The sequence below is a fragment of the Cycloclasticus sp. P1 genome (assembly GCF_000299965.1).
GTDB classification, from domain to species: Bacteria; Pseudomonadota; Gammaproteobacteria; order Methylococcales; family Cycloclasticaceae; genus Cycloclasticus; species Cycloclasticus pugetii.
Genome location: NC_018697.1, coordinates 346,029 through 403,699 on the forward strand (window position 1 = coordinate 346,029; position 57,671 = coordinate 403,699).

General features: G+C 42.0%; 54 protein-coding genes and 1 tRNA gene (2 of these 55 cut by a window edge). 33 read left to right on the plus strand and 22 right to left on the minus strand.

The features are described 5' to 3' along the window. Window positions 1-964: the 3' portion of an alpha-isopropylmalate synthase regulatory domain-containing protein gene (locus Q91_RS01685; RefSeq protein WP_016390976.1), read on the plus strand. Its footprint begins 563 nt before the window's first position; 964 of the gene's 1,527 nt are visible here — the last part of the coding sequence; its start codon lies beyond the left edge, outside the window; it ends in the stop codon at window positions 962-964. A 69-nt stretch (window positions 965-1,033) separates the two neighbouring features. Here the strand turns inward: Q91_RS01685 and leuB are convergent, their stop codons facing one another. Beyond that, window positions 1,034-2,140 carry a 3-isopropylmalate dehydrogenase gene (gene leuB, locus Q91_RS01690; protein WP_015005146.1) on the minus strand — a complete coding sequence of 369 codons (1,107 nt, stop codon included), beginning with the start codon at window positions 2,138-2,140 and terminating at the stop codon, window positions 1,034-1,036. Window positions 2,141-2,285: 145 nt separating this feature from the next. Here leuB and ychF point away from each other — a divergent pair, with 145 nt between their 5' ends. From ychF to Q91_RS01705, 3 genes are all read left to right on the plus strand, one after another. After that, a complete protein-coding gene (ychF, locus tag Q91_RS01695) occupies window positions 2,286-3,377 on the plus strand; it encodes a redox-regulated ATPase YchF (RefSeq protein ID WP_015005147.1) in 1,092 nt (363 codons plus the stop codon). A 74-nt stretch (window positions 3,378-3,451) separates the two neighbouring features. Continuing rightward, a tRNA-Met gene (locus Q91_RS01700) sits at window positions 3,452-3,528 on the plus strand. Window positions 3,529-3,687: 159 nt separating this feature from the next. Continuing rightward, window positions 3,688-4,038: a hypothetical protein gene (locus Q91_RS01705; protein ID WP_015005148.1), complete on the plus strand. Its 351-nt coding sequence runs from the start codon at window positions 3,688-3,690 to the stop codon at window positions 4,036-4,038. Window positions 4,039-4,218: 180 nt separating this feature from the next. Here Q91_RS01705 and Q91_RS01710 read toward each other — a convergent pair whose 3' ends face one another. From Q91_RS01710 to Q91_RS01770, 13 genes are all read right to left on the minus strand, one after another. Further along, window positions 4,219-4,560 (minus strand): DUF4405 domain-containing protein, encoded by a 342-nt coding sequence (locus tag Q91_RS01710; protein ID WP_015005149.1) that lies wholly within the window; start codon window positions 4,558-4,560, stop codon window positions 4,219-4,221. A gap of 102 nt (window positions 4,561-4,662) precedes the next feature. Beyond that, window positions 4,663-5,967, minus strand: coding sequence for a DUF2130 domain-containing protein (locus Q91_RS01715; RefSeq protein WP_015005150.1), 1,305 nt, complete (start codon window positions 5,965-5,967; stop codon window positions 4,663-4,665). Between the two features lie 107 nt (window positions 5,968-6,074). Next, window positions 6,075-6,470 (minus strand): VOC family protein, encoded by a 396-nt coding sequence (locus Q91_RS01720; protein ID WP_015005151.1) that lies wholly within the window; start codon window positions 6,468-6,470, stop codon window positions 6,075-6,077. A 66-nt stretch (window positions 6,471-6,536) separates the two neighbouring features. Beyond that, the gene (locus Q91_RS01725; RefSeq protein ID WP_015005152.1) at window positions 6,537-6,833 is read right to left on the minus strand and encodes a 4a-hydroxytetrahydrobiopterin dehydratase; all 297 of its coding nucleotides are present in this window, start codon (window positions 6,831-6,833) and stop codon (window positions 6,537-6,539) included. 168 nt (window positions 6,834-7,001) lie between these two features. Further along, a complete protein-coding gene (locus tag Q91_RS01730; RefSeq protein WP_015005154.1) occupies window positions 7,002-7,634 on the minus strand; it encodes a cold shock and DUF1294 domain-containing protein in 633 nt (210 codons plus the stop codon). Window positions 7,635-7,707: 73 nt separating this feature from the next. Next, on the minus strand, window positions 7,708-8,106 hold the full coding sequence (locus Q91_RS01735) for a hypothetical protein (protein ID WP_015005155.1): 399 nt from the start codon (window positions 8,104-8,106) through the stop codon (window positions 7,708-7,710). Between the two features lie 327 nt (window positions 8,107-8,433). After that, the gene (locus Q91_RS01740) at window positions 8,434-9,114 is read right to left on the minus strand and encodes a Fe2+-dependent dioxygenase (RefSeq protein WP_015005156.1); all 681 of its coding nucleotides are present in this window, start codon (window positions 9,112-9,114) and stop codon (window positions 8,434-8,436) included. Between the two features lie 23 nt (window positions 9,115-9,137). Further along, window positions 9,138-10,256, minus strand: coding sequence for an alpha-hydroxy acid oxidase (locus Q91_RS01745; RefSeq protein ID WP_015005157.1), 1,119 nt, complete (start codon window positions 10,254-10,256; stop codon window positions 9,138-9,140). Between the two features lie 94 nt (window positions 10,257-10,350). Further along, window positions 10,351-12,705, minus strand: a complete 2,355-nt coding sequence (locus tag Q91_RS01750; protein WP_015005158.1) for a TonB-dependent siderophore receptor — start codon at window positions 12,703-12,705, stop codon at window positions 10,351-10,353. 10 nt (window positions 12,706-12,715) lie between these two features. Further along, window positions 12,716-13,531 carry an energy transducer TonB gene (locus Q91_RS01755; RefSeq protein ID WP_015005159.1) on the minus strand — a complete coding sequence of 272 codons (816 nt, stop codon included), beginning with the start codon at window positions 13,529-13,531 and terminating at the stop codon, window positions 12,716-12,718. Continuing rightward, window positions 13,532-13,891 (minus strand): biopolymer transporter ExbD, encoded by a 360-nt coding sequence (locus tag Q91_RS01760; protein ID WP_236610546.1) that lies wholly within the window; start codon window positions 13,889-13,891, stop codon window positions 13,532-13,534. It lies immediately after the preceding gene. 46 nt (window positions 13,892-13,937) lie between these two features. Next, window positions 13,938-14,351 carry a biopolymer transporter ExbD gene (locus Q91_RS01765; RefSeq protein WP_015005161.1) on the minus strand — a complete coding sequence of 138 codons (414 nt, stop codon included), beginning with the start codon at window positions 14,349-14,351 and terminating at the stop codon, window positions 13,938-13,940. Next, window positions 14,351-15,001: a MotA/TolQ/ExbB proton channel family protein gene (locus Q91_RS01770; protein ID WP_015005162.1), complete on the minus strand. Its 651-nt coding sequence runs from the start codon at window positions 14,999-15,001 to the stop codon at window positions 14,351-14,353. The genes Q91_RS01765 and Q91_RS01770 overlap by 1 nt, the downstream gene beginning before the upstream one ends. Window positions 15,002-15,310: 309 nt before the next feature. Between Q91_RS01770 and Q91_RS01775 the strand changes: the two genes are divergently transcribed. Genes Q91_RS01775 through Q91_RS01785 form a run of 3 tightly spaced genes read left to right on the plus strand, consistent with a single transcriptional unit; the run spans window position 15,311 to window position 18,306 of the window. Beyond that, entirely contained in the window at window positions 15,311-16,723 is a 1,413-nt protein-coding gene (locus Q91_RS01775; RefSeq protein WP_015005163.1) for a cytochrome ubiquinol oxidase subunit I, read from the plus strand. Beyond that, window positions 16,716-17,735 carry a cytochrome d ubiquinol oxidase subunit II gene (gene cydB, locus Q91_RS01780; RefSeq protein ID WP_015005164.1) on the plus strand — a complete coding sequence of 340 codons (1,020 nt, stop codon included), beginning with the start codon at window positions 16,716-16,718 and terminating at the stop codon, window positions 17,733-17,735. The genes Q91_RS01775 and cydB overlap by 8 nt, the downstream gene beginning before the upstream one ends. Then, window positions 17,716-18,306, plus strand: coding sequence for a DUF3365 domain-containing protein (locus Q91_RS01785; RefSeq protein WP_015005165.1), 591 nt, complete (start codon window positions 17,716-17,718; stop codon window positions 18,304-18,306). Before cydB ends, Q91_RS01785 begins: the two co-directional genes overlap by 20 nt. Window positions 18,307-18,442: 136 nt before the next feature. On the opposite strand, the gene Q91_RS01790 is transcribed toward Q91_RS01785, so the two are convergent. Then, window positions 18,443-19,660, minus strand: coding sequence for a DUF711 family protein (locus Q91_RS01790; protein ID WP_015005167.1), 1,218 nt, complete (start codon window positions 19,658-19,660; stop codon window positions 18,443-18,445). A gap of 588 nt (window positions 19,661-20,248) precedes the next feature. Here Q91_RS01790 and mraZ point away from each other — a divergent pair. The 17 genes from mraZ (at window position 20,249) to lpxC (ending at window position 38,915) form a co-directional block, all read left to right on the plus strand. Then, a complete protein-coding gene (gene mraZ / locus Q91_RS01795) occupies window positions 20,249-20,704 on the plus strand; it encodes a division/cell wall cluster transcriptional repressor MraZ (protein ID WP_015005168.1) in 456 nt (151 codons plus the stop codon). Then, window positions 20,704-21,639 (plus strand): 16S rRNA (cytosine(1402)-N(4))-methyltransferase RsmH, encoded by a 936-nt coding sequence (gene rsmH / locus Q91_RS01800; protein WP_015005169.1) that lies wholly within the window; start codon window positions 20,704-20,706, stop codon window positions 21,637-21,639. The genes mraZ and rsmH overlap by 1 nt, the downstream gene beginning before the upstream one ends. Next, window positions 21,639-21,917 (plus strand): cell division protein FtsL, encoded by a 279-nt coding sequence (gene ftsL, locus Q91_RS01805; protein ID WP_015005170.1) that lies wholly within the window; start codon window positions 21,639-21,641, stop codon window positions 21,915-21,917. Before rsmH ends, ftsL begins: the two co-directional genes overlap by 1 nt. Then, window positions 21,914-23,653 (plus strand): penicillin-binding protein 2, encoded by a 1,740-nt coding sequence (locus Q91_RS01810; RefSeq protein WP_015005171.1) that lies wholly within the window; start codon window positions 21,914-21,916, stop codon window positions 23,651-23,653. The genes ftsL and Q91_RS01810 overlap by 4 nt, the downstream gene beginning before the upstream one ends. After that, window positions 23,650-25,203, plus strand: coding sequence for a UDP-N-acetylmuramoyl-L-alanyl-D-glutamate--2,6-diaminopimelate ligase (locus Q91_RS01815; protein ID WP_015005172.1), 1,554 nt, complete (start codon window positions 23,650-23,652; stop codon window positions 25,201-25,203). The genes Q91_RS01810 and Q91_RS01815 overlap by 4 nt, the downstream gene beginning before the upstream one ends. After that, on the plus strand, window positions 25,191-26,591 hold the full coding sequence (gene murF / locus Q91_RS01820) for a UDP-N-acetylmuramoyl-tripeptide--D-alanyl-D-alanine ligase (RefSeq protein WP_015005173.1): 1,401 nt from the start codon (window positions 25,191-25,193) through the stop codon (window positions 26,589-26,591). Before Q91_RS01815 ends, murF begins: the two co-directional genes overlap by 13 nt. Beyond that, window positions 26,582-27,664, plus strand: a complete 1,083-nt coding sequence (gene mraY / locus Q91_RS01825; RefSeq protein WP_015005174.1) for a phospho-N-acetylmuramoyl-pentapeptide-transferase — start codon at window positions 26,582-26,584, stop codon at window positions 27,662-27,664. Before murF ends, mraY begins: the two co-directional genes overlap by 10 nt. A gap of 11 nt (window positions 27,665-27,675) precedes the next feature. Next, a complete protein-coding gene (gene murD, locus Q91_RS01830; protein WP_020933077.1) occupies window positions 27,676-29,061 on the plus strand; it encodes a UDP-N-acetylmuramoyl-L-alanine--D-glutamate ligase in 1,386 nt (461 codons plus the stop codon). Continuing rightward, a complete protein-coding gene (gene ftsW, locus Q91_RS01835; protein WP_015005176.1) occupies window positions 29,058-30,254 on the plus strand; it encodes a putative lipid II flippase FtsW in 1,197 nt (398 codons plus the stop codon). The genes murD and ftsW overlap by 4 nt, the downstream gene beginning before the upstream one ends. Further along, complete coding sequence (gene murG, locus Q91_RS01840; RefSeq protein WP_015005177.1) at window positions 30,239-31,300, plus strand: undecaprenyldiphospho-muramoylpentapeptide beta-N-acetylglucosaminyltransferase; 1,062 nt, start codon at window positions 30,239-30,241, stop codon at window positions 31,298-31,300. The genes ftsW and murG overlap by 16 nt, the downstream gene beginning before the upstream one ends. After that, window positions 31,297-32,751 carry a UDP-N-acetylmuramate--L-alanine ligase gene (gene murC / locus Q91_RS01845; RefSeq protein ID WP_015005178.1) on the plus strand — a complete coding sequence of 485 codons (1,455 nt, stop codon included), beginning with the start codon at window positions 31,297-31,299 and terminating at the stop codon, window positions 32,749-32,751. The genes murG and murC overlap by 4 nt, the downstream gene beginning before the upstream one ends. Before the next feature lie 12 nt (window positions 32,752-32,763). Next, entirely contained in the window at window positions 32,764-33,666 is a 903-nt protein-coding gene (murB, locus tag Q91_RS01850; protein WP_015005179.1) for a UDP-N-acetylmuramate dehydrogenase, read from the plus strand. Next, complete coding sequence (locus tag Q91_RS01855; RefSeq protein WP_015005180.1) at window positions 33,663-34,601, plus strand: D-alanine--D-alanine ligase; 939 nt, start codon at window positions 33,663-33,665, stop codon at window positions 34,599-34,601. Before murB ends, Q91_RS01855 begins: the two co-directional genes overlap by 4 nt. Next, complete coding sequence (locus Q91_RS01860; protein ID WP_015005181.1) at window positions 34,598-35,389, plus strand: cell division protein FtsQ/DivIB; 792 nt, start codon at window positions 34,598-34,600, stop codon at window positions 35,387-35,389. The genes Q91_RS01855 and Q91_RS01860 overlap by 4 nt, the downstream gene beginning before the upstream one ends. 5 nt (window positions 35,390-35,394) lie before the next feature. Continuing rightward, entirely contained in the window at window positions 35,395-36,624 is a 1,230-nt protein-coding gene (ftsA, locus tag Q91_RS01865; RefSeq protein ID WP_015005182.1) for a cell division protein FtsA, read from the plus strand. A 49-nt stretch (window positions 36,625-36,673) separates the two neighbouring features. Further along, complete coding sequence (ftsZ, locus tag Q91_RS01870) at window positions 36,674-37,840, plus strand: cell division protein FtsZ (RefSeq protein ID WP_015005183.1); 1,167 nt, start codon at window positions 36,674-36,676, stop codon at window positions 37,838-37,840. A gap of 160 nt (window positions 37,841-38,000) precedes the next feature. Next, the gene (gene lpxC / locus Q91_RS01875) at window positions 38,001-38,915 is read left to right on the plus strand and encodes a UDP-3-O-acyl-N-acetylglucosamine deacetylase (RefSeq protein ID WP_015005184.1); all 915 of its coding nucleotides are present in this window, start codon (window positions 38,001-38,003) and stop codon (window positions 38,913-38,915) included. A 1-nt stretch (window position 38,916) separates the two neighbouring features. Here the strand turns inward: lpxC and Q91_RS01880 are convergent, their stop codons facing one another. Next, a complete protein-coding gene (locus Q91_RS01880) occupies window positions 38,917-39,321 on the minus strand; it encodes a DciA family protein (protein WP_015005185.1) in 405 nt (134 codons plus the stop codon). Between the two features lie 63 nt (window positions 39,322-39,384). Between Q91_RS01880 and Q91_RS01885 the strand changes: the two genes are divergently transcribed. From Q91_RS01885 to Q91_RS01900, 4 genes are all read left to right on the plus strand, one after another. Continuing rightward, window positions 39,385-40,296 (plus strand): M23 family metallopeptidase, encoded by a 912-nt coding sequence (locus Q91_RS01885; RefSeq protein WP_015005186.1) that lies wholly within the window; start codon window positions 39,385-39,387, stop codon window positions 40,294-40,296. Between the two features lie 139 nt (window positions 40,297-40,435). Further along, window positions 40,436-43,090, plus strand: coding sequence for a preprotein translocase subunit SecA (gene secA / locus Q91_RS01890; protein ID WP_015005187.1), 2,655 nt, complete (start codon window positions 40,436-40,438; stop codon window positions 43,088-43,090). A gap of 90 nt (window positions 43,091-43,180) precedes the next feature. Beyond that, window positions 43,181-44,401: a bifunctional glutamate N-acetyltransferase/amino-acid acetyltransferase ArgJ gene (gene argJ, locus Q91_RS01895; RefSeq protein WP_015005188.1), complete on the plus strand. Its 1,221-nt coding sequence runs from the start codon at window positions 43,181-43,183 to the stop codon at window positions 44,399-44,401. A gap of 27 nt (window positions 44,402-44,428) precedes the next feature. Further along, window positions 44,429-45,364, plus strand: a complete 936-nt coding sequence (locus Q91_RS01900) for a Nudix family hydrolase (protein ID WP_015005189.1) — start codon at window positions 44,429-44,431, stop codon at window positions 45,362-45,364. Between the two features lie 10 nt (window positions 45,365-45,374). Here Q91_RS01900 and yacG read toward each other — a convergent pair whose 3' ends face one another. From yacG to pilB, 6 genes are read right to left on the minus strand one after another with little or no spacing between them, the layout of a single operon-like run. Continuing rightward, a complete protein-coding gene (gene yacG / locus Q91_RS01905; RefSeq protein WP_015005190.1) occupies window positions 45,375-45,563 on the minus strand; it encodes a DNA gyrase inhibitor YacG in 189 nt (62 codons plus the stop codon). Between the two features lies 1 nt (window position 45,564). Beyond that, window positions 45,565-46,332, minus strand: a complete 768-nt coding sequence (zapD, locus tag Q91_RS01910) for a cell division protein ZapD (protein ID WP_238538349.1) — start codon at window positions 46,330-46,332, stop codon at window positions 45,565-45,567. A 40-nt stretch (window positions 46,333-46,372) separates the two neighbouring features. After that, window positions 46,373-46,978 (minus strand): dephospho-CoA kinase, encoded by a 606-nt coding sequence (gene coaE / locus Q91_RS01915; protein ID WP_015005192.1) that lies wholly within the window; start codon window positions 46,976-46,978, stop codon window positions 46,373-46,375. 6 nt (window positions 46,979-46,984) lie between these two features. Then, a complete protein-coding gene (locus Q91_RS01920) occupies window positions 46,985-47,860 on the minus strand; it encodes an A24 family peptidase (protein ID WP_015005193.1) in 876 nt (291 codons plus the stop codon). Between the two features lie 29 nt (window positions 47,861-47,889). After that, the gene (locus Q91_RS01925) at window positions 47,890-49,110 is read right to left on the minus strand and encodes a type II secretion system F family protein (protein ID WP_015005194.1); all 1,221 of its coding nucleotides are present in this window, start codon (window positions 49,108-49,110) and stop codon (window positions 47,890-47,892) included. 5 nt (window positions 49,111-49,115) lie between these two features. Continuing rightward, window positions 49,116-50,825, minus strand: coding sequence for a type IV-A pilus assembly ATPase PilB (gene pilB / locus Q91_RS01930; protein ID WP_015005195.1), 1,710 nt, complete (start codon window positions 50,823-50,825; stop codon window positions 49,116-49,118). Between the two features lie 297 nt (window positions 50,826-51,122). On the opposite strand from pilB, the gene Q91_RS01935 reads away from it, so the two are divergent. The 5 genes from Q91_RS01935 to Q91_RS01955 all read left to right on the plus strand — a co-directional run. Next, a complete protein-coding gene (locus Q91_RS01935; protein WP_015005196.1) occupies window positions 51,123-51,875 on the plus strand; it encodes a glycosyltransferase family 2 protein in 753 nt (250 codons plus the stop codon). A gap of 7 nt (window positions 51,876-51,882) precedes the next feature. Continuing rightward, window positions 51,883-53,235, plus strand: coding sequence for a flippase (locus Q91_RS01940; RefSeq protein WP_015005197.1), 1,353 nt, complete (start codon window positions 51,883-51,885; stop codon window positions 53,233-53,235). A 75-nt stretch (window positions 53,236-53,310) separates the two neighbouring features. After that, window positions 53,311-54,717 (plus strand): hypothetical protein, encoded by a 1,407-nt coding sequence (locus Q91_RS01945; RefSeq protein WP_015005198.1) that lies wholly within the window; start codon window positions 53,311-53,313, stop codon window positions 54,715-54,717. 231 nt (window positions 54,718-54,948) lie between these two features. After that, window positions 54,949-56,448 carry a hypothetical protein gene (locus Q91_RS01950; protein WP_202948168.1) on the plus strand — a complete coding sequence of 500 codons (1,500 nt, stop codon included), beginning with the start codon at window positions 54,949-54,951 and terminating at the stop codon, window positions 56,446-56,448. Window positions 56,449-56,459: 11 nt separating this feature from the next. After that, on the plus strand, window positions 56,460-57,671 hold the 5' portion of the coding sequence (locus Q91_RS01955; RefSeq protein WP_238538350.1) for a glycosyltransferase family 4 protein. The gene runs 21 nt beyond the window's last position; only the first 1,212 of its 1,233 coding nucleotides appear in the window; its start codon is at window positions 56,460-56,462; its stop codon lies off the right edge, out of view.

Genomic DNA, 57,671 nt, shown 5'->3' on the forward strand with positions numbered 1-57,671 from the left:
AGCGTTAACAGATATGTGTACACGATTTCCTGACGTGCAATTCGATTTTCACCCGCACAATGATTACGGCCTAGGCACAGCTAATATTATGGCCGCTGTAGAAGCAGGTGTAAGCGCCATACATTGCACAGTAAATTGCTTGGGTGAACGTGCAGGCAATGCATCTGTGTCAGAAGTTTCCGTTGTTTTGCGCGATAAAATGGGCATGGAGTTGTCCATTGATGAAAGTAACATCGTGCGTTTAAGCAATATGGTTGAAAACTTTTCAGGCAAGTGGGTAGCGGCTAATGCGCCTATTATTGGTGATGATGTGTTTACACAAACCGCCGGTATTCATGCTGATGGCGATAAGAAAGGCGGTTTGTATGAAAGCAAGCTAAGCCCTGAGCGCTTTTCTAGAATACGCAGCTATGCCTTAGGTAAAATGAGCGGTAAAGCATCACTCAGTAAGAACCTTGAGCGTTTGGGTATTGAGCTGTCGGAAGAAAACCAAAAGAAAGTGCTTGAACGTATTGTTCGTTTGGGGGATTCAAAACAGACGATCACCACTGAAGACCTTCCGTTTATTATTGCCGATGTATTAGAGAGTGAAAGCTACAAGCATATCCGTTTGCTCGACTGTTCTATCACCAGTCGTTTAGATCAATCGTCTATTGCCGATATCGCTGTGAATATAAAAGGTGCTGAATATCAATCAAGTGGCACAGGCAATGGTGGTTTTGATGCTTTTATTGATGCCATTAATAAGCTATTGGTTGAATACGATGCGGTATTGCCAGAGCTAGAAGATTACGAAGTAAGAATACCTAAGGGCGGGCATACTAACGCACTAACAGAGTGTGTTATTACGTGGGCGAATGAACGAAAAATGCGTAAAACAAGGGGTGTACATTCTAACCAAGTGTTTGCCTCGATTCTTGCGGCGCTTCGAATGATTAATATTCAGCTGCACGAAAAATCGTAAACGATTAATAATCGAGCAATAAAAAAGGCTTACATCTGTAAGCCTTTTTTATTGGGTGTTAAATAAGATTTAAACCGTTGGCATAGCCTTAAGTTTTTCAACCACTTTGTCACCGAATGCATCTGTGCTAATCATCTTAACGCCACTACCTGGCTTAGATAAGTCTGCCGTTGAGAAACCATCAGCAAAAACGCCTTGCATTGCAGCCCAAACATTTTTCGCTTCTTCTACCATGCCAAAGCTATATTCAAGCATCATAGCAACAGAGCCAATCATGGAATACGGGTTGGCAATGTTTTTACCAGCAATATCCGGCGCAGAACCATGAGAAGGTTCGTAGTAAGCTTTCTCGTCTCCTAGGCAAGCAGAAGGCATTAGGCCTAATGAACCAAGAATACCGCCGCCTTGATCACTTAAAATATCGCCAAACATGTTTTCCATTACCATCACATCAAACTGCGTTGGGTTTAAGCAAAGCAAAGTCGCGGCAGCATCAACTAAAATATTGATGACCTTAACATCTGGGTACTCTGTAGCAACTTCTTCCATCACCTCATTCCATAAAACGGATGATTTAAGAACATTACTTTTATGTATATTGTGAAGTACTTTTTTACGACCACTGGCTAATTTGAATGCGTGGTGCATAATTTGGCGAATTTGGTTTTCGTCGTATTCCAACGTTTCTTTAACATAACGTAAACCGTCATCATTAACGCCAACTTCCTTGTTACCAAAATATAAGCCGCCGACCAGTTCGCGAACCATGATGAGGTCAATGCCATCACCAATAATTTCAGGTTTTAGCGGAGAAAAGTGAGCCAAACTTTGTGGAAGAGAAACGGGGCGGTAATTTGCGTAAGTTTTGTAGCGACGACGCATAGGTAACAACGCACCACGTTCAGGTTGTTTGTCGATAGGGATTTTTTTTGATTCTTCGTGGCTTAAACCGATAGGGCCTTTAATAATGGCATCGGCTTGATCGCAAATGTCTTTGGTTTCTTGTGGGAAAGCATCACCTTTTTCAAAATATCCACAAGCACCAAATAAAGCGGTCATTAATTCAAATGTTACATCATTGCGTTCTTCAACGAGTTTTAAAACCTTAACGGCTTCTTGCATAATTTCTGGGCCAATACCGTCACCCGCCATAATGGCAATTTTGTAATTTTTCATGAGTTTACCTGTCGATTTAATAAATATAAGAGAGGGATTTTACGCGACTAGAGGCGTGTGTGCCATTATCACTTAGATTGTTTTTCAGTCTGTAGGCGCTTAACGTATAATAGCGGCCTGTATAGAACTTCAAAGAGATGACCTTATGGCTTTAAATTGTGGAATTGTTGGCTTACCAAATGTTGGTAAATCAACACTTTTTAATGCGTTGACTAAAGCAACCATTGCAGCAGAAAACTATCCATTTTGTACGATTGAGCCAAACACGGGTATCGTGCCTGTGCCTGATTTGCGCTTGGATAAACTGGCACAAATCGTCAAGCCAGAGCGGGTAATACCGACAACATTCGAGTTTGTGGATATTGCTGGGCTAGTGGCAGGTGCCTCTAAAGGGGAAGGTTTGGGGAATCAGTTTTTAGCCAATATTCGCGAGTCAGATGCCATTGCGCACGTTGTGCGTTGTTTTGAAGACGATGACGTGATTCATGTGGCAGGAAAAATTGATCCTTTATCCGATATTGAAGTGATTCAAACTGAATTAGCCTTAGCAGATATGGCATCGTTAGACAAAGCGTTGACCAAAGCAACCAAAGCATCGAAGTCTGGCAACAAAGATGAATTAAAACGTAAGGCCTTAATTGAGCAAGCGCTGGCGCATTTGGATTCAGATATTACTTTAAGAACATTAGGCTTAAGTGAAGACGAGTTAAAGTCATTTTCAGACCTGCAATTGCTGACATTAAAACCCATGCTATATATTGCCAACGTACAAGAAGATGGGTTTGTGAATAATCCACATTTGGATGCTGTGACAGCATTAGCGCAAAAACAAGGCGCCGAAATTGTTGCCGTTTGTGCAGCCATGGAAGCTGAAATTATTCAGTTAGATGAAGATGAGCGTGCAGAATTCTTAGAAGAAATGGGCCTAGAAGAGCCAGGGCTTAACCGAGTAATCAGAGCGGGTTATCACTTGCTGGGCTTGCAAACATACTTCACTGCCGGAGTAAAAGAAGTAAGAGCATGGACCATTAAACAAGGTGCAACTGCGCCACAAGCTGCGGGTGTTATTCATACCGATTTTGAAAAAGGCTTTATCCGTGCAGAAATTACCGCCTACGAAGATTTTGTTCAACACAATGGCGAGCAGGGCGCAAAAGAGGCGGGTAAATTGGGTGTTCAAGGTAAAGATTACATTATGCAAGACGGAGATGTAACGCACTTTAGGTTTAATGTGTAAAACTTCGCAGGTATCTGCCTGTTTGGCTTGACAAAATAAGCCGAAACTACGAAAATTCACAGCCTTCAAAGTATGGTCATGTAGCTCAGCTGGTTAGAGCACGGCATTCATAATGCCGGGGTCGGTGGTTCAAGTCCACCCATGACCACCATTTCAAGTTTTGCCTTCAAAAATTACGCAACTTTTACTACGCGACTCTTAAAAAGAGCTGTTGGTTTTGCTTGCTTATCATTTACAGCATTATTTGGTTTTCAATGTTATTTGCGTACTATAGTTACTAAACGACGGCACGCAAAAAAAGGAATCAGTGATGAAAGAAGGGATCAACTACACCGCGTTATGTTTCACGATAGCGATAGCTATTTTCTTAGGCAATGGTCTGCTTTTTTTAGCAGAAAAAGCGTGGAAGACTTATGAGTTAAGAGTGGCTGCTCAACTGATGGAAGAGTCAACTGCAAGAATGAAGGTTGAATCTGCTAAGCGAATGGAAGAATTGCAAACCCAAAATCGCGAAAGAAAAAGAATCGCAGTTATTGAATCAGCTAATCAAAAGAACGTTCAAAGAATTAAGCGGGAAACCTGTGATTTTTGGGCGGCAGAATATAGCAAATCCAGAACATCGTACAATAAAGCCATGATGGACTCGGCTTGTGGTCGCTAAATACAGCGTCAGCAACCTACCATAAGACTTGGTCACCTATTTTGGTAACTTAAACTTCCGCTGCTAGCATTGCCGTGTGCGAAAAAAGCGCGAGCTGTGGGATGTTCAGCTCACGCCTTTATGTTTTTGTAGGCGCTTTTTCATTACTGTGTTGGCACAGTAACCTGTGCAATTACCTACTTACTCATGTGACTCGGCTTCGGCGGCCAACTCGTCCATAGGTATTGCGATTTCTGGTGGCACTTCGTTATAAATAACTACGCCATATAACCCGATTAATAAAATAATCATTAGGCCGCCAAACACGGCTACTGATTTATTTTTGATGTAATGGAGGATCGATTTAAAATTGAAACTTAGGTGCGCTAGAACCGCTAGTATCATGATTAGGCCAAACAGTTTATGCACCGGATGCATTTGAATTGTAAAAGATGGCTTCTCAATAACAAACATCAAAAGCCCCGAGGTGGACATGGCGATAAACGAGACAAAAAGGGCTACGGCGACAATTTTCCTGAACATATTAACTCTCCAATTTTTAGTGTGTGACTGATCACGTTTGAACTGAGTTGACCATACTACAGCGTGCATCTAAACGAAACGATATAATGCGGGCCATGTTGGTTAATCCTTCCTAAGCGCTTCAAACTTAGCGGCCATTGTGGGGTTCTTTTTCGTTAACTTTTTAACGGTTAGGTCGTCTGCTTTGTTGTTGGCTAAGCGCAGGTTATTTTCTGAGCCAAGAAGGGCATCCTTAGTTTTCTGCAGGTGGTCGATTGTTTTATCAATTTCGGTAATGGCGGTTTTAAACTTTTTAGATGCTAAATCGTAATTTCGCGCAAAGCCTGTTTTAAATGCATCAAGTTCTTCTTCAAAATGAGTAATATCAACATTTTGGGCTTTTACAATGGCCAGTTCTTGTTTGTATTTCAGTGAGTTTTGAGCCGCATTGCGTAGCAACGTTATTATTGGAATAAAGAACTGCGGCCTAATAACGTACATTTTTTTGTAGCGATGTGAGACATCAACAATGCCCGAGTTATACAGTTCACTATCGGGTTCTAAAAGGGACACAAGAACAGCGTACTCACAGTTTTTTTCATGTCTGTCTTTATCGAGTTCTTTGAGAAAATCTTCGTTCTTTTTCTTAGTCGCCGTTTCGTCACTTTCATTCTTCATCTCAAACATGATGGAGACAGTCTCAATGTCATTCTCATCTTTATCGCGGAAAATGTAGTCACCTTTGCTGCCAGTGCGAGCATCATTGTCTTTTTCAAAATAGGATTTTGGGAAAGCAGTCGGTCGGATGCGGTTAAACTCTGTTTCGCAATGTTGTTCAAGCGTTTCGCCAACCATTTTGGTAGACAGGCGCGCTTTCATGTCTTTAAGGCGTTCAATCGTGTCTTCAAGGTCATTAATACGTGTTTCGTATTTATCCTTTAAGGATATTTCTGACATTGTTTTTTCACTTTCTTTCGCGCTAAGTAAGGCTTTAAGGTGTTGAATCTCTTTGTCTTTCTCCGCAGATGTTTTTTGTAGCTGATTGGAGTGATTTGCCGCTGCCAGCTCTGACGCGGCTTTTTTTTCTAGCTCGGCTTGCCTTAATCTATTGGCTAAATCATCGCGTTCCTTTTCTACTGCTTTAACCGCCTCAGAAACAGCCAGCTGCTTTGACGTATCACCTGCCTCTAACCTTGCTTTCAGGTCTTGTATTTCTGCATCTTTGGCAGCTGATTTTTTTTGCGCCTCGTTCGTTGCTTGTTGTTTAGCCAGTTCGACGGCATTAATTTTTTCTTTTTCAGCAATGTCTAAGCGCTCATTTAGCTGCTGTGTAAACTCGCTATCACGAACCTGCTTCACGATATCCGCGTACCCAGCTTCATCAATCTTGAATGCTTTTTTACATTCAGGGCAATGTATATCTTGCATGGTATTTGTTCCTTTGTTGGTGTCTTTTGGTAGTGGCTACTGTATTGTTCTGTCGCATTTGTAGCTTGGTTTTAGCCCAGCTGATAATTGTTCAAAATAGCGATTTATTAACGGTTTGACGGTTGATGAAACTCAATAACATTTTTATCAGGGTCTCTAATAAAAAAGAACTGTGCGCCTTCAAACTCAACTTCTTCAGTAATGGTAATGCCCAGTGCTTTTATAGTCTTTCGTGCAGATTCGATATTCGTTACCTCTAATGCAACATGAGTATAACCCGTATTTTTTGCGGCAATATCCATCAGTACATTTTCTGTGCAATCAGAATCTGCGTTGAGAATAAAGTTTATATTAATACCAGATGGGTGCTCCATAATGGCAACAGGTTCCGGCCCGATAGGGCCAGCGATAAATTCAAACCCTAGTTGCTGGTAGAACTGTCTAGAGGCGTTCAGGTTTTTAACTCGTAACCCAATATGATTAATTCGGGTAATTTCTTTCACCGTGTATTTTCCCTATTTATTTAGGTTTTTGTTTACCGCCTGCTTCAGCAACAGTTTGGAGTGTTTTTATAGATTAGTGAGTAGTTTATTCATCTTTCCCGCTAGCTCAAAATCCAGTTCGCTTAAACCGCCAACATCATGGGTCGTTAGGCTGATATTAACTTTGTTATAAACGTTAAACCATTCAGGGTGGTGGTTCATTGCTTCAGCTGTTATTGCGGCAGAGGCCATAAAACCAAAAGCCAGTGCAAAATTAGGAAACGTACACTCTCGGTATAGCTTGCCTTCTTTTAAGCCCCAGCCTTTTATTTCGCCATTTTTCAAACGAGATTCGGCTTCCGTTAATGAGATTAGTTTTTTCATGGTAATCACTACGCCTCTTAAGTTATCGATCGGTTTTGGTTATTGGGGAATGGATGCCTATTTTTTCCTGTTAAAAAATCAGCAGCAAAAAAAATCTTCCAACATATTGAAACCTAAGCTTTTTATCCCCTAATTATGTTGCGCCTTGTTGTCCTATTGAGTCCCTTATTAGCCATTAAATAGTGGATAAATCACATTGTTGATGACGTTTATTCCTTTCTCCGTGTGGATCCAAAACAAACCACTTGAATTCAAAATAATAGTGACCCAATAAACACGTTTAAATTCTTTTTTGATCGACTTGTGGCGCAATTTCTTTTGAGCAAAAAAAGCACCCGGCCAGCCTCCAATGAGTGAAAGCAGATGCAGCGTGCTTTCTTGTATTCTCCAATGGTTGTTTTGAGCTGCAGATTTATCAATTGCATATGTGGCAAAAGTAATAAGGCTCATCACAATATAAATGCTGGTGATAATTAGGGGTAGATTGCCAAAATAAGTTGAGGTTAATAGCACAGCGCAAAAAAGTGCTATAAAGATCTCACCCAAATGACTGCCTTTTTTTGCGTGGCTTCTTTTCTTTAAATCTCTAGCATCACGAGCAAATTGAATATTTTCAGCTTTATAACGGTTATTATTGTCTTGAATTAATTCGTACAAAATAACTTCGCCATTAACAGGTCGACGTGAGCGAGGTTTAAAGGCTTTAATATGCACGAAAGCGCGTTTTCCTCCACCATTTGGCTCGACAAAACCAAAACCCTTCTCATCATTCCAGTTTAAAACTTTACCTTGAAATTTCATGTTCTTGCTTTAATTTGGCTAGCGTTTTATATAAGACGCGCGCACATTTTGCGCGTCGTGCTTGATATTTTTGTTAAGTATTAAAATATGCAGCAATTGAAAAACTTAACGCAATAATTGACAAAAAAAGGGGAATGGTAAAGCGTAAATAAGATTGTTCATGCTCTGCCAATACTGCTGATAGTAGAGGGAATTGTACGACATGGCGATCAGAACCTATTTGTTTTGCAAATAAAGCAATCAGAGTCCCATCCTCTTGTTTGTACCCATGTTTTTGGTTTAGGTGATAGTAAAGACGGCCAAAGACAATTTCTGGGTCTAAATTTAAATTTCTCGCAATCAACTCGCAGTCAATCGGCACATATATTTTTGTATCACGAGATGGTTTCTCTTTGTCAAAGTTACAAAAATCTGAATAGTATATTTTGTACACCTCTTTGAGAATAACTCTGTCTGTTACATTCTTACTCATGCCTCTTCCTTGTTACTTAACACTGTTAATAAGCGGAAGCAAAGTTCTACGTATCAAGTAGACATAAGTGGTTAATACTTCCATGTATTTTTATATTAGCAGCTAAACGTAAATTAGCAGCTAAACGTAAATAGGTTGTTAGCGAGTAATATAGTGAGTTGTTATAGCTGAATATAACACAACTATTTTTATCGCCTAAGGCTACGTAGTTTTTAGGCCGTTGAATGAAGATCGGTTGGGGTTTATTTAGCTTGCGTACTAAGCATTTAATTTTAAATGATGAAGTATTTATACAAGTACAGGTGACCGTTTTGTCGCTAATAAAGGCTAGCTGCTTGCCCATAGGCGGATAAGGTTGTGATAGATGCCGGTTAAGTGGCGCACTTCGTTGTCGTCGGCTCCTCTTTCTATGGTTAGTGTTTGAATGCTTTGGTCAAGGGTGTACAGCATTTCTCGTTGCTGATTGTCGCGTACCATGCTTTCTAACCAAAAAAAGGAACAGACTCTCGCTCCTTTAGTAACCTTTAGAACCTGATGTAAGCTAGTTGATGGGTATAAAATTAAATCTCCAGCCGCTAGTTTTACTTGTTGAGCGCCATAAGTTGTTTCAATAACCAGTTCACCCCCGTCGTACTCTTTGGGATCAGATAGGAATAAGGTGCAAGAAAGGTCTGTGCGCATTATTTGGTGGTCGGGCAGGTGCATAATGGCGTTATCAACATGGGGCCCATAATGGTCGGCGTTGTTATAACGATTAAATTTGGGTGGGAAGATTTTTTTGGGTAACGCGGCGGATAAAAACTGCGGGTGTCGCCCTAAGACTTTTAAAATATGATTGCCTAATTCAATAGCAAGGTCTGACTGATCTTGAATTTGCTGGTTAACCTTAACTTGTTTTGCTTGGCCTCCGGCGGTTATTTTGCCATCTTCCCAAGTTGTTTTATCTAGGGCAGCGCGAAAATGTTCAACGGTTTTTTTATCTAGTACATTATTGATAGGAAATAGCATAAAACTGTATGTTGTAAACGTTATTAAGGCTGGGTAAAGGTGCACTCTGTATTAATTTCTTGCAGAGTTGAACAGCCAGTTAGGGCCATTGTTACTTCTAGTTCTTCTCTTAACAAGCGCAACATATGGGCAACCCCTAAGGCCCCAGCAACCGCTAAGGCATACATTTGTGGGCGACCAATCAGTACGGCATTTGCGCCGTATGCAATGGCTTTAAAAATATCTGCTCCACGGCGCACACCACTATCTAGCAAAATAGGAAACTCTGCGCCCACACGGTGGCGAATAGAGGGTAGGGCGGTGATGCTGGCGGGGACACCATCAAGCGCTCTGCCGCCATGATTAGAAACAACAATCCCTGCAAATCCCATTTCTTTTACACGCGCTGCATCAGCCGGGTGCAAAATACCTTTGATAATAATGGGTAGGTCGGTTTGTTGTTGTAACCACTGTAAGTCTTGCCAGGTGGGTGCATCTTTCATTATGCCTTGGAAAATAATACTTTGTGTGCGGTTTAATTGTCGTTGCGTAGGGGAGGGTTTGCCCTCAAGGTTTGCTTCGCGGACCTCTTGCGGCAACGTGAAATTTGCCCGTTGTGCGCGGTTTCTTAAGCCATTGATTGGTACATCAAGGGTAACAACAAGGGCGCTATAGCCGGCTTTTTCAGCGCGTTTAATTAGCGAGAGGGTGAACGCTTTAGTGTCTTGAAAATACAGTTGAAACCACTTTCTATAATGCGTTGTGTTGGCAATTTGCTCTAGTGTGGTAGATGAAAGCGTGCTGGCTATAAAACCGGCTTCCATTGCCTCGGCAGCTGCTGCGCTGGCAAGTTCTCCATCTGGGTGAGCTAATTGTTGATGTGCCACCGGCGCTAAGAAAATAGGGTGGCGATACTGCTCGCCAAATAGCGTTAATTCGGTTGAACCTTGAGATACATCTTGTAAAACTCGGTTATAAAGGCCGATATCGTCAAATGCTTTTTGATTGTTTTTTAAGGTAATTTCGTTAGCCGACCCACCGGCAATATATTCAAAATGTGGGTGAGATATAAAGTGCTTTGCTAGCTTTTCATAATCATTAACGGCTGCAATATCAGGCGGTATTTGTGTCAGTTTTTCTCGTCGGGTTGGTTTTTCTTTCATGGGGCGCCTAGCCGTTGGTGGTCAAAATATAATACTTGGGGCCTAAGTTGCCTTAGGCCCCAGCAACCAAATTATTACGCTTTAATTGTTATGTCTAAAACTCATACGCTAAGGTGAGTTGGGCATTACGAGCATCGCCAATATAGGTGAAGCCACCATTTCGATAACCGGCTAAATAGTAGTCTTCGTCTGTAATATTGCTTATGTTCAAGCTCGCTTTAAGTTTTTTGTTAATGTCATAACTGGCAAAAATGTCATACACAGTATAGCTCGGTATTTCATAATCATCAGCTGGGCTATCGGGTTGCCCAACAAACATATTGCTGGAATACGTTGCAATACTACCAAAGGCAAACTTAGGTGTTGCTTGGTAACGCAACTGCAAGTAAACGCTATCATCTGCAAAGTTACTCAAGGGCTTGTTCTTATAATCGACAAGGTCGCCACCTCGGCCTATGGCCGAAGATTTTAAAATTTCAGACTCCATCATGGTTGCGCCAAACTGCACACTTAATGCCTTGGTAATATTACCTACGGCTGAAACTTCAATGCCTTCCACTTGGTTTTTACCCGTGTTTAAGGTGCCTATAGATGAGTATGCGTCGCCAACACTTTCCATTACATCATCTTTTACAGTTCGGAAAATAGCGGCAGTTAACAAGAGCTTGTTATTTAAAACGTTCCATTTTGTGCCCAGTTCAACACTTTTTGTTTTTTCTGGTTTGCTGTTTTCAACTTGCAGGTTGTCACTTCCGCAAAGCCCGCCATAACCACAATTACCGCCTAGATCAGATTCGCCACCGTTAATATTGCTAGAGGTACTGTAGGTTAGGTAAACATTGCCTTGCTTATTGATATTGTAAACAGTGCCAATATGTCCATTCCACAGGGTATCGGAATAAGAAAATTTAGTTGGAACAGTCGCGCCATAGCTCAGTACCGAGTTATCGTAATCAAAGCGGTCGGCTCGTATACCTAAAAACAGCGACCAATGATCATTAAAAGTAATGGTATCCATTGCCGATAATGATATGGTTTTTATGGAGTAATCGGAGTCTTTAGCTGCTTTGGTGATGTCACGCTCCAGTAAGCCATTAAGGTTATTGATCTCTTTGCCATTACCGTCCAAGATGCAATAATTTGGAGAACCGCCTCCTTGGCTTGCGACGATACAATTGGTTGCGCCATTATTAGTAACGTTATAAGTTCCATTAATGACGCCAATATCAGAGTATTCCGCACCAAAAACAAATTGATGCTTATTGCCCGCCAGTTCCCTATCCACAAACAGGTTAAATTGGTTTGCAAAATAGGTGACATCTTGCCAACCTTGGTGCGCTCTGCTTTCAATAGTAATGGTGGCTGCGCCCGGGGCAACGGGGTCACTAATATCCCTTGTTGCGCCAAAAGCGCCTGTTGTTACATAACCATTTTCGGTCGTGCCGTAACGGGTTGAGTTTTCTATTCTTAAGGCATCGTTAATTTCATAATTAAGACGGAAGGTTCCCACGTTAACGGTTGATTCTAGAAAGTCTTCGTCTTGTACGTACGATGGAATGTTATTGGCCACTTTAGAGTCGGTAATGTGGTAACTACCTAGGTCGGGTGAGTCTTCTGCATTTAAGTAGTAATAATCAGCCGTCAGTTTTAATTTATCAGTGGCCTGGTGGCTACCGGATAAGGCAAGACCTGTGCGCTCTTGGTCTGCAGGGTCGCGATCTGGAACATCTTTTTCGCTATATAATAGGTTAAGCCTTACTGCCGTATCATCATTAATTTTATGGTTGCTATCTAAGCTCAGCTCTCCAAAATTGTCTGTCCCTAAACCAGCTGATATTTTATTGAAGTCGTACTCTGTGCTGGCCTGTTTGGTTACCCCATTAATGGCGCCGCCTGTTGAGCCTCGGCCTGCAAAGGTGGAGCTGGGTCCTTTGGTAATTTCAACTTGTTCTAAGGCAAAGCTTTCACGAGTTGTCATTCCTGGGTCACGTAAACCATCCACAAAAACATCACTACGCGCTTCATGTCCTCGAATAATATAACGGTCACCAAAGGCATTGCCATTTTCACCAGTTCCTAAGGTAATACCGGGCTGGGCAGCTAAAATATCCCGTAAACCTGTTTTCCCCGAGTCTTGAATGGCTGTTTGTGTAATCACGCTGATTGTTTGAGGCGTATCGGCCAACTCTTTTACATGCCGACTATCGGCTGAAATTTTTGCTTTATACGGTGCAGATTTTTCTGTGTAAGGGTTGGTATCAATTGTTCGCTCTTCAATTTGTAATGCATCTAAAACAATAGCATCGCTTTCTTGTGCAATGGCGTTGTTTGCTGTGGCACCTAGCAGTACCGTTTGTACACAAATTGCTAGCGCTGTTTTGCGAGATGGAAATGCCGTTTTATTTCGCACTTTGAGTTTGGCCGATCTACTGCTTGCGGGGGATGTCATTATTTGCTCCTTAATAAGTTGAGTTGGTAATAAGTGAATATTCAAGGGGAATGATCAGGGTTAATTGATCACGTGGTATTGAATTTGGGATGGCGGGCATTGGGCTTGCCTTGTCTAGGATGTCTAGGGCTGCTTTATCCAGTAAGGGGTAACCAGAGCTTTTGTGAACACTAGCGGATAACAGCTGACCTTTTTTATTTATAGTGAATTTCAGCGTGACGACGCCTTCTTGTTTTTTCTTTTTTAAGGCGGCAGGGTAATTTTTATATTGGTTTAGCCAAGCGATTAAGCTTGAGAAATAATCCTTTTTACCTAAGCGGTTCCCTGAGTTTGCTTCTGCCCCTTTTCCGCTTGCGCGAACCAGTGCTTCGGACTTTGATTGCTCCTTGGTATTGCTAGTTTGTTCTTCTGGTTTTTCTGTTACTTCAGAGTCTTCTGGTTCTGCTGTCTGTTTCAGCTGGGCTGGCTTTTTTTGTTCAGAGTGCTGTACTAATACGGCATTCTTTGTTGGCTTTTTTGTGGTTACGGCAGCCACAGTAGGCGCCAGTTTTTTAACCGGCTTATTGGTTTTTTTTGGTGCTTTAGTGACCGGTTTGCTTATAACCTTTTTTTCTGGCTTAGTTTTTTTCTCGGGTTTTGGCTTTTTTTCCTTTTCAACTTGATCTATATAAGAGCCTTGCATGCCCAAGCCAATTTGAATGCCGTTTTCGCCTAAGTCGCTAGCTCCACTTGGTTCTGGGGCAGGGCTTAACATATAGCCAGCTGCCGCCGCTAGATGCAGGGCAATGGAAACAAAAAAGGCTAAAGACCATTCTGAAATACGCATTTATTTGGCCGAAGAAGCTTGCGCATAAAGGGTTATTTTAAAAATACCTTTTTTGCGCAAAATGCTAAGTGTTTTATCAAGGTCAACGGCTTGAACACGTCTATCAGCTTCAAGCGCTAACAGCGTATTGGCTTCTATGAGAGAGTCTAAATGTAGGTCTAGCTTTTCAAGAGAGGTTTTAACGCCATTAAGGTAAAGCTCATTTTTATCAGTGAGTTGTAGAGTCACCGTTTTCTCGACAGCTTGAGCACCGTTTTCTGAAACAGGCAATTCAATACCTTGGTCTTGGATATCCCGCATATGCCCTGCAATCATAAAAAACACGAGCAGTAGAAAAACAATATTGATCATAGGGATCATATTGCTATCACCCTGTTGGCTACTTTTAGCTGATATTAGGCGCTGGTTAACCATTTTTATTTGCCGTTTGCTTAAGTGACTGACCGAGGGATAATGTCTGGAAGCCCAGTCTATTGAGTCGCTCCATTGCCGAAACTATTGATTGAACCTGTGTTTTGGCGTTAGGTAAGATGACCGTTGGTTTGTGAATATTGAGTGATTCTAAGAGGGCGGAATCTGTTAGTTGGAACGTTGATTCTTTACCAAGCAATGTTAGTGAACCATCTTCATGCAGCTCAATTAATTGAGGCTTTTCCAACGTAGTCTCGTGACTTGCAACGGGTGATTGCAAATCAAAACCATTATTTTTACTAAAGGATGAAGTCAACATAAAGAAAAACAATAAAATGAAAACCACATCAACTAGCGCTGTCAAACTGACCTGTTTCTTTGGCCGCGGGTTAATTAATAAGGGGTTCATTAAGCTTGGGCCACTTCACGTAACGGTTTAACCGATTTTCTTTCGGCTTGGATTGTAAAAACCCTATCCAAATCATCCTGAATGAGTATCGCCTGAACTTCGATTTTGCGCTCAAACCAGCTATGAATAATTGAAGTCGGAATAGCAACGGCAACACCCATTGCGGTGGTCATTAGAGCCATCCAGATGCCGCCAGAAAGGATGGCTGGGTTAACTTGGCTTCCCGCCGCTTCCATTGCTTTAAATGCTTCAACCATGCCTAAAACAGTGCCTAGCAGCCCTAATAAGGGAGCCAGTGAGGCAATAACTTCTAGAACGCGGAGGTACTTAGCAAGGTCGGCCAATACAAAGCGAGCCTTTCTTAAAATTTCGTTTTTTGCTTCTTCTGTAGACAGGACGCCGCTATCTAATAATTGAAGTGCTTGGGCAACCAGCGCTGACCTTAAATGACGCTGGCCATTAACCAGCACAATTGCTTGGGCAACTTTATTTTGTTTAAAGTTTGAGAGCGCTTCCCCAATAGAAGATTTTGCAGTATCCCTCAATTGCCAAAACTGCCAAATTTTTAACAGGGTGACCGTTAGCGAGACAACAGAAAAGACAATAAGTAACCAAACAACGGGACCGCTAGTTATTAATAAATGAGACATGAAAACACCTTAACCATAATGAATTTAAGTAATGATAATGTTAATGATAATCATTCTCATTACTTATTGTCAATAAGTCTGACAACTAAGTGCTTAAATTTGAACGAGCTGATCTATAGCAGCCTTGTTGCTATATGAAAGGTGATACGATAAGGCCGCAAACGTAAACGCTCATAACAATGAGGTAGCCGCATAAAGTTTTTAATGGCAGTAGAATGGGAACGACGTTGAAAAGCTTGGGGGTATTCTATAAATGTTGTTCAGCGTTTATTGCAACTGGTGACCGTGGAAAAATAGAGGATAAATATTATGTTAGCACTTGAGCTTGACCCTGTATTACTGGCGCGTATTCAATTCGCCTTCACGATTAGTTTTCACATTGTTTTTCCGGCATTCACGATTGGCTTGGCAAGTTGGCTTGCTGTTGTTGAGGGGCTGTATCTGAAAACAGGCAAAAATGTTTATAGAGAAATCTACAAAATGTGGATTAAGATTTTTGCGGTGTGCTTTGGGATGGGTGTTGTCTCGGGTGTTGTGATGTCCTATCAGTTTGGTACTAACTGGTCTGTTTTTTCCGATAAAGTTGGCAATGTTATTGGGCCGCTTCTAGGCTACGAAGTGCTAACAGCGTTCTTTTTGGAAGCATCTTTTCTTGGCATTATGCTTTTTGGTTGGGGCCGTGTGAGCAAGAAAATGCATTTTGTTTCCACCTTAATTGTAGCTTTTGGCACGCTTGTTTCCGCGTTTTGGATTTTGTCAGCCAATAGTTGGATGCAAACCCCTCAGGGTTTTGAAGTAAGGGCCGATGGTTTGCTGTATGCCACAAATTGGATGGAAGTTATTTTTAACCCATCTTTCCCTGTGCGTTTTCTTCATATGGTAACAGCAGCCTATCTGACAACCGCTTTTGTTGTAGGCGGGGTTGGAGCCTATTATTTATGGCGAAAAATCCATGTTGAACACGCTAAAGTGATGTTTTCTATGGCGATGCTGATGGCGGTGTTTGTTGCGCCAACCCAGTTGCTTATAGGCCATGCACATGGTGAAAACACAATGGAATATCAGCCTATCAAGGTGGCTGCGATGGAGGGAAACTGGGAGCGTGGCAGCAATAAACCGCTGTACCTTTTTGGCATACCGAATGAAGAAACCGAAAGTACAGATTATGGTATTACTATTCCTAACGGCGCTAGTTTGATCCTAACAGGTTCTGCAGAGGGGGTTGTGCCTGGGTTGAAAGAGGTCGCAAAAGAAGATCGCCCTCCGGTGGCTATTGTGTTTTGGTCTTTCCGCGTTATGGTTGGCTTGGGTGTGGCAATGATACTAACGGGTATTTTGGCTGCCATTTTATATTTCAGAAAACGCTTGTTTGATGTTAAGTCCTTTCAATTATGGTGCATGGCAATGATGCCAAGCGGGTTTATAGCATTGTTAGCTGGTTGGTTTGTAACGGAGGTAGGACGCCAACCCTTTACCGTATATGGTGTTGTGAGAACGGCGGAGAGTATTTCTCCAGTTATCGCAGAACAACTGGCCTTGAGCTTAGGTATTTTTGTTGTGGCTTATACGCTGATTTTTGGCACGGGTAGTTATTATATTTTGAAATTAATTGGCAAGGGGCCCAACCAAGATAAGTCGGGTAATGGCTATTATGAACACGGGCAAGAGGCGGTTGCACCTAATCTAGCCAGCAACATTGGAAAGGAGGGTAAAAATGTTTGATTTATCACCATGGCTAGACCTACCTTTAATATGGGGCGCTTTAATCGCAACAGCTGTTTTTATATATGTCTTGTTGGATGGCTTTGATTTGGGCTGTGGCATATTATTTCCATTTGCGCCTAGCGATAAATGCCGTAGCAAAATAATGAATTCGATCGCGCCGTTTTGGGATGGTAACGAAACGTGGCTTGTTCTTGGTGGGGGCGGTCTTTTTGCGGCTTTTCCAGTTGCGTATGCGATAGTGATGCCGGCACTTTATTTACCCGTTATTTTAATGCTGATAGGGCTCATTTTTCGTGGTGTCGCCTTTGAATTTCGTTTTAAAACGGAGGGAAGAGACCGCAAACTATGGGATGTGTCTTTCCACGTTGGCTCGTTATTGGCTGCGTTTATGCAGGGCGTAATTTTGGGTAATTTTGTACAAGGCTTTGAGGTTGTTGAGCGAGGTTTTGCCGGCGGTCCGCTTGACTGGGCTAATGGGTTTGCAGTAATAACAGGTATTTCGCTAGTGTTTGGCTATGCGCTGATTGGCGCAACATGGCTCATATGGAAATGTGAGGATGATACCCAGCGCTGGGCACGTGCTGTGGCGCGATATGTTATCGGCTTTGTAGCATTGGCAATGGGCTTGGTTAGTTTGTGTATGCCTTTTATTGACGAGCGCATTCTGGAATTGTGGTTTTCTGTGCCGAATCTGTTTTTTCTGGCACCGATTCCTATTATTACGCTTTGTGCGTTTGTAATGCTTTGGAAAGACTTACATAGCGAGCGCGAGGTTCGTCCATTTTTGCTCACCATGCTTATTTTCTTACTCGGTTATGTGGGGCTAGGCATCAGCTTGTTTCCATGGATTGTTCCGTTTAGTTTTACCCTTTGGGATGCGGCCGCTGCCTCAACATCGCAATCATTCTTATTAGTTGGAACCGCGGTGTTTTTGCCCATTATTTTAGTGTATACGGGATATAGTTATTACATATTTAGGGGTAAAGCTGATGATAAAGCCATGTATTAAAAGCGGGCTAATTGTTGCGTGTTTATTGTGTTATGCAGTCAGTTTTGCACAAGAGCCTGTCTTTTCTTATGTTGAGGAAGCAAGAGGCATTACCCAGCAATTTCAACAAACATTAAAGCAGGAATTACAGGCGGCGATTAAAACAGGTGGTTTAAAAAAAGCCGTCGATGTGTGTAGTCTTCGCGCACCTGAAATTGCAGAAAAAATGGCAGGCGAAACAGGCTGGACAATAGGGCGTACCTCTTTAAAAACACGTCATCAAAACAATAGGCCCACAGCGCAAGAAAAGGCGGTTTTAGACGAGTTTGTAAGCAGGAAAAGTGCGGGTGAAGACCTTGCAGAAATGGAATGGTGGCAACAGCAGGGCACAAGCATAATGTATATGAAGGCAATTCCAATGCAGGGCTTGTGTTTAAGTTGCCATGGCATAACGGTAGAGACCTCACTTAAAAACCATATCAAGGAGCTCTACCCTCGCGATACCGCGATGGGCTTTAAAATAGGTGAGATTCGCGGAGCATTTAGCTTGCAAAAATATATAGAGTTAGCTAATGGACAAATTGTTAAGTAAATATTTATCGCCTAAACAAAAACAATGGGCATGGTTTGTGATTCTTTGGTGCTTTGGTTTGTTCTGCGTTGTGAGTATGGGCGCGGTGATCAAATTTATTATGAACATTTAGTGTTATTTCATAACTTCAACATGTTTATAGGTCAAAAATACGTGTTGAAGAAAAGTAATCAAAGTTGAACTGAGTCAATTCACCTGCTTGTTGCCCAGGCACGGGTAATAAACGGACGGTTAAAGGTTTATTTAAGGACAGAGACAACATCGCTGTGTCTCGCATTAATCCCTCAATTTTTTTCTGAGGTGTATTGCCACTAACAGGGATGACATCCAAGCCGGTACCGCCAACAGCTGCGCAAGCCAATAGCGTTGCGATATTAAAATTCTCACTGATAGCGTTTTGTGCGAGCACTGCATCTTCTAGTGGCAAAAGCATGACCGCACAGTAGCCGGCGCGATTAAAGTTAGCGGCATCCAAGCTTTGTTTGATTAAACCAATGGCTGCCATTGTGCCGGGGCCACCAAAAGGTTCGTTTGTGAGCAGTTCCACAATACGACCAAAAGAACGAGGAATGCTTGGGTAGGGTGATGGCGTCATATCAATGCCGCGGTAGGGTATATTAGTGAGCGCGGCAGCTTCGGTTCCCAGCTTATCAAGCGTTGCTCCGAGGCGGTTAAACGTGGCTGTTAAGGACGGCTCTGCTAACCAGCGCTGTTCAGTATTATCAAAGGTTTCTAATAAGTCGACAAGGATATCTGCGGATTCGATAGCCATTGAAAAGGCGGTTGAGCTGTTTCCATCGTGCCAAGCGGCAGGAAAAAACGGGCTAAATGCTGGCATATTGGCGACCATGCAATAGCGTAAATTACCAAAACCGTCTTCTTTGATGGTTGAGTTATCCACCACGACTTGCGCTGCAGGTGGCAGGCAGTCTGTTTTGAGTCCATTTGCCTGATCGGCCAATTGTACGGAGGTAAATACCCAATCAGTTGCCTCAATGATGGCAGGGATTCCAGCCATAAGTTGTTTGAGTAAGCTGTTTTCAGTGCTTGCCTCGTCAGTGCTTAAGCTTGCTCCAAGTGTCCCTAGGGCTACATGTTTAAAGCCTGCTTGATTGGCAACTTGTTCGTACTGGCTGGCAAACAAGGCTAAATGCTCAGCGCTGGCGCCTTCGGGGAAAATTTTTTCGAGTGGTTGGCTGGCTAGGCGTAAACTTTGCACGGCAAAACCTGCGTCAGTAAATAACTTTTTAACCTGCAAGGCTTGTTTGCCGAGAGGTGCAATTTGTTGCTCCATCTGTTGTTTGTCGGTATTGATTGGCAGTTCAGTGAAAAAGGTAAGGGCGCGAATTTCCATCTGGTCTCCTGAGTAAAGCGTTGTGCAGCGATTAAATGTGTATTGGGAATCTTAATAGGTTGATAGTTAATATATCAGAACCGGTGAGTGCCAGTGCATAGCTAAAAAGAAACCCCTTCAGATGGTTTAGCAAATTTGTGTGTTTGCTGGCTGTTTTTAAGAGCGATGGGCTTGCAACGTGATGGTATCAATGGGTTTTAAAATGAAGGGGCTTTTTTTGTGAATGAGAACATGCGTTTTTGAAATTAAAACCAAACAATAATGTCATTATTATTCAATAGGTTACGTTTTTATGGCACTGCTTGCCGATCATCTGCTTGTTCCGCAATATTTCTTTATCAGAAGGGTTTAACAAAAGAATTTCTAGTATTTTCTTTAATAAAGCGATGCAAGCCAATGATTTTTATTGCCTTTATTGTTTATTTAAATGTGTTTTCCAATGGCCTCTATAAACCCTAGCTAAGTGTTTGTTCGTAAAGAAAGTATTTATGGAATGGGAAACTTGACAGAGTGGTATTTTCATCCTTATAGTGCAAAAAAGTGGGGTAAAGTGGTAGAAAAGGGAATAAATCAAATAAGGGGCCGGTTTTGTTTAGAGGGGTTAATAACGTGACGTTGGATGCAAAGGGGCGATTGTCTATCCCTACGCGTTATCGTGCGCAGTTGAAAACCTCTTGTGATGGGCAAATGATGATGACGGTTGATCGTGAACATAGTCTCTTATTATATCCCTTGCCGGTTTGGGAGGATATAGAACGAAAATTGATTAAATTGCCTACCCTAAATAAGCAAGCCAGACGTTTGCAGCGTTTATTAATTGGGCACGCAACCGAATGCGAATTGGATGGGCAGGGCCGAGTGCTTGTGTCGCCACCCCTACGAGAATTTGCTGGACTGGATAAGAAAACAGTCATGATAGGACAGGGAAACAAGTTCGAAATTTGGAATGAGCAGACATGGGTCACTAAGCGTGACATATGGTTTGAAGAGGAGAGTGCAGAAGACGGTGAGCTTTCACCTGAACTGGGAACCTTGTCGCTTTGATGTCTACTGGTGAATTACATAAGCCGGTTTTATTGGATGAAGCGATAGAGGGGCTGATACGACAAACTGATGGGGTTTATATCGATGGAACCTTTGGTCGTGGTGGTCATAGCGGGTCAATATTGCAGGTCTTGTCGCCTCAGGGGCGCTTATTGGCCATTGATAAGGATATGGATGCTGTGAACTCCCCCCAAGCACAAGCCTTATTAAAAGACGAACGATTTGAATTAGCGCACAGTAGTTTTGCACAGATGGAGCAATTGGCACAAGAACGGCATTGGGATGGCGCGGTTGATGGTATTTTGCTAGACCTTGGTGTGTCGTCCCCCCAGTTAGATGTTGCAGAACGTGGCTTTAGCTTTATGAAAGATGGGCCTTTAGATATGAGAATGGATTCAACGCAGGGCGAGTCAGCAGCGCAATGGCTTTCTCATGTTGAAGAAGGCGAGCTGGTCAAAGTGCTAAGGGTGTATGGTGAGGAAAAGTTTGCTCGTAAAATTGCAGCAGAAATTGTTCTTCAGCGCAAGGAAACGGCGATTGAAACAACGGCTCAATTAGCGGCATTAATTGCAAATGTTGTGAAAAGGCGAGAACCCGGCAAACATCCTGCAACAAGAAGCTTTCAAGCAATTCGAATTAAAATTAACAAAGAACTCGATGACCTTGAGCAGGCCTTGGCAAGCTCATTGAGTATGTTGAAACAAGGCGGCCGCTTAGCCGTTATTAGCTTTCATTCGTTAGAAGACAGAATTGTGAAACGGTTTATACGTGAGCAGTCGCGTGGAGAGATCGTTCCTCGCCATCTTCCAATGCCGTTAGATGCTAAAAAGCCGGTGTTAAAAGTGGTGGGTAAGGCAATTAAAGCGTCTGCGAATGAAGTAGCGGGTAATGTTCGAAGTCGCAGCGCTGTATTACGTATTGCAGAGAAATTGTAATGGCAGATCAAAGTCTAGCAGGTATTACAGTTATTTTATTGGTGTTGGTGATGGTGTCGGCATTGGCCGTTGTGTACGTGAAATATGATGCGCGTTTAATGTTTAATCAGCTACAAAAAGAATTACGAGAACAGGATAGGTTGGGCGTTGAATGGAATCGTTTGCAGTTAGAGCAAAACACTTGGTCATCAAATAACCGAATAGAAAAACTAGCTCGTACAAAGTTAAATTTACAGGCGCCTACGTCGGCACAAATTGTTTACGTAAAAGTTAAATGAAGTATTCACATCAACAATCTAATAACACTGTGCAGAAGGTTATTGTGCCTGAGTTGGCGGGGCGTCGCCGATTTATTCTGGCGTGTTTTATGTTGATGATGTGCGTGCTGATTTATCGGGCAATTGATTTACAAGTATTAAATAATAGTTATTTGCAAAAGCGCGGAGAAGCGGTTCATTTGCGTGACATCAAATTACCTGCTTATCGTGGAAAAATTACAGATGTAGGTGGGCACGCGTTGGCCATTAGTGCACCAGTGAGTTCTGTTTGGGTGAACCCGCAAGAGTTGGAGCTGGGCACTAAAAAGAAAGAGTTTGCAAAGCTGCTTGGTTTGAAGGTTAGCGCACTTGATAAGAAGCTTAAAAAAGTAGCCTCGAGGCGGTTTGTGTATTTGCGTCGCCATATGGATCCACAGGTGACGGCAATGATTGATCAGTTGCAATTACCAGGGGTGTATTTACAAAAGGAATATAGGCGCTATTACCCTGATGGCGAGGTGGCAGCACATCTTGTTGGCTTTACAAATATTGATGATGAAGGGCAAGAGGGCCTTGAATTAGCCTGGGATGAATCATTAAAAGGCTCAGCAGGTGCCGAGCGTGTGCTTCGTGATGGCAAACGCAGAATGGTAAAGCATGTTGATAACATACGCGCGCCTATTCCCGGTCAAGATATTCGGCTAACGATAGACCGGCGTTTGCAATATTTAGCATACCGAGAGTTAAAGGCGGCCGTCGCGCAGCAAAAGGCCACGTCTGGTTCATTAGTGTTGCTGAATGCTGAAACTGGCCAGTTGTTAGCAGTGGCAAACCAGCCTGCCTTTAATCCAAACGATCGTTCTAAGATTAAAGCGAGTCATGTTCGTAACAGAGCCTTTGTTGATTTGTTCGAACCCGGTTCAACAATGAAGCCCTTTACCGTTGCGGCAGGCATGGAATCGGGTGTCTTTGATGCTTCTACCGTGATTGATACCAACCCCGGTTATATGCGAGTGGGACGTAGTCAAGTGCGGGATCACCGTAATTACGGTGAAATAGATTTAGCAACGCTACTACTTAAGTCAAGTAATGTGGCGTCAGCCAAAATTGCCTTGGGCATTCCTGGCGAAAAGTTATGGGGTATGTTGAATAGTTTAGGGTTTGGTCAGTCAGCAGGTCTTGGTTTTCCGGGAGAAGCTCGTGGCAAACTAGTTGGCTATGAGCAGTGGCGGCCGATTGAAACGGCGACCTTGTCATTTGGTTATGGTTTGTCTACCTCAGCATTGCAATTAGCACGTGCTTATTCGGTTATTGCGAATGAAGGTGTTTTAGAGCCGATTTCGTTAGTGGTTGATGAAGCGGCTGCTGAAAGTGTACGGGTGATGAGTCCAACAGTTGCTAACAGTGTGCGGAATATGATGCGCGGTGTGGTTACTAAAGCGGGTACAGCGCCCAGAGCAAAGGTGTACGGTTACTCGGTTGCCGGTAAAACAGGCACTGTAAAAAAAGCGATCGCCGGTGGCTACGCAGAAGATAAATACTTAGGTGTGTTTGCAGGCATGGCGCCAGCTAGCGACCCAAAATTAGTAATGGTTGTGGTGATAGATGAGCCAAAAGCAGGCGATTACTATGGTGGTTTAGTGGCCGCACCAGTATTTTCCAGAGTGATGTCTGGGGCGTTACGCTTAATGAATATTGCACCGGACAACCTCGATAAGGCAACCGTGTTTGCATCACTTGAAAGAGGTATTCAATGATGCCAGCTAAGCAAAATTCTTCGTTGCTGCCTTTGCAAACCGTGTTGGACGGCTTGTTGGAGGTTGACTCAGACATACGTATTGCAAATTTGAGTGTAGATGCGCGCAATATTCAAAAAGATGACGTATTTATAGCAGTCGCTGGTTCACAACAGCATGGCCTTATGTACGCAGAACAAGCGATACAAGCTGGCGCAGTTGCGATTATTTATGACCCTGAAGCAGGGGGTGAATTTTTAGCCGAGAAAGTAAAAAAAGCACATAGCATTTCCCTCTTTAAGCTTGCCAACCTTGGTGAGCATATCAGCATCATGGCTGCGCGTTTATATCAATTTCCATCGAAGGAGTTATCTGTGGTCGGGATTACTGGCACCAATGGTAAAACCTCGGTGAGCCACTTTATTGCTCAGGCATTAAATGTACAGACAAATTCATCCGCTATCATCGGTACCTTAGGCTGGGGACAGGTTGATGATTTAAAGAAAACGATCAATACCACTCCAGATGCAGTGAGTGTTCAGCGGCAACTGGCGACTTTACGCGACGAAGGCATTGCAACCGTTGCGATGGAAGTTTCTTCGCATGGTTTAGATCAAGGGCGGGTTAAGGCGGTTGCGTTTAAGGGCGCTGTGTTCACAAATTTAACACATGACCATTTGGATTATCATCAAACCCTTGAGGCTTATGGTGATGCTAAATTAACCTTATTCAAATGTCCTTCATTAAGCTTTGTTGTTCTAAATCGGGATGATGCCTTTAGTGAGCGGATTAAAAACGCACTGTCATCAAGCGTTAAAGTGTATTCATTCTCAAGGTCGAGCTGCTATTCAACAGTTGAAAACTGTTTGTTTATCTCTAATGAACGATTGCTAGCAACGGGTTTATCATTCGAGTTGTCTTTTAATGGGTGTACTGTTCAAGTTCACTCTGAACTGTTTGGTGCTTTCAATATTGATAACCTTGTTGCAAGCACTGCTGTGTTAATAGCAATGGGTGATGAATTGAGTGTCGCCGTTGCTAAGGTTGAAAAGGTGAAGGCCGTTGAAGGGCGTATGCAACGGGTTTTAGTTGAAGGGGCTAAGCCCGAAGTGGTGGTTGATTATGCGCATACACCAGATGCCTTAAGGCTTGCTTTGCAAAGCTTGCGTCAGCACTGCAAAGGAACCTTAAGATTGGTTTTTGGCTGTGGCGGTAATCGGGATGAAGCAAAGCGTCCACTAATGGGGGCCATAGCGGATGAGTTAGCCGATAGTATTGTTATTACAAATGACAACCCACGTTTTGAATCAGCTGAAGCGATCGCTGAGCAGATTAAAGCAGGCATTAGTCATGTGGCTAAGCTGACCGTTACGCTTGATCGTGGGCAGGCAATACAGCAAACCATTGCAAGTGCCGCTAAAAACGACATTATTTTAGTGGCCGGTAAAGGGCACGAAGAATACCAACAGATACAGAATGAAAAAATAGCTTTTAGCGATGTTGCACAGGTAAAAGATGCATTAAATGCAAGCGTGTTGAGCGAAGAGGGAGGTCACGGATGCAAACCATGAGCCTTCAGCAAGCAGCGGTTATCACTAAAGGGCACCTTGTGGGTGAAAACGTGAGCTTTAATGCCATTAGTACAGACACAAGAAAGATCCAACAGGGTGATCTTTTTGTTGCCTTACAAGGTGAAAATTTTGACGCAAATGATTTTGTAGAACAGGCCAATAAGAACGGTGCAGTGGCGGCGATTGTTAGTGCTGAGATAAGTGTTGATATGCCATATGTGAGAGTAGATGACACTTTATTAGCTTTAACGCAGATCGCAAAAGAACAACGTAAGGCGCTGGATATCCCCTTGGTCGCTATTACGGGCAGTAATGGCAAAACCAGTGTAAAAGAAATGTTAGCAAGCATTTTAAGCGGTTCGAATAAAGTGCTAGCAACAGAAGGTAATCTGAATAATCAAATAGGCGTGCCGCTTACTTTATTAAGGCTAACCGACGAACATGATGTTGCAGTGATTGAAATGGGCGCAAGTCATTCAGGTGATATTGCGCATCTATGTGATATTGCAGCACCAACCGTGGCGATTTTAAATAATGTTGGCTCAGCGCACTTAGAGGGGTTTGGCAGTATTCAGGGTGTTGCCAACGCGAAAGGTGAAATTGTTTCAGGAGTTAGTGAAACAGGGACGGCGATTCTTAATCAAGAAGAGCCTTGGTTAGACCAATGGCTGGCGTTACTTGGAAATAGACGTGTTATTCGTTTCGGCTGGTCTGATAATGCCGATGTGTGGGCAGATATTGAATCGGTACAAACGGGTATTTTTAACGGTCAATTTAAAACGACTTTTGTTCTGCATTATCAGCAAGAACAGGTCGAAATTCAGCTGAACCTTATCGGTACGCATAATGTTCTAAATGCACTTGCGGCGGCCAGTGCAGCCATCAGTTTAGGCGAGTCGCTCACTGATATTAAAGAAGGGTTAGAACGACTGATGGTGGTAAAAGGTCGGATGCAATCATTAAAAGGCGTTAATAACAGTGTTGTTATTAATGATTGCTACAACGCAAACCCTAAGTCATTTGAAGCAGCCATGGCCTGTTTAAAAAATATACAGCAACCTGTGTGGTTAGTGCTGGGTGATTTTGCAGAGCTTGGGACTGAGAGTATGCAGATTCATCGGCAGTTAGGTGCAGACATTGAAACCAGTCATGTAGAGCGTTTTTATGCTGTCGGCGAGCAGATGAAAGTGGCGGTGAATGAGTTTAATAAGCACAGTAAGTCGCCAAATCGGCAGGCGGTTCACTTTTCTACTAAAGACGCGTTGGCAGTGCACTTAGAGCATGAGCTGAGTGCGGATACAGTGATTTTGCTAAAAGGCTCTCGTTCACAGGGTTTAGAAACTATTGTTGAAAAAATAACACTTAAAGAGGACAGCGTATGTTGTTAATGATTGCAGACTGGCTGTCTGAATACCACAGTGGTTTTAGAGTGTTTCACTATCTGACGATGCGTTCGATTTTAGGCACGTTAACGGCGTTGTTTATCGCCTTTCTTGTTGGGCCAACCATGATTCGTAGGTTGACGTTTCATAAGATAGGTCAGGCAGTACGTGATGATGGTCCGGAAACACATTTTAAAAAAGCGGGCACGCCAACAATGGGCGGGACGTTAATTTTAGTGGCCGTTGGTTTGAGTACCTTGTTGTGGGCTGATCTTTCCAATCGATATGTTTGGGTCGTGTTGCTGGTTACCCTGTTAACAGGGGTAATAGGCTTTATTGATGATTATAAAAAAGTAGCCTTGCAAGACCCCAAAGGCTTGTCGGCGGGTAAAAAATATTTAGGTCAGTCAGTGATTGCCTTATCGGCGGCGTTATTTTTGTATTACACAGCGGTATCGCCCATTGAAACGACACTGTTCGTACCATTTTTTAAAGATGTAAGCCTTCAACTAGGCTGGTTCTTTGTTCCGTTGACTTATTTTGTGATCGTTGGCACCAGTAATGCGGTTAATTTAACCGATGGTTTGGATGGCCTAGCGATCATGCCGACAGTCTTAGTCGCAGGTGCGTTGGGTATTTTTGCGTATTTATCTGGGAATGCACAATTTGCTCAATATTTGGCGATTCCTAGCTTACAAGGAACGGGTGAACTGGTTGTGTTCTGTGGGGCGATAGTGGGTGCAGGTATGGGCTTCCTATGGTTTAACGCTTACCCCGCAATGGTTTTTATGGGAGATGTGGGTGCGCTGGCGTTAGGGGCTGCCTTGGGCGTTTTAGCAGTCTTAGTACGCCAAGAATTGGTGTTAATCATCATGGGCGGTGTGTTTGTGATGGAAACGGTTTCGGTCATCTTGCAAGTGGCCTCGTTTAAATTAACCGGTAAGCGCATTTTTAGAATGGCGCCTATTCATCATCATTTCGAGTTAAAAGGCTGGCCAGAGCCAAGAATTATTGTTCGTTTTTGGATTATCACCGTTATTTTGGTGTTAATCGGGTTGTCTACGTTAAAACTAAGATAATGGAAGCACTGATGCAAAATGATTTTCACTATCAACGTTTAGGTTTAGCCCGTTTGGGCTTGGATCAAGATGGCGTGCGTGTACTTGTTGTGGGTCTGGGCGTGACCGGTTTATCGGTGATTAGATTCCTGCAACAAAATCATATTGAAGTGGCTGTGGTTGATAGCCGTGAAACTCCGCCTGGTTTAGATGTGGTTGAAGAATCATTTCGAGATATTGCTGTGTTTACTGGCGGTTTTGATCATGATTTTTTTGAAGCAGCGACGCATATTATTGTGAGTCCTGGGGTGACGTTGGAGGAGCAAGAAATTCAAGCAGCATCAGAACGTGGTGTGCCTGTGTTTGGTGATATAGACCTTTTCGCGGTGTGTGTAGATGCGCCTGTTGTAGGTATTACTGGTTCAAATGGAAAAAGTACCGTGACAACCTTATTGGGCCAGATGGCTGAAAAAGCTCAATGGGATGTTCGAGTCGGTGGAAACCTAGGGACACCGGCTTTAGATTTGTTAACCGAGAAAACGGCCGACTTGTATGTTTTAGAACTATCTAGTTTTCAGCTTGAAAGAACCTCTCAGCTTAAAGCTGATGTGGCGGCGCTGCTGAACATTAGTGATGACCATATGGATCGTTATCGCAGCGTGGTTGCTTATTGTGATGCGAAACAACGAATCTTTTTTGGTGAGGGCGTAGCGGTTTTTAACCGTCAAGACGAGATGGTTAACGCATTGGCATTACCATCGGAACGTCAAGGTGTTTCATTTGGCTTGGATCAGCCTAATGGTGATCATTATGGTCTGCTATCGGTGGACGGCGGAGAATGGTTGTCAAAAGGTAGTGAGCCTATTTTGCAAGTTGCTGAGTTAAAAATTAAAGGCACACATAATATTCAAAATGCTCTAGCTGCGATGGCGATGGCCGATGCGCTAAAGATTCCAGTAGCGGCTCAACAAATAGCATTAAGAGAGTTTTCAGGCCTTAGTCATCGAACGCAATGGGTGACTGAGTTAAAGGGTGTTACATGGATAAATGATTCTAAAGCCACCAACCCAGGAGCCTGTTTAGCGGCGCTAAATGGTTTGCCTGCTCCAATTATTCTAATTGCTGGCGGTGATGGAAAAGGCGCTGACTTTAGTTTGTTGAAGCAGAGTATTCAGTCAAATGTTTCATTGGTTATATTGCTTGGGCGTGATGCTAAAAGGTTTCAGCAAGAAGCGGTTGGGTCAATACCTTGTGAATTGGTTGCTAATATCGAAAAAGCCGTTCAACTAGCCGCTGAGCATGCAGTATCTGGAGACACAGTATTATTGTCGCCTGCTTGTGCATCGCTGGACCAATTTGCAAGTTATCAGCAACGTGGTGAGCATTTTATGACGGCTGTGGAGGCGTTAGAACGATGAGTGCTGCGATGTTAAGCGTAGGAGATTCTTCACGAGTGGCAAGACGCGGCCGTTACTATTTAGATGGCTGGATGTTATTTGCGGCGATAAGTTTGCTTTGCATTGGTTATGTGATGGTGGTGTCGGCTTCATTACACATTGGCGAAAGAGTGTTCGACAATATTTGGCATTACCCTGCACGTCAGGCGGCACATATTGTTGTGGGTTTGATCTTGGCGTTTGTCATGGCTAATGTTCCATTATCGGCATGGGAGCAAAGTGGGCCTAACCTAATTTTGGTAGCGATCGCCCTACTGGTCTTGGTGTTTATTCCGGGTATCGGCGTGAAGGTAAATGGTAGTTACCGCTGGATTAATTTGGGCGTAGCTCGGCTTCAAGTCTCAGAAATTGTAAAGCTTGTTTGTATTGTTTATATGGCAGGTTTTTTAACGCGTCATGTTCATGTTGTCCGCGAGTCTATCAAAGGGGTAATACGCCCTATGCTACCGCTAGGTGTGGTGTTCGGTTTGTTGTTGGCTGAGCCTGATTTTGGTGCAACTTTTGTTATTGGCTTTAGTGTGATGTGCATGATGTTTTTAGGGGGTGCACGTCTTATAGAGTTTTTGACCCTTGTGTTGATGGGAGTTGTATTAGGTGTACTGGCGATTGCTTCTTCAACTTACAGAATGGAACGAGTGACAGCTTTCATGGATCCTTGGGCAGATCACCTAGGTTCGGGGTTTCAGCTGGTTCAATCGCTTATTGCAATGGGCCGTGGTGAATGGTTTGGGGTAGGGCTAGGTAGTAGTATCCAAAAGTTGTTTTATTTACCAGAAGCGCATACCGATTTTATTTTTGCGGTTCTCAGTGAAGAATTGGGTTTTATAGGGTCTAGTGTAGTGATTTTGTTATTTGGTTTATTGCTATGGCGTGCTTTTCAAATAGGTAAGGCCGCAGAGCGATTAAACCTAAGATTTTATTCATTATTAGCTTACGGTTTAGGTGTCTGGATTGGCCTGCAATCGTTTGTAAATATTGCTGTAAATATGGGTGTGTTACCGACGAAAGGGTTAACCTTGCCTTTAATGAGCTATGGTGGAAGTAGCATGATTGTAATGTGCATGGTCGTGGGTTTGTTGTGCCGTATTTACCATGAAACGCAACAACAGTACATGTCTCAATTGAAAGGAGGCGCGGCATGGCATTACGCATAATGATTATGGCGGGTGGCACAGGTGGGCACGTCTTTCCAGCCTTGGCTGTGGCAGATTACTTACAGAATGCTGGACACATGGTTAGCTGGTTAGGCACCAAAAAGGGCATTGAAGCAACAGTAGTGCCGGAAGCCGGTATTGAAATTGACTGGTTAAGCGTATCCGGTTTGCGAGGCAAAGGTCTGCTGAGCTTATTGCTAGCGCCAATAATGTTGTTAAAAGCCTGCTATCAGGCCGCTAACATCATTCGTCGTCGTCAACCCGATGTGATATTAGGGCTGGGTGGTTTTGCCTCAGGCCCTGGTGGTTTGATGGCTTGGTTACACAAAACGCCGCTGGTTATACATGAACAAAACCGGGTGCCAGGTACAACAAATCGTTTGTTAAAAAAGTTGGCTAAGCGGGTATTAGAAGCCTTTCCAAATAGTTTTGATGAACAGACAGGCGCTATCTTTACAGGTAACCCAGTTAGAAAAGAGTTGTTAGGCGGCTCGGTGGGTGAGCCAAAGAAAAACACAAATATTTTAGTCGTTGGTGGCAGCTTGGGTGCATCGGTATTGAATGAGGTGGTGCCTGAGGCATTACAAAGCCTACAGGCTAGTTTAAGCGTTAACGTTATTCATCAGGCAGGCAAAGCGACCATACAGATTGCTAGAGAAAAATATAGTGAGGCGGGTGTTGCAGCAGATATTCGAGAGTTTATTGCGGATATGAAGCAAGTATATCAATGGGCTGATATTGTGATTTGTAGGGCAGGAGCAATGACCATTTCTGAGTTAGCAATAATGGGCTTACCTTCCATTCTTGTGCCACTGCCGCATGCCATAGATGATCATCAAACTAAAAATGCAGCCTACTTAGCAGATGCAGAGGCGGCTGTGTTGATGCCGCAGTCGACACTGACATCACAGAACCTGTCAGAAACATTAAAGGCCTTGCTTACTAATGAAAATCAATTATCAGATATGCGTAAAAAAGCACGGTCGTTAGCAAAACCAGAGGCAACAGAATTAGTTGCTAATGCTTGTTTGGAGGTGGCTTTATGATGCCCAATACGCATAAACATTATTCAGCGCACTTAGGTTTTGGCAAACTTAAGCGTATTCATTTTATCGGCATTGGTGGTGCGGGAATGAGTGGCATAGCCGAAGTGTTGATCAACCTTGGCTATGAGGTATCAGGGTCAGATATTCGTAATAGTAAAGTAACTGAGCGATTAGCGAACCAAGGTGCGACCATTTACATCGGGCACATGGCCGAGAATGTAGACGATTGCGATGTAGTGGTAACCTCAACAGCGGTTCAAAAAGACAATGCAGAAGTTGTTGCTGCGAAAGAGCAACGTGTGCCGGTTATTCCGCGCGCTGAAATGCTTGCGGAATTGATGCGGTTTAGGTTTGGTATTGCAATTGCCGGTACGCATGGAAAAACCACAACAACTAGTCTATTGGCAGTGCTGATGACAGAGGGGCAACTGGACCCTACCTTTGTGATTGGTGGTTTGTTAAACAGTGCAGGGTCAAATGCAAAACTGGGTGAAAGCCATTACTTGGTTGCAGAAGCAGATGAAAGTGATGCGTCATTTTTACACCTTCAACCCATGATTGCAGTGGTCACCAATATTGATGAAGACCATATGAGTACATACGGTGGCGATTTTCAGCAAGTGAAAGATGCCTTTCAGTCGTTTTTACATCAATTGCCATTTTATGGTTTAGCGGTGATGTGTGTTGATGATGAGAATATACGCGAATTGGCGCCATCGATTGGCAAACCTATTTTGAGTTATGGCATTGATCAAGCGGCAGATTTTCAGGCGTTGAATGTAAAACAAGAAGGCTTTCGAACACATTTTAATTTAAAGCGTTTGGGTAATAAGGGGCAGTTACCGTTAACCTTGAATATGCCGGGTAAACATAATGTTTTAAATGCTCTGGCGGCAATTGCAGTGGCCAGTGAGTTGGGCGTATCTGATGAGGCGATTGCATCTGGCCTGAATCACTTTAAGGGTGTTGGACGACGCTTCCAAGTGAATGGCGAAATAAAGCGAGAAGGTGGTTCAGCTTTATTGGTTGATGACTATGGGCATCACCCTCGTGAAGTTATCGCCACCATTAAAGCTGTGCGTGAAGGCTGGTCAGACAAGCGCTTGGTTTTGGTTTTTCAACCACACCGTTACTCTAGAACACACGATATGTTTGAAGATTTTGTCGATGTGTTAAATGAGGTGGATGTATTGGTATTACTTGACGTGTTTGCTGCTGGTGAAAAACCAATTGCTGGTTCTGATGGGGCAGCCTTGAGTAAGGCCATTCGGCAACGAGGAAAAATTATTCCTGTATTCGTCAAGGATATTCAGCAACTCCCCGATGTTTTAGATGGCGTTTTATTAGCCAATGACATTGTGGTGACTTCTGGGGCCGGAGATATTGGTGCCGCATCTGCAAAGTTAGAAAAACAGTTAAATACTCTAAGCGACCTTGGGCAAACGACCTAGGGGCTTATGCATATGATGATGAAAAATACTCACCAATTAACAGGATGCTTGATGGAGAAGGAGCCCTTGGCTCGTTATACATCATGGCGTGTGGGTGGTATTGCAGATCGGTTATATAAACCAGCAGGTATAGAGGACGCACAACAATATTTGAAGTCGCTACCAGCTGGCGAGCCAGTACTTTGGTTGGGTTTGGGTAGTAATGTATTAATTCGTGATGGTGGCGTGCGCGGCTCAGTCATTTATACACGAGGTTGTTTAAAACAGATGGAACAATTGGCTGACGGAATGCTTAAAGTTGAAGCAGGTGTGCCGTGTGCTTTGGTGGCTAAACTAGCTGCAGAAAAAGGCTTGTCTGGGGCGGAGTTTTTAGCCGGTATTCCCGGCACAATGGGTGGTGCGTTAGCTATGAATGCTGGTGCATTTGGTGGTGAAACATGGGCGTTAGTTAGTAAGGTTGTTTTGTTGAATCGGCACGGGGATTTAATAGTACGCGATGCGGATGATTTTGACGTGGGCTATCGCTCAGTATCACTGGCTGATGATGAGTGGTTTGTAGCGTGTTATTTAGATATTCCTCAAGGTGGCAATAAAGAAAGTCGTGAAAAAATACGTCAGTTATTGGCTAAACGTTCACAAACACAACCTACAAATGTTCCTAGCGGTGGATCTGTTTTCAAAAACCCTGAAGGAGACCATGCGGCGCATTTAGTTGAAATAACAGGCTTGAAAGGTTATCGAATTGGCGGTGCGCAAGTATCAGAGAAACATTCGAACTTTATATTAAATACAGGTCATGCCACGGCTAAGGACATTGAACGTCTCATTGAATATGTCAAAGGTCAGGTGCATAAAAATCAGGGTGTTTTGCTTGAAACAGAAGTTCGTATTATCGGTGAGGAAAAGGCGCAATGAGCACTATTCAATCCGCTAAATCTTTTGGCAAGGTTGCTGTGGCAATGGGTGGGCATGCTGCTGAGCGTGACATTTCATTATTAAGTGGTGAGGCCGTTTTGTCGGCCCTTAAATCACAGGGGGTTGATGCGATTAAGTTTGATACGGCAGCCTCTGACATCATGGAGTTAAAAGAAAAAGGTATAGACCGTGTTTTTAATATTATGCACGGGCGTGGTGGAGAAGATGGCCAATTGCAAGGTGCTTTAGAACTAATTGGCATTCCCTACACAGGGAGTGGTGTATTGGGGTCTGCATTGGGCATGGATAAGTTAAGAACAAAAAACTGTTGGCTGGGTGCTGGGCTTCCAACACCAAAATGGATGGTGCTAGAAAAAGAATCCGATATAGATGCATGCGTAGTTGCGCTAGGTTTTCCAGTCATGGTTAAACCAGCGCTAGAAGGCTCTAGTTTGGGGATGGCAAAAGCAAATACCATAGAGCAGCTTCGTGAAGCGTATAAAAAAGCAATGAAATTTACCTGTGATGTTATGGCAGAGCAGTGGGTTGAAGGAGCAGAGTACACCGTGGCTGTACTAGCAGATAAAGCGTTGCCAGTGATTAGATTGGAAACCCCTAATGAGTTTTATGATTACGAAGCGAAATATCAGGCAGAAACAACTCAATACCATTGCCCCTGTGGGCTAACTGCTGAACAAGAACAAGCCTTACAACACTTATCGATTAAAGCCTTTAAGTTGTTGGCTGGTGAAGGTTGGGGGCGCGTTGATTTAATGTTAGATGCACAAGGTAAGCCGCAGTTATTAGAAATAAATACGGTACCTGGAATGACCGACCACAGCTTAGTCCCAATGGCCGCAAAACAGGCAGGTATTGATTTTAATACATTAGTTTGGCAGATATTGGAAACCAGCTTTGCGAAGGAGGGGGCATGAAGAGTGTGATGATTGATTTGCTTCAGCAAAATGAAGTGTTGGTTAAAAAGAGCGTTCTTTCTCTAATAGTAGCGATTGTTGTATGGCAGTTCGTTAGCTGGTTAATGCAACCAAGCACGATGCCCATTAAACAGGTGCGTATCGGTGGTGAATTAAATTATGTGACAGCTGAGGATATTTCAACATCGTTATCAGCATTAGTTGATACCGGGTATTTCGCGATGAATAGCAGTGAAATTGTTAAACACGCGACGGCCTTACCCTGGGTGAATAAAGCAACAATTAGGCGTGTGTGGCCAGATACTATTGTACTGACCTTGGTGGAACAAAAGCCTGCTGCGATTTGGAATAAAACGGCCTTGCTGAATACACAGGGCGAGGTATTTAAACCGGTATTTGATAAAAGCTTAGAAACATTGCCAAGTTTATCAGGCGTGGAGACGAGTAGTCAGGCGATACTTGAAGAATATAGAAAAGTTAATAACGCAATAAAAAGCACGGGTATTCAAGTCAGCAAATTGAGTTTAGCAGAGCACGGTAGTTGGTCGGCAGTAATGAGCAATGGCATAAAAGTAAGTGTGGGTCATCAGTCGCCTGAACAGGCAATTGGTAAATCATTAAGGTTATTGGCATCGCTGGAAGGCAGTTTGATAGATCAGCTTGCGAAGGTGGATTTGCGTTACCCAAATGGGGTGTCCGTACAGTGGAAAGACGGTTATAAATTTGCTGACCGGGTTGAGCAAATAGCCGCATTTAAATTGAAAAAGGATCAGCCAGTTAAAGGCTAAGAACAATGAAGAAAAACAGTGATAAGAATTTAATTGTTGGTTTAGATATAGGTACATCTAAAGTGGCGGCCATTGTGGGGGAAATAACCCCAGATGGAACGATTGATGTCATCGGTATCGGAACCAATAGTTCGCGAGGTTTGAAAAAAGGCGTGGTGGTTAACCTCGAGTCTACAGTACATTCAATTCAACGCGCTGTAGAAGAGGCTGAGTTGATGGCGGGGTGTCAAATTCACTCAGTATTTGTGGGGATAGCAGGCAGTCACATCAGTAGCTTGAACTCCAGTGGTGTGGTGGGTATTAAAGAAAGCGAAGTGATTCCATCAGACATAGAGAGAGTGATTGATGCGGCAAGGGCAGTGGTTATTCCTGCGGATCAAAAGATTCTTCACATCATGCCACAAGAATTCATCATCGATGGACAAGAGGGCATTAAAGAGCCTGTTGGAATGGCGGGCATCAGGCTGGAAGCAAAAGTACATATTGTGACCGGCGCAGTGAGTGCAGCGCAGAATATTATTAAATGTGTAAGGCGTTGTGGTTTAGAAGTAGGCGATATCATTTTAGAGCAGCTTGCATCGAGCAGTTCGGTGCTCACGGATGATGAAAAAGAACTGGGCGTTTGTTTGGTTGATATTGGTGGTGGCACGACGGATATTGCAGTTTTTTGTGATGGCTTTATTCGCCACACCGCGGTTATTCCAATTGCCGGAGACCAAGTTACTAATGATATCGCTGTTGCATTACGGACGCCTACCCAGCATGCCGATGAAATTAAGTTGAAATATGCATGTGCGCTGACTCAATTAGTTCAAGAGGACGAAATGATTGATGTGCCAAGCATAGGCGATCGGCCGGCACGAAAAATTTCACGTGGAAATTTGGCTGAAATTATTGAGCCTCGCTATGAGGAATTAATGATGCTTGTACAGGCTGAGCTGAGGCGCTCGGGCTACGAGGACATTGTTGCCGCAGGGATTGTGCTAACGGGCGGCAGTGCAAAGGTAGAGGGATTGGTTGAATTGGCAGAAGAGGTATTCCACATGCCTGTTCGCCTGGGTTATCCGCAGTATGTGTCTGGTTTAAGCGAGGTGGTTCGTAATCCGATATATGCAACCAGTGTTGGGTTGTTGTTGTTTGGGCAGCAAAATAGTGTGGCAAGTGGTGGAGAGGTGAAAAATGGTTTTGAAGCTATGTGGGAAAAGATGAAGAGCTGGTTTCAAGGTAATTTTTAACGATAAATAGAGACTTTAGTATTTAGATTAACAAGATAGGGGAATTGATATGTTTGAATTAATGGATGCACATACACAAAATGCAGTAATTAAAGTCATTGGTGTTGGCGGTGGCGGTGGCAATGCCGTGAATCACATGGTTAATAGTGCAATAGATGGTGTGGAATTTATTTGCGCCAACACAGATGCGCAAGCTCTAAAAGACACACCAGCTAAAACGGTATTGCAGTTAGGTAATAATAGTACAAAAGGCTTGGGTGCAGGCGCGAACCCTGAAGTGGGCCGTCAAGCAGCGATTGAAGATAGAGAGCGAATTCAAGAAGTAATCGTCGGTTCTGATATGGTCTTTATCACAGCAGGAATGGGTGGTGGAACAGGGACAGGTGCTGCGCCAATAGTGGCCGAAATAGCAAAAGAAATGGGTATCTTAACAGTAGCTGTAGTGACTAAGCCTTTCCCATTTGAAGGCAAAAAAAGAATGTTATTGGCAGAACAAGGGATAGAGGAATTAGCACTTCACGTTGATTCATTAATTACTATTCCGAATGAAAAGTTATTGCACGTACTGGGCAAAGAAATGAGTCTGCTAAATGCCTTTAAAGCGGCGAATGATGTTTTGCTAGGCGCTGTACAAGGGATTGCAGAATTAATAACCTGCCCTGGCTTGATTAATGTCGACTTTGCTGACGTTAGAACTGTTATGTCAGAAATGGGTGATGCGATGATGGGAACAGGTAATGCAAAAGGAGAATCTAGAGCACGCGAAGCTGCAGAAGCGGCCATTCACAGCCCCTTGTTAGAAGATATCAATGTACAAGGCGCTCGCGGTATTTTAGTGAATATCACGGCTGGATTAGATATGTCTATAGGTGAATTTGAAGAGGTCGGTCAAGCGATTAGAGATTTTGCATCGGATGATGCGAATGTCGTTGTCGGTACGGTTATTGATCCTGATTTGTCAGACGAAATGCGAGTAACTGTTGTTGCAACTGGTTTAGGTGGCAAGGCAAAAGTGGCTGAAGAACCAACGCCGATTGTTCAAGTGAAAAGAGAAGCCATTAAAACGGCTGACCTGAAGGAAGAGGATTTTGATATTCCAACAATCATGCGTGATGGAAAAGCGGAAATGGCGGATCAAAAAACCAGTGGTATAGATAATACCTTAGACCCTGCTTATTTGGATATACCTGCGTTTTTAAGAAGGCAAGCCGATTAGTTGAGACCGTGAACCGCCCTTGGATATTGAAATGTGTTGAGGGCGGTAAAATAACTGAGTACGTGGCAATGCATGGCTTATTGTTAAATTGCAAAATGTGTTAATATCCCGCAATAATGACAATAAAAATAAATTGAATTTATCTGCTTGGGAGTTTTAAATGATTAAACAACGAACGCTGAAAAACGTGATTCGTGCTACGGGTGTTGGTTTACACAGTGGCGAAAAGGTTTATTTAACGTTGCGCCCTGCAGGCGTCAATGCCGGTATTGTTTTTCGCAGAATAGATTTTGACGAAGCAGTCGTTATTCCAGCAAAAGCAGAAAATGTAGGTGACACACAATTATCAACCACCTTGATACAAGGTGACGTACGAGTCTCTACTGTTGAACACTTGTTGTCGGCCATTGCTGGATTGGGTATTGATAATATTTACATTGATTTAAGTGCTGCTGAGGTGCCGATCATGGATGGCAGTGCAGGCCCGTTTGTCTTTTTACTACAATCGGCTGGTATAGAAGAACAAAACGCAGCGAAACGCTATATTCGCATCAAAAAAGAAGTCCGAGTAGAGGATGGCGATAAGTGGGCGAGCTTTGTCCCTTTTGAAGGCTTTAAGGTCGGGTTTAGTATTGAGTTTGATCACCCAGTATTTAAATCACGTACACAAAAGGCGATTATTGATTTTTCTTCAACCTCGTTTGTTAAAGAGATAAGTCGTGCGCGTACCTTTGGTTTTATGAAGGATATTGAAATGTTACGTCAACGCAACTTAGCGTTGGGTGGAAGCATGGATAATGCCATTGTCGTCGATGATTTTAGAGTCTTAAATGAAGATGGCTTGCGTTACGAAGATGAATTTGTGAAACACAAAATTTTGGACGCTATTGGTGACCTATACTTACTAGGGCATAGTTTGATTGGTGAGTTTCATGGCCATAAATCGGGGCACGAGCTTAATAATAAGTTATTAAGAGAGTTGTTGGTTCAAGAGGATGCTTGGGAAGAAGTAACGTTTGAAGAAGATGACCAATTCCCTATTTCATATATAGAACCACTACCTGCGGGTGTTTAAACTAAGATAGCTTGTTTTTTTGTAGTGTCTTGATGAGTTTATTCATGGAATGGGTTAACGAGTCTGCCTGTTCTGAATCGTTGGCTTCTGTAAGACACTTTAATGTATGACTGGATGGCGATTTAGGCAAAAGCGGCGTTTTTGCTGTGTGCTTAGATAGCACTTTAACCTTTAAAGTACGAACCCGTTCACCAAAATAATTTGATAAGGCGTTTAGAATAGGTTGGCGTAGATACAGTAGTTTTGAAGCCCAGACAGAAGAGTCGGTGAATAAGATTACCGTGTTTTTACTGGCGGTGACATGCAAACAATGAGCTGCCAAATCTTCAGTTATTGATCGTTGAACAAGACGCAGAAGTGTTTTTTGTTGATGCAAGCTTTGCTGAATATGCTGTAAACCATTCAAGGATGACCTGTTGTTTTTGAAAGGTTGTTTAAACATATGTTGTTAAGATAAAAAATAAATAATATGCAAATTATACTGTTAACAAAAGGTAAAAAGAAAACCATCAACTTTTCTGCGATCCAGCAAAAAGTTATCTATGGGTTACTTGGTAGCTTTGTTTTATTACTAGCAGTTTATTGGTATATGCCATCGGTGACTGAAGTTAGGTTAACCGAACAATCAGGGAAGGTATCTCAAGAGTTATTAACCCAGCGAATAGAGCTGGAAAGAGTGCGCGAGAAAACTCAAAATACGCTGGATAACCTTGCCTTACGAGTTGGGCAAATGCAAGCACAATTGACGAGGCTGAATGCGGTTGGTGAACACCTTGTTAAGAAGGCTAATTTAACGGCGTCAGAATTTAATTTTGACGAATTACCAGCCATCGGCAGTGCAGATTTGCCGGACTCAGCAGAAAGTTTTACAGAAAACCAATTGCTGCATGATATTCAAGTACTCGATAAACAGTTATCTTTACGCGAAAAACAATTAACGTTATTGGGTGTTTTTTCGGCAAATAAAGAGTTGTCTAAAGAGGTTCGCCCAGCAGGGTTACCAGTCGCAAAAGGATGGTTGTCATCGTATTACGGTTACCGAGCAGATCCATTTACTGGCAAGAAAAAATTTCACCATGGTGTCGATATTGCGGGCAAGACAGGGACCAGTGTTTTAGCCGCTGCATCTGGCTTGGTGACCTACGCGGGGAAAAAAGGCGGTTATGGTTATTTAATTGAAATTGACCATGGCTCAGGGTACGTCACCCGCTATGGGCATAATAAGGAAATAGTGGTCAAATTAGGCGATGTCGTTAAACAAAATGATGTTATCGCTAAAATGGGGTCAACGGGTCATTCTACCGGGCCACATGTTCACTTTGAAGTAATGCGCAACGGTAAGAAGGTGAATCCCCGTAAATACCTGTATTCTTCAAGCTAAGGCAGTACTTACTCCTACGTCCTTTTACATTCTAATTTAAAGCGTTATGAATAGGGCTTGAATGGGCCTAAAAAGCAGGTTTCAGTGAACCATATGCGGTATCATTTGGTTTTTCGTTTCACACTAAAGTTTATTTGTAATGATTTCAAATATCGTAAAGAAAGTTTTTGGTAGTCGTAATGATCGGTTGGTAAAAGCAAAACAAAAAACCGTTAAAAAAATTAATGAGATTGAAGCATCAATCAGTGCCTTAAGTGACACTGAGTTGAAAGCGAAAACGGATGAATTTCGTGCTCGACTTGAACAAGGTGAAACACTCGACTCATTAATCGTTGAAGCGTTTGCAGTGGTTAGAGAAGCTGGTGTTCGCGCCTTAGGCATGCGTCATTTTGATGTGCAGCTAATTGGCGGGATGGTGCTTCATGATGGACGCATCGCCGAAATGAAAACCGGTGAAGGTAAAACACTGGTTGCCACGTTATCAGCCTATTTGAATGCATTGCCCGGTAAGGGCGTTCATATGGTGACAGTGAATGATTACTTGGCTGAACGTGATTCACAATGGATGGGGCAGTTGTTCGCCTTCTTAGGCATGACAACGGGTGTGATCGTCAATTCGATGAGCCCTGAACAGCGACGCGAAGCCTATGCAGCAGATATTACATACGGCACTAATAATGAGTTTGGCTTTGATTACCTTCGAGACAATATGGCATTTGGTGTCGAAGACAAGGTTCAACGTGAGCTGCATTACGCGATCGTTGATGAGGTTGATTCAATCTTAATTGATGAAGCAAGAACACCATTGATTATTTCAGGCCCAACAGATGATAAAAGTGATTTATATATCAAGCTTAACGAGTTGGTAAAAGACCTTACAGAAGAGGTTGAGTCGCAAGAGGGTGGTGAGTACACCGTTGATGAGAAGTCGAAACAAGTCTTTTTGACAGAGTTAGGCCATGAAAAAATTGAAGAACTACTGACCAGTAGCGGCCTATTAAGTGAAAATGAAAGCCTATACGATGCCACTAATATTGGGTTGATGCATCATGTATATGCTGCATTACGAGCCAGTGCGCTGTATCACAAAGATGTCGATTACATTATTCAAAATGGTCAAGTGGTTATTGTTGATGAGTTTACTGGAAGAACAATGCCGGGCCGGCGCTGGGGCGAGGGGCTTCATCAAGCAGTAGAGGCAAAAGAAGGCGTTAAAATTCAAAGTGAAAACCAAACGATGGCGTCTATTACATTCCAAAATTATTTTAGGATGTATGACAAATTATCGGGAATGACCGGTACTGCAGACACTGAAGCATTTGAGTTTCAACAAATTTATGGTTTGGAAGTTATTGTTATTCCAACACACCGTGGGATGGCGCGTGAAGACGCCGGGGATCTTATTTATTTAACAGCGAAAGAAAAATACGAAGCGGTTATTGAGGATATCGAAGATTGCTACCAACGAAAGCAGCCAGTATTAGTGGGTACGACCTCTATTGAAGTTTCTGAATATATATCGTCCAGCCTAACCAAGAAGAAGGTGCCTCATGAGGTGCTTAATGCTAAACAGCATGAACGTGAAGCACAAATTATTGCCAATGCCGGTGCTTTAGGGGCGGTCACTATTGCGACTAATATGGCCGGACGGGGGACCGATATTGTTTTGGGTGGCAAGAGTGACGACGAGTCATCTGAAGTATGGCAAAAAAAGCATCAGGCAGTACTAGATGCCGGTGGTCTCCGTGTGATTGGTACAGAAAGGCATGAGTCGCGCCGGATAGATAATCAGCTAAGGGGGCGGTCAGGGCGTCAAGGTGACCCTGGTGCAAGTCGTTTTTACTTATCGTTAGAAGACAGCTTAATGCGAATTTTTGCCTCAGAACGTGTATCTGGTTTGATGCAAAAACTGGGTTTAGAAAAAGGTGAGTCGATTGAGCACCCTTGGGTGAGTAAAGCGATTGAAAATGCTCAACGTAAAGTAGAAGGGCATAACTTCGATATTCGTAAACAACTTCTTCAATACGATGATGTGGCGAATGATCAACGTCGAGTGATTTATGATCAACGTAATGAAATTATGGAGGCATCAGATATTGCCGATACTATTGTTTCTATACGTGAAGATGTCGTTAACCAATTAATTGATGTGTATATTCCAGCACAATCAATCGAAGAGCAATGGGATATTGCAGGCTTACAGGCTGCTCTTGAGGATGAGTTCTCCTGCAAGCTTAATATTCAAGAGCTATTAGATACAGATGATAGCTTGCATGAAGACAGTCTGCGCGAGCTAATCCTAAAAACAATCAGCGATGACTATGCTAAAAAAGAAATATTAGCAGGTGCAGAGGTGCTTCGGCACTTTGAAAAATCGGTGATGCTGCAAACATTAGATTCGTTGTGGAGGGATCACTTAGGTGCGATGGAACATTTAAGACAGGGTATTCATCTACGTGGTTATGCACAAAAAGATCCGAAACAGGAATATAGACGCGAGGCCTTTGAGCTCTTCACATCGCTATTAGATACATTAAAAAGAGATGTTGTTCAATTGGTAACAAAGGTCCAAGTTCGTGCAGAAGAAGATGTTCAAGCCGTTGATGAGCAACGTCGTATTCATCAAACCATGGAATACAAGCATGATGATGCAAATGCCTTAGGTGAAGAGAAGAACGATGAGCAAGCCGACAAGGCACAGCCTTTTAAACGTTCGGATAAAAAAATTGGCCGGAATGACCCTTGCCCATGCGGTTCTGGCAAAAAATTTAAACAGTGCCACGGCAAGCTGTGAGGCTACGTTAAGCGCTTTGAGTAAGGTGGCTTTTTATAGTCTAAGGGCTACTTAACTTTATAACTATAACTGTTTATTAGGAGCTTAATCATGCCTGTAGGCGGAACTGTCCCTTTAGAATTAAAAGCAATATCAGGTGTTCGCATTGGCACCGCATCAGCGGGTATTTCACAAACTGAACGTGACGACCTAACGCTATTTGAACTGACTGCGCAAACACAGGTTGCGGCTGTTTTTACAAAAAATAAATTTTGTGCAGCGCCCGTTACAGTGGCTAAAAAACATTTAGCCGAAGACTCTCCACGTTATCTACTGATTAATTCAGGCAATGCAAATGCTGGTTTGGGCGACGCAGGTTTGTTGACAGCGCAAACATGCTGTGCAGAACTTGCAAGCAAGGTGAATGCTAAAGAAACACAGGTATTACCGTTTTCAACAGGAGTGATTGGTGAACCGTTACCAGTAGACAAGCTTGTAGGTGGTTTGCAAACGGCAGTAGATACCTTAAGCGAACAGCATTGGCAAAAAGCGGCTGTAGCCATTATGACAACCGATACCTGTGAAAAAGGCTGCTCTTGTACATTACAGTTGGATGGCACAGAGGTCACCATAACGGGCATTGCAAAAGGCTCAGGCATGATAAGGCCAGATATGGCGACGATGCTATCTTATGTTGCGACTGATATGCCGATTGGCAGAAAAATCCTCGAGGTTATGCTGAAGGAGGCTGTGGATATGTCTTTTAACAGTATTTCGGTAGATGGTGATACGTCAACAAACGATGCTGTCGTATTAATGGCAACCGCAGCGGCTGATATAGAGCCGATTGAGACGCAAAGTGATAAACGGTACCCAGTGTTTTTAGCAGCATTAAAACAGCTGTGTAGTTATTTGGCCGAAGCAATTGTAAGAGATGGAGAGGGCGCTACAAAACTAATAAACGTTCAGGTTGAACAAGCTTATACAGCAAGTGATGCAAAGGAAGTGGCTTATACGGTTGCGCATTCACCATTAGTGAAAACCGCCTTTTTTGCCTCAGACCCTAATTGGGGGAGGATTCTAGCCGCCGTAGGTAGAGCGAACATAGCAACAATAAATGTCGATGCGGTTTCAATTTACTTAAATGATATTTGTATTGTTAAGGCCGGTAAGCGTTCAGCTGACTATACTGAAGAGCAGGGGCAAAAGATTATGAATCAAGATGAAATTTGTGTTCGTATTTGTCTGGCTCAAGGAGACTGTTCATCTCGTGTATTAACCTGCGATTTATCTTACGATTACGTCAAAATAAATGCTGAGTACCGCTCATAAAGTATTAGACATAGTATTGATATACAGATGTTAAAGGTAGCGGTCGGGGTTATAAAAAATCAATACAATGAGGTGCTGATTAGTAAGCGCTCTAAGAAGGCGCATCAAGGTGGCTTGTGGGAATTTCCGGGTGGTAAAGTCGAAGAAGGCGAAAAGACTGAAGACGCGTTAAAAAGGGAGCTACTAGAAGAGTTAAATATAGAGGTGTTAACGGCAGTTCCCTTTATACAGGTGAAGCACGATTACAACGATATAGGTGTGTTGCTTGAGGTGTACCTGGTTGAAAGCTTTCAAGGCAAGTCATGTGGAATGGAAGGTCAACCGATTAAATGGCTTGCGATCGATTCGTTAGACAAAAGCTCATTTCCTGCAGCAAACAAGGCGATCATCGATGCGTTGAATTTACCTCGGTATTATCCAATTGTTGATGAGTCAATAGGCGGAGAAGAAGAGATGTTAAGCCATTTAAAGACCTTAATATCAGGCGGGTATACGATGATTCAATGGCGAGCAAAGTCGCTTAATAAGAGTGGCTTTAAACACTTAGCTGAGCAAGCGATGGCTCTTTGTAAACGTAACAATGTTCGTTTATTTATTAATAGCAGTATGACTGATGCATTAGAGATGAATGCTGAGGCGATACACTTAAGTGTTAACGAGGTGCTAGCTATGAAAAATAAAGCCAGTTCACTGGAAGGTGTTTTGCTGGCCGCCTCTTGCCATAATGAACAAGAACTAAAAGCAGCAAAGGAACTGGGCGTATTATTTGCCGTGTTATCACCTGTATGTGCAACACAAACGCATATAGGCATGAAGCCTTTAGGCTGGTCGCAGTTTAAGTCGTTAAGTGAGGCTGTGCCGCTACCTGTTTTTGCTCTAGGGGGTGTGGGGCCAGAAACGCTAGATAAAGCGCTGTCAAATGGTGCTTATGGTGTGGCTGGTATAAGAGCATTTGGCAGGTAACAGTCAAAGCTTAATGTTCGAACAGTTGATCGTCCTCAGCTGGGTGTGCTTTTTCTCCAGCAATTGCATGTTTTTCTGAAGCCCATTCCCCTAGATCAATTAATTTACAGCGCTCACTGCAAAAAGGTTTAAAGGTTGAGGTTTTATTCCAAGGCACGGCTTTGCGGCAAGTGGGGCAGTTAACGGTTTGTGTTTTCATTTTAGAGTTGGCAGATACTTAATGTAAAACGAATGTCTTCATCTATTTGACTGGGTCTTTCTGTTTCAAGGGGCAACATAAAGCGGACTGTAAAGCGGTGCTTACCACCACTGATTTCAGCAAAATACTCAGAGGAAAGGTTTAAAGAAACCCGAAGTAAATGAACCGGATGGTTAGTATCTAAGCTTTGTTGGTAATAACCAGCACGTGCAATTTTTTCGGTCGGCATGGCGCTATAGCGAATAAATTGCAGTAATAGCGAGATAGATTGCCGAATTGGTGTGAGATGAGCGGTCCAGTTTTGTATCTGCTCTCGACGAACGCTTAATGGCTTATTAAGCCAAAAATGGTAAGCTGGCAGGTCAAAATCGCAGGTACCACCAGGGATACTGTTGCGCTGTGATAAGCACTTTAATAAGTCAACCTGCCCTAAGACCTGATCAATTCTTCCGCTAGATGTTAAAAGCTGGCGGTTTAATGAATTGAGTTGGTCAATGCTTTGCTCTAGTTTTTCGCGGTCTACTTTTGGGTTTTTAGCAAAAATGACAAGGCACTTTGTGTGTCGTTCAATTTCTTTTGTAATTTCATTTCTTAGGTCTGTTCTGCTTGAGATGGCAAGAATATCAAGTAAACAACTCAGCTCAGCTCTGTTTTGCCATTCTCCGTCATGTTGAGAAAAGTGTAACATTTGCTCGAATAAATCCTCTAGCCGCAAAAAGGTGCGGATACGTTCACTAAGAGGTAGTTCGTAAGTGATCTGTTCAGACACAAGTAATAGATAAATCCTAAAACGGTTATTTTGCAGGATATTATTTGGTTTTTCCAGCGCTCATTTCTAAGTAGAAGTTATGTAGCTGCTCTACTTTTTTTTCTAAACTATTTAATGACCCAACATTGGTGATAATATCATCAGCCTGACTGAGGCGGAATGCGCGGGTACATTGAGCGTTCATAATTGAGCTAATCATAGAATCACTCAGTTGATCGCGTGCTTTAACGCGTTTAATTTGAGTGGCTTCTGGGCAATCAATGACCAAGATGCGGTCAATGTTTGATTGGTGCTTGGTTTCTAGTAGAAGAGGAATACTTAAAATACCATAAGGATAGTCAAAGCTAGCCAAGGTTTGGTACATGGTTTTGTAAATAATCGGATGGAGTATGGATTCTAAGGTTTCTTTTTTGCTGGGGTTGTTAAAAATTAAATCACGTAAGTAGTCCCTATTTAGTGCACCACTTGGTAAAAGAATGGAACCCCCAAAGGCTTGTTGCAGCTGGAGGAGGGCGGGTTGTCCTGGTTGTACAATGGTGTGGGAGATAATATCTGCATCCACCACGGGGACGTTTCTTTTTTCGAACAATTGGGTGACAGTCGATTTGCCACAGCCAATACCCCCCGTTAAACCAATGGTTAACATACGATGTTATAAGCCGACAAACTGGAGGTAAGTTAGGTTAATTTTTTCGCCCCAGATCAACGCAATAAACGCGGCAATAGATAAATAGGGGCCAAATGGTATGGGTATGTTCTTATCTCGTCCGTGAATAATGATGAGTGTTATTCCAATGATTGCACCAGCTAAAGCAGATAACATAATGACCAGAGGTAACATTTTCCAGCCCAATAAAGCGCCAATAGCGGCAAGTAGCTTAAAGTCACCGTAGCCCATCCCTTCTTTACCGGTGATTAATTTAAATAACCAAAAAACTGACCAAAGGCTAAGGTAACCGGCGAGTGCGCCGATGAGTGCGGTTTTAGGTGTTATGAAAATTTCAAATAGGCTGATGGATAAGGCAAACCATAAAAGTGGAAGGGTGATAGAGTCGGGCAATAGTTGAGTGTCAAGGTCTATCAATGTTAGGGAAATTAATGCCCAGGTAAATAATAAAGCGACGCACATTTGTAACGACACGCCAAACTGTACGGCAATGAGAAGCGACAAAAGAGCAGTGATTAACTCGACGGCGGGGTATCTAATTGAGATAGCTTGTTGGCAGTTTTTACATCGCCCTTGTAGAAATAAGTAGCTCAAAACGGGAATGTTTTCGAGTGCGCTAATAGGGTGTTGGCAAGAAGGGCAGCGTGAACGCGGTTGCGATAAATTAAAGGCCGCTGGTGAAGGATTATTTGTATCTTCTTGCTCAAGAAAGGCGAGGCATTCTTGGCGCCAAGCATTTTGTAACATGATGGGTAGCCGATAGGCGACAACATTAAGAAAGCTACCAACCAGAAGCCCTAGTAAGCAAACGGTTAAATAGAATAAAAAGGGGCTTTGTTCAAGCGCTTGGATAATGCTCATGTAAGACGGTTAAGCCGTTGGGTGTATTATTAAAAAACAGACCCTAACATAAAGATAGGCAGGTACATGGCAACAATTAAACCACCCACTAAGATACCGAGAATAGCCATAATTAAGGGTTCAATAAGGCTAGATAAGGAATCCACAGCGTTGTCGACCTCTTCTTCATAAAAATCAGCCACTTTACCAAGCATGCTTTCGACCGAGCCTGCTTCTTCGCCAATAGCGACCATTTGCACAACCATATGAGGGAAAAGGCCTACATTTTTCATAGCTTGTTGTAATTGGATGCCGGTCGCCACTTGTTCTCTCATTTGTAAAACGGCTTCAGAGTAAACAATGTTTCCGGTTGCCCCTGAAACAGACTCTAGTGCTTCTACTAAGGGTACGCCAGCAGCAGACATGGTGGACAACGTTCTAGCATAACGAGCAATGGCTGCTTTGTTCATGATGTCGCCAATAATTGGCATTTTCAGTATCATTCTATCGAGCAGGTGGTTAAATTTACGTGAACGTTTTTTAACTTGCATTAGAACAAATACAACACCGCCTATTATGCCAAAGACAGCCCACCACCACTCTTGCATAAAACGAGACAGTTCGACGACCATTTGTGTAAACGCAGGTAAATCTGCACCAAAGCCGCTAAATAAGCTTTCAAACTGAGGCACAACAAAAATCAATAAGATTGCGGTAACAACAACGGCCACTACTAATACTGAAATAGGATAGGTAAGGGCTTTTTTGATTTTAGCTTTTAAGCTTTCTGTTTTTTCTTTATATTCAGCAATTTTGACTAGTAAATCTTCGAGAATACCGGCATGTTCGCCAGCTTCTACTAAATTACAAAATAGCTCATCGAATTGAAAAGGGTATTTTCCTAAACTTTCAGCGAGTGTTGACCCGCCCTCAATGTCTGATTTAATGTTGGCAAGCATATCTTGCATGGCAGGCTTTTCGTGTCCTTTGCCAATAATATCAAAAGATTGTACTAATGGAATGCCGGACGCCATCATGGTTGCTAATTGACGGCTGAAAACCGCGATGTCTTTAGGAACAATTGGTTTTTGACCCATGCTACCAAAAAGTGCTTGAGGCTTTTTCTTAACCTTAAGGGGGCGAATGCCTTGACGCCTCAGTTCTGCTTTAACAAGGGCATCACTTCGGGCATTTATTTCCCCTTTGCTGCGGTTGCCTTTATTGTCGGTTCCTTCCCAAATATAGGTAATTTTTGATGCACTAGATGCCATAATGTTTAATCTTTAGTGATTCGGTTTATTTCTTCTATGCTGGTAATACCAGCGATGACCTTTTTAAAGCCAGACTCCCTGAGTGTTAAAACGCCCTCTTGTGCAGCTTGTTCTTCAAGTTCAGTTGTTAAACCACCTTTAATGATAAGGTTTTCCATGGCTTCAGAAACAGGCATCACCTGGAAAATGCCAATACGCCCTTTATAGCCGTTAGTGCAATGATCGCAGCCTACAGCCTTGTAAGTTGTTAATCTTTCAGCTTCTTCAGGGCTAAAGCCTTCTTTGATTAATAACTCTGTTGGTAATGTCTCTTCTTTTTTACATTTATCGCATAGTTTTCTTGCTAAACGTTGCGCCATAATTAATAACACAGATGCTGCAATATTGTAGGGTGGAACGCCCATTTGGTTTAAACGGTTTAAGGTTTGTGGGGCATCGTTTGTGTGTAATGTAGATAGAACAAGGTGACCGGTTTGTGCGGCTTTAACAGAAATTTCAGCGGTTTCAAGGTCTCGAATCTCACCGACCATGATTATATCTGGATCTTGGCGTAAAAAAGCTCGAAGCGCTTCAGCAAAAGTTAGACCGGTTTTAGGGTTAACATTAACTTGGTTAATACCCGATACGGTAATTTCTACGGGGTCTTCAGCGGTTGAAATATTGATGTTTGGGTCGTTTAATAAGTTAAGCGCGGTATAAAGGCTAACGGTCTTACCACTACCGGTTGGGCCGGTGACGAGAATCATGCCATAAGGTTTCTGAATAGCCGTTAGGAAGGCTTCTTTTTGCTCAGGCTCAAACCCTAGCTGTTCGATACCCACTTGTGCGCTGGTCGGATCCAAAATACGCAGTACAATTTTCTCACCGTATAAAGTAGGGCAGGTGTTAACACGAAAATCAACGGCCCTTTTTTTAGAAAGAGCCATTTTAATACGACCGTCCTGTGGAATACGGCGTTCTGAAATATTCATCCGCGACATCACTTTAATTCGTGATATCAGTTTGTTTGAGATATTAATTGGTGGTGAAGCAACTTCTTTCAAAATACCATCTTGCCGTGTTCGGATTCTAAAACTTTTCTCATACGGCTCAAAATGAATATCCGACGCGCCTTTTTTAATAGCATCTAATAGGATTTTGTTAACAAACCGCACAACCGGTGCATCATCAATCTCACTGTCAATATCATCCACGGGCTCTGCATCGGGATCATCGAAATCAATATTTTCAAGATCGTCATCTAATAAGTCACTCATGGATGTATCTTCTTCATCCATAGCTGTGTCAATAACACGTGCTAACTTATCTTCTTCAACAAGAATGGCTTCGGTACTCATCCTTGTTTGGAACTTTATTTCATCAAGCGCTTGAAGGTTAGTCGGGTCAGATACTGCAACAAACAGCTTATTGCCACGTTTAAATATCGGTAATGCATGGTGTTTACGAACTAATTTTTCGTCAACAATACCTTTGGGAATAACATCCTTGCTCAGTGCAGTAATATCAAATAATGGAACGCCAAACTCTTCAGAAGCAGAAAGAGCAATAATTTGACTATCTAAAACTTTTTTCTCTACAAGAAAGCTAACAAAAGGTCTTTTCTTTTTATAAGCCTCCTCAGAATATTTGAGTGCAACGTCTTCAGTAATTAGACCGTCTAAGACCAATCGTCTTGCTAAGCCACCTAAATAAAATTTTTCGCCGGATACAGCCATGTTAAATCGATTAATTTCCTATAGTTAGTACATAATAAACGATACTTTATCAATAATAGTAGAAAATATGGGTTTGTGTAGTAAATATAAAATGAACTCGTTTGGATTGTAAGACCTTCTTTGGCAGTTTTTAGCCATTGTTCTTTGTAAAATTTTTTGAATACTTACGAAGTACCTGCCTTTAAGTGTGCTTAGGGGGCGTGAGCTATTAATTTTAGTTGAATAAATATTGAGATTACCGTTTTTGAATAACTGCCCTATACTTAGCGCATTAATGAGTACTTAGATTGAGAGTTAATGCCAAAAATATCTATTATCACCGTTTGTTTCAATGCCGAAAAATATATAGAGCAAACCATAAAAAGTGTTTTAGATCAGAAGAACGGTGATATTGAGTATATCGTTATAGATGGAGCATCCACAGATAAAACCTTAAATATTATTAGGCAATATGACTCTAAAATAACGAAATGGATTTCAGAGCCAGATAATGGAATTGCCGATGCTATGAATAAAGGCATTAAGTTAGCAACGGGGGAGTATTTGTTGTTCTTACATGCAGATGACTACTTGGCTGATTGTAACGTTATTTCTAATGCGCTTTGTTATATGGAAAGCGACGCTGATATTTATGCGTTTGATGTTATTTATCAAACAAAAGATGACAATATTAGGAAAGCAACCATACCCTTCGGAGTAAGAACTTACTTTAAAACGCCAGTGATGCATCAAGGTGCTTTTTGTAAAAAAGAACTTTTTGATCAATTAGGTGGGTTTAATGAAAGTTTTAAAATCGCTATGGATTATGACTTTTTTTTTAGAGCCTTCCAACAAAATGCGACGATGGAAATACAACATCAAGTCCTATCTGTAATGAGAGATACAGGCATTAGTTCCCGCCAGGACTGGCCGAACTTAAAACAACGCTTTGCAGAGGAGAAAAGAGTGCATTTAGAAAACACTCCATCACCTTTTATGGGCGCACTTTATAGGGTTTATTGGATGTTATATTTGCCATATAGAAAACTTAAAAATATTGTTGTGCACTAGCTAAAGAATGCTAAATAAGATAGCAATACTTAGACAACACAAAGGTTTTATGAAGTGTTTTAAAAACACTTCATGGCTAATGGGGGAAAAGATTCTACGTATGCTTGTTGGCATATTTGTGGGTGTATGGGTAGCTCGTTATCTAGGGCCAGAACAATTCGGATTGTTGAGTTATGCTCAAAGTTTCGTATTTTTGTTTACTGCGATTGCTTCGCTAGGGTTGGATGGCATTCTGGTACGTGAGTTAGTTAAAGACGAGAGTCAACGTGATAAGTTATTAGGCACAGTATTCGGATTAAAACTTATGGGTGCCATTTGTATATTTCCACTGTTAGCCATAGCGATATATTTTACTGATAATGATGAGTACACTAAATTATTGGTGTTTATTATAGCTTCAGCGACGATATTTCAGAGTTTTAATGTAATAGACGCTTATTATCAGTCCAAAGTGTTGTCTAAGTATGTCGCGCTTGCTAACAGCGTGTGCCTTGGGCTTTCTAGTGTTATTAAGGTTGTATTGCTGGTTAACCATGCGCCATTAATTGCCTTCGCATTAATGATCGTTTTTGATGCATTTTTTCTGGGATTAGGGCTTGTTTATTTTTATAACAAAAGAAGTTGCTTAAAGTTACTAGGTTGGACTTTTGACTGGCAAGTTGCTAAAAAATTACTTAAAGATTCTTGGCCGCTAATCTTTGGTTCCATGGCTGCATCCATCTACATGCAAATTGATCAAGTAATGATTCAAAGCATGTTAGGTAATAGCTCGGTTGGGCACTATGCCGTGGCGGTGAAGTTAAGCTTAATGTGGTTATTCATAACAACCAGTATTACTAGTACTCTTATGCCTTCAATAATAAAGGCGAAAAACTATGATGAAAAGTTGTATTTGGAAAAAATTGAATCTATGTACGGCATGTTAGTCAAAATTTCATTCGTTATCGCTTTTTTTGTATCCAATTTTTCAGAAGAGATAGTTGTCTTACTGTATGGGCTTGAATATTCTAAAAGTATAGATGTTTTGCGGGTTTACGTATGGTCAATAGTTTTTGTTTTTTTAAGTAATGGTTCTTGGGCATATTATTTGAATGAAAACCTACAAAAAATTGCTAGTGTAAGGCTTGTGGTCGGAGCCGTGATTAATGTTTTATTAAACCTCTATTTAATTGGTTTTTATGGAATTATGGGGGCTGTTTATGCGACTTTAATTTCTCACTTCATATCAAGTTACTTTATTAATATGCTGCTTCTAAAAACTAGAAGGAATTTTTTAATGCAAACTAATTCTATTGTCAGTTTACTGAAGTATGCTTCTTGGGTATCTTGTTTTAGCTTAAGCGATAAAAAATGGAAATAAACTAAGAGTGATTCTTTTAGAAAAAAACTTTAATCGTTTACCAAGGATAAGGCTTATTTTTTGGGAAGGGAAAAAATGGAAATACTTGAAAAAACTAGTTTGAGTTCCGTCGATGATATGGGTGCTGTTTTTATTGGCGATAAAAAAGTATACAGAGGAGTAAATAGAAACGCAGTAGGCTCAACTCGGCGATTATTAAACTGTGGATTAATCAAGGAACTTGAAAAAAATAGGTTATTGCCGAAGACTCGCATATCGGAGATGCAAATAATTGGTTATGAGTTAGTAATAGAGCACACAAAACTTGGGCCAATAACTTACCCATTTGAGTGGTCGCCTGAGATGTTAAGGGCTGCAGCTCTATGTGTTTTGAAGGTGAATGATCTGGCGAATAAATATGGTTATCAGTTAAAAGACTGTCATCCATATAATGTTGTTTTTAATGGTGCATTACCTACTTTTGTAGACCTTGGTAGTTTTGTAAAACATAAGGAAGGTTTCGGGTGGGTTGCTCACTCTGAATTTTTGGGTAGTTATTACTATCCGTTGATAGCAAAAGCTAAGAGCTTGGATTCAGTTTATAAGAAAGTATTCTTAGACTCAGGTTATGGTATTGGGTTAGTCGAAGGGTTGGTTTTATTTAATCCTTTTTTTAGAGTGCTAGGTTACTCTAATGTAAAAAAATTGAGTGAAATAATTTCATCATATAAGGCGGGGAGCAAGTTCACTGCGAAGGATATAGAAAATAAGTTTGACAATAAATTTGTTGTGTCGATAGCAAAATTTCTCCTAAGCTCTAAGATTATGCCGTTAAGGCGTACAAACCTTAGGAGTTTAGAAAAAAAAATTAAGAATATTAAATTAAACGGCGTGTCTAAGTGGAGTAGATATCATGAAACTTCGAAGTATTACGATGAGGGTGGTAATGTGAAGTTGTCTGATAGGTTTAACTGGGTGAAATCTCAGTGTCAACGGTTAAAGCCTGAGAGCATAACTGAGTTGGCTGGAAACCAGGGGGTTTTAATTAGGGAGCTATCCAAAGAGACTTTTTTAAGGGGAGCTGTAATTGCAGACTATGACTCATACGCTATAGATTTTTTATATTTATCAGAACGGGAAAGCGAGAAGATCACTACTGCATGTTTTAACTTTATGAGTGGTACATATAGGCATATAGCAAGTGACGAAAGGTCTAATAGGCTACGTTCAGAAATGGTTATAGCAATGGCGGTTACTCATCACCTTTTGTTAACGCAAGGCTATAGCATAGATAACATATTAAAGACTATTTTGAATTATACAGAGAGATATATGCTAATTGAGTTTATGCCACTAGGGCTGTGGGATGGTGCAACTGCGCCTCTTTTGCCTCAATGGTATACGGAAGAATGGTTTGTTCAATCGTTAAGTATGTTCTGTGTTATTCAAAACAGGAAAGTTCTTGGAAAGAACCGAGTGATTTATACTTGTGAGAAAATTTGAATGTTACTTGGATGTTCCTATTAGAGCTAAAAATTGGACTTATTGCTTACGGAGAGGCATGTTTTTTTATGAAGTAGTCCAATAGGCGGGAAAGTAAGTTTTAAGTTTACTTCATGTTTCTACGAGGTAGTACTTTTTTAATGATTCTCGATTGCAGTACCCATCCTACTAGAATCCAAACATATTTATTTAAAATTAATACATAAAAGGAATTGGCTTATTAGCTAACTTATGGAAAGGATAGACATGCTAAAGAGAGTGGATCTTCAGAAATTAATAGAGATATTTATTTATAAAAACTTAGAGCGAAAGGAATATCAAGTTAAGAAGCAGTTTGCGAAAGAGTTACTTACTTGGAATAGACTGGATTTAGCATTTAAGCTTTTTTATTTAGATAACGTTGATGTGTACCCTGAGCTTGCTAAAGAAGTATATAGGGAAGATATAAGATCTCAGACATTAGGTACATTTATTGAATTAGGTAATGAGAGTGGCAAAAACTGTTTTGAAAGTTATATAGAAAGTTTCTCTGCTACTTACGAGAGCATTAAGGAGGAGGGTTTTTCAAGAGATAAAACGTTAGTTCCGCTGTCAAGTAATGGGGCTATTCTTAATGGTGCTCATAGGGTGGCGAGTGCTATCCAGTTAAACAAAATTGTTTCAACAGTGATGACTGAAGAAGTCGACATGGTCGCGGATTACCAGTACTTCCTTGATAGAGGTGTTTGTACTAAACACCTTGATCTCGTGGTTCAGAAATTCATCGAATATTCCAAAGATGATATTTATATTGCTTTTTTATGGCCATCTGGAGTTGGTCATAGAAATGAAGTGGAAAAAATGTTTTCTAATATTCTTTACAAGAAAGAGATTAAGTTAGCGGCAAGGGGAGCTTTTAATTTACTTGTTGAGCTGTATAAACATATGGACTGGGTAGGTACAAGTGAAGATGGTTTTGGTGGGGTAAAACAAAAGTTAATAGAATGTTTTCCTGAGTTAGAATCTTTTCAGGTGATCTTTTTTCAATCTGAAAGTATAGAAAAAGTACAAAAAATAAAGGAAAAAATAAGAGGGGTATATAACATTGGATATAGCTCAATCCATATTACAGATACCAAAGAAGAAGCGATAAGAATGTCACAGTTGCTTTGCAATGAAAATGGTTTGCATTTCCTTAATTATGCTAAACCCTATGAATTTCTAGAAACTTATAAGCGGCTCGACAAGTTTAAACAGTTTCTTTTGAGGAATAGTATTAAATTTAACGATGTGATTATAGATGGGAGTACAACGCTTTCTTTATATGGGCTTCGAGAAAGTGCTGACCTCGATTTTTTAGTTTTAGATGACTCTAGCATAGTGGTCTCAAATAAGTGTTTTGAAACACATGATAGTGAGCTTAAGTATCACGGTAAGGGAAAAACTGAGCTAATTTATGATAGTCGAAACTATTTCATATTTTATGGGCTTAAATTTATAACGTTCTCACAACTATATAGTATGAAAACTAATCGTAATGAACAGAAAGATAGAAATGACTGTTTGATTATGAAGGCTTCACTGAATGGTAAATCATACAGAAAACTAAATGCTCAATTTAAACAGAAACTTTTTTATACTAAAATTAGGATGAGGCACTCTTTCGATCGTCAAGTTAAGAGTACATTGGAGTGGCTGGGGCTATACGATTGTGTAAGATCAGCTTTCAGGAGATTTAAAAACCTGAAATGAAAGTCTTGGTTGTGAATACTTCAGATATTAAAGGCGGTGCTGCTCGTGCAGCTTACCGCTTGCACTTGGCACTACTTAAGTTGGGTGTTGAGTCTCACATGCTTGTTGATACCAAATTGAGTGATGATTATAGAGTAACTGAGCAAGTATCAAATATTGTTAAAGGCGTTTCTTTAATACGCCGCATTTTAGATCGTCTACTTGTAAATACGTATAAGTTCCGTTCAAAAACTTATTTCTCCCCAAGTTTAGTTCCCTTTTCCGGCCTAGTTAAACGTATTAATGCGCTTAACCCAGATATTGTTCATTTGCATTGGGTTAATAAAGCAATGCTGTCTATCTCTGATATTGCGGCGATTAAAGCTCCTATTGTATGGAGTTTGCATGATATGTGGGCATTTACCGGCGGGTGCCATTATGATGAAGGTTGTGAGGCCTTTGAAAAGGCTTGTGGGAAGTGCAAAGTACTGGGTTCAGATAAGCCCCATGATTTAAGCAGCAAGGTTTTTAAAAAGAAGTTGGCGACTTATGCTGAACACCCAAATTTAACCGTAGTGGGTTTAAGTCAGTGGCTTGCTGATTGCGCCTCTAAAAGCAAACTATTTAAGAAACGTCAAATAGTTTGCTTGCCTAATCCAATTGATACATCTGTTTACTCGCCATTAGATAAGCGTACTGCACGTGATTTATTAGGGTTGCCAATGGATAAGAAATTAATTTTATTTGGTGCGATGAATGCAACATCGGACCCTAGGAAAGGATATGGTGAACTTTGTGAAGCATTGATGCAGTTAGAAGGGGATGGGCTTGAGTTGGTTGTTTTTGGCGGTAGTAAGCCAGAAATACAGCAAGATTTTAAACTCAAGGCACATTATTTGGGGCAATTACGTGATGATGTAACATTAAGGGCGCTCTATAGTGCTGCTGATGTAATGGTTGCACCTAGCTTGCAGGAGAATTTATCAAACACGATGATGGAAAGTTTAGCGTGTGGTACACCAGTTGTAAGCTTTGATATTGGAGGTAATGGCGATATGGTTGAGCATCAACGAAATGGTTATCTAGCGAAACCTTACGATACATCCGATTTAGCAACTGGTATTGAATGGGTTTTGAATGCTAAAAATTATCAAGAGTTGTCGACTAATGCACGGGGAAAGGTATTGAGTGAATTTGACAGCGGTGTTGTTGCAAAACAATATATACAGCTTTATGAGTCGGTG

Coding starts and splice junctions, on each gene's coding strand:
- leuB (WP_015005146.1), bottom strand. CDS start 2,140: ATGAAAAATTACAAAATTGCCATTATGGCGGGTGACGGTATTGGCCCA.
- ychF (WP_015005147.1), top strand. CDS start 2,286: ATGGCTTTAAATTGTGGAATTGTTGGCTTACCAAATGTTGGTAAATCA.
- Q91_RS01705 (WP_015005148.1), top strand. CDS start 3,688: ATGAAAGAAGGGATCAACTACACCGCGTTATGTTTCACGATAGCGATA.
- Q91_RS01710 (WP_015005149.1), bottom strand. CDS start 4,560: ATGTTCAGGAAAATTGTCGCCGTAGCCCTTTTTGTCTCGTTTATCGCC.
- Q91_RS01715 (WP_015005150.1), bottom strand. CDS start 5,967: ATGCAAGATATACATTGCCCTGAATGTAAAAAAGCATTCAAGATTGAT.
- Q91_RS01725 (WP_015005152.1), bottom strand. CDS start 6,833: ATGAAAAAACTAATCTCATTAACGGAAGCCGAATCTCGTTTGAAAAAT.
- Q91_RS01730 (WP_015005154.1), bottom strand. CDS start 7,634: ATGAAATTTCAAGGTAAAGTTTTAAACTGGAATGATGAGAAGGGTTTT.
- Q91_RS01735 (WP_015005155.1), bottom strand. CDS start 8,106: ATGAGTAAGAATGTAACAGACAGAGTTATTCTCAAAGAGGTGTACAAA.
- Q91_RS01740 (WP_015005156.1), bottom strand. CDS start 9,114: ATGCTATTTCCTATCAATAATGTACTAGATAAAAAAACCGTTGAACAT.
- Q91_RS01745 (WP_015005157.1), bottom strand. CDS start 10,256: ATGAAAGAAAAACCAACCCGACGAGAAAAACTGACACAAATACCGCCT.
- Q91_RS01750 (WP_015005158.1), bottom strand. CDS start 12,705: ATGACATCCCCCGCAAGCAGTAGATCGGCCAAACTCAAAGTGCGAAAT.
- Q91_RS01755 (WP_015005159.1), bottom strand. CDS start 13,531: ATGCGTATTTCAGAATGGTCTTTAGCCTTTTTTGTTTCCATTGCCCTG.
- Q91_RS01760 (WP_236610546.1), bottom strand. CDS start 13,891: ATGATCCCTATGATCAATATTGTTTTTCTACTGCTCGTGTTTTTTATG.
- Q91_RS01765 (WP_015005161.1), bottom strand. CDS start 14,351: ATGAACCCCTTATTAATTAACCCGCGGCCAAAGAAACAGGTCAGTTTG.
- Q91_RS01770 (WP_015005162.1), bottom strand. CDS start 15,001: ATGTCTCATTTATTAATAACTAGCGGTCCCGTTGTTTGGTTACTTATT.
- Q91_RS01775 (WP_015005163.1), top strand. CDS start 15,311: ATGTTAGCACTTGAGCTTGACCCTGTATTACTGGCGCGTATTCAATTC.
- cydB (WP_015005164.1), top strand. CDS start 16,716: ATGTTTGATTTATCACCATGGCTAGACCTACCTTTAATATGGGGCGCT.
- Q91_RS01785 (WP_015005165.1), top strand. CDS start 17,716: ATGATAAAGCCATGTATTAAAAGCGGGCTAATTGTTGCGTGTTTATTG.
- Q91_RS01790 (WP_015005167.1), bottom strand. CDS start 19,660: ATGGAAATTCGCGCCCTTACCTTTTTCACTGAACTGCCAATCAATACC.
- rsmH (WP_015005169.1), top strand. CDS start 20,704: ATGTCTACTGGTGAATTACATAAGCCGGTTTTATTGGATGAAGCGATA.
- ftsL (WP_015005170.1), top strand. CDS start 21,639: ATGGCAGATCAAAGTCTAGCAGGTATTACAGTTATTTTATTGGTGTTG.
- Q91_RS01810 (WP_015005171.1), top strand. CDS start 21,914: ATGAAGTATTCACATCAACAATCTAATAACACTGTGCAGAAGGTTATT.
- Q91_RS01815 (WP_015005172.1), top strand. CDS start 23,650: ATGATGCCAGCTAAGCAAAATTCTTCGTTGCTGCCTTTGCAAACCGTG.
- murF (WP_015005173.1), top strand. CDS start 25,191: ATGCAAACCATGAGCCTTCAGCAAGCAGCGGTTATCACTAAAGGGCAC.
- mraY (WP_015005174.1), top strand. CDS start 26,582: ATGTTGTTAATGATTGCAGACTGGCTGTCTGAATACCACAGTGGTTTT.
- murD (WP_020933077.1), top strand. CDS start 27,676: ATGCAAAATGATTTTCACTATCAACGTTTAGGTTTAGCCCGTTTGGGC.
- ftsW (WP_015005176.1), top strand. CDS start 29,058: ATGAGTGCTGCGATGTTAAGCGTAGGAGATTCTTCACGAGTGGCAAGA.
- murG (WP_015005177.1), top strand. CDS start 30,239: ATGGCATTACGCATAATGATTATGGCGGGTGGCACAGGTGGGCACGTC.
- murC (WP_015005178.1), top strand. CDS start 31,297: ATGATGCCCAATACGCATAAACATTATTCAGCGCACTTAGGTTTTGGC.
- murB (WP_015005179.1), top strand. CDS start 32,764: ATGATGATGAAAAATACTCACCAATTAACAGGATGCTTGATGGAGAAG.
- Q91_RS01855 (WP_015005180.1), top strand. CDS start 33,663: ATGAGCACTATTCAATCCGCTAAATCTTTTGGCAAGGTTGCTGTGGCA.
- Q91_RS01860 (WP_015005181.1), top strand. CDS start 34,598: ATGAAGAGTGTGATGATTGATTTGCTTCAGCAAAATGAAGTGTTGGTT.
- ftsA (WP_015005182.1), top strand. CDS start 35,395: ATGAAGAAAAACAGTGATAAGAATTTAATTGTTGGTTTAGATATAGGT.
- ftsZ (WP_015005183.1), top strand. CDS start 36,674: ATGTTTGAATTAATGGATGCACATACACAAAATGCAGTAATTAAAGTC.
- lpxC (WP_015005184.1), top strand. CDS start 38,001: ATGATTAAACAACGAACGCTGAAAAACGTGATTCGTGCTACGGGTGTT.
- Q91_RS01885 (WP_015005186.1), top strand. CDS start 39,385: ATGCAAATTATACTGTTAACAAAAGGTAAAAAGAAAACCATCAACTTT.
- secA (WP_015005187.1), top strand. CDS start 40,436: ATGATTTCAAATATCGTAAAGAAAGTTTTTGGTAGTCGTAATGATCGG.
- argJ (WP_015005188.1), top strand. CDS start 43,181: ATGCCTGTAGGCGGAACTGTCCCTTTAGAATTAAAAGCAATATCAGGT.
- Q91_RS01900 (WP_015005189.1), top strand. CDS start 44,429: ATGTTAAAGGTAGCGGTCGGGGTTATAAAAAATCAATACAATGAGGTG.
- yacG (WP_015005190.1), bottom strand. CDS start 45,563: ATGAAAACACAAACCGTTAACTGCCCCACTTGCCGCAAAGCCGTGCCT.
- coaE (WP_015005192.1), bottom strand. CDS start 46,978: ATGTTAACCATTGGTTTAACGGGGGGTATTGGCTGTGGCAAATCGACT.
- Q91_RS01920 (WP_015005193.1), bottom strand. CDS start 47,860: ATGAGCATTATCCAAGCGCTTGAACAAAGCCCCTTTTTATTCTATTTA.
- Q91_RS01925 (WP_015005194.1), bottom strand. CDS start 49,110: ATGGCATCTAGTGCATCAAAAATTACCTATATTTGGGAAGGAACCGAC.
- pilB (WP_015005195.1), bottom strand. CDS start 50,825: ATGGCTGTATCCGGCGAAAAATTTTATTTAGGTGGCTTAGCAAGACGA.
- Q91_RS01935 (WP_015005196.1), top strand. CDS start 51,123: ATGCCAAAAATATCTATTATCACCGTTTGTTTCAATGCCGAAAAATAT.
- Q91_RS01940 (WP_015005197.1), top strand. CDS start 51,883: ATGCTAAATAAGATAGCAATACTTAGACAACACAAAGGTTTTATGAAG.
- Q91_RS01945 (WP_015005198.1), top strand. CDS start 53,311: ATGGAAATACTTGAAAAAACTAGTTTGAGTTCCGTCGATGATATGGGT.
- Q91_RS01950 (WP_202948168.1), top strand. CDS start 54,949: ATGGAAAGGATAGACATGCTAAAGAGAGTGGATCTTCAGAAATTAATA.